Origin of the sequence: Pseudomonas sp. PNPG3 (genome assembly GCF_023093815.1) — a bacterium.
Classification (GTDB): domain Bacteria; phylum Pseudomonadota; class Gammaproteobacteria; order Pseudomonadales; family Pseudomonadaceae; genus Aquipseudomonas; species Aquipseudomonas asiatica.
The window spans coordinates 1-57,671 of the sequence record NZ_JALLKV010000015.1 but is presented as its reverse complement, the minus strand read 5'-3'; the positions used below and the strand labels follow the sequence as shown (position 1 = coordinate 57,671).

The window sequence follows — 57,671 nt, the reverse complement described above, 5'->3', positions numbered from 1 at the left end:
CCCTGTGGGAGCGGCTTTAGCCGCGAAAGGGCCCTCTCGGAAAATCACAACAACAATGGCCGGTGCGAAACCCGGCCAAGGGACCTGTCATGCATAAAAACAACAAGACGCTGCCCGCTGCCATCCTGCTGTCCGCTACGCTCCCGGCCCACGCCCAAGGTTTCCTTGAAGATAGCCAGGCCTCGCTGAAAGCCCAGAACTTCTACCTCAACCGCGACTTCCGCGAAGACGCGGGCATTTCCAAGCGCGAAGAATGGGCCCAAGGCTTCATCCTCGACTTCCGCTCCGGCTACACCCCCGGCACCCTCGGTTTCGGCGTCGATGCCCTCGGCATGCTCGGCCTGAAGCTCGATTCAGGCCCTGGCCGCAGCGGCACTGGCCTGCTGCCGGTCGGCGACGACGGTCGCGCCCCGGACCAGTACAGCAAGTTCGGCATCACCGCCAAGGCGCGGCTGTCGAAGACCGAACTGAAGATCGGCACCCAGCTGCTCAAGTACCCGACCATCGCCTCCAGCACCGGACGCATCCTGCCGCAGACCTTCCAGGGCGGTGTGCTCACCTCCAAAGAGTTGGATAGCCTGACTTTCACCTACGCGCAGATCGACCGCACCACCAAGCGTGACTATTCCCACACAGAGGCCATGAGCCTGGTCAATAAGAACCGGCGTTTCAGCGGCACGCCCGAGGCTGACGACTTTCGCATGGGCGGTGTGGACTTCGTGGTCAACCCCAACTTGAGCCTCAGCTACCAATACGGTGAGCTCGACGAGATCTACGGCCAACATTATTTCGGCCTGCTCGGCAGCACCGCGCTGGGCCCTGGCAAATTGGCCCTGGATGCGCGCTACTTCATAAGCGACGACAAGGGCGAGGCGCTGGCCGGCCCGGTCGACAACCGCACGCTCAATGTGCTGCTCAGTTACAGCCAAGCCGGGCACACCTTCGGCGTCGCCTACCAGGGCCTGTCCGGCTCCACGGCCATGCCTTACCTAGTCGGCACCGACGCCTACTTGACCAACTACATGATGGCCGCCGACTTCATGGAAACCGGCGAGCGCACCTGGCAGCTGCGCTATGCCTACGACTTCGTCGCCCTGGGTATTCCGGGACTTACGTTCTCGACCCGATATAACCATGCCGATCATGCCAACCCGGCCACCTTCGCCGGGGAAGGGCGCGAGTGGGAGCGCGACACCGACCTGGGTTACACCATCCAGTCCGGGCCACTGAAGAACGTCAACGTGCTGTGGCGCAACGCGGCGCTGCGTTCCAACTATCAACGCGATATCGATGAGAACCGGCTGATCGTGAGTTACACCTTGCCGCTGTTCTGATTGCTCAAGTCATGTACGAGGAGTAGCCGCCGGGTATTGGCGGTGTGGCCGGTAAAGTCTTTTACCGGCCTTTTTTTCAATGGCGGACTCAGAAATGATTTTTCATCGTCGGCTGCAGGCCAAGGTGCTCCCGTGTGCGAGCTACCGCCTGAGCCTCGACCTCGGGGGCGGCGTTGCCCCAGCTATTGCGCACATAGGTCAGCACGGCGGCGATGTCGCTGTCACTGAGCTTCCAATCAAATGAAGGCATGCCGGCCCCGGTGACGTTGCCTTCGGTGACCACCGCCTGGCCGCCCTTGAGCACCGTGCTCACCAGGTTCGCACCACTGGGTGTGCGGATTCCGGGGTTGTCGGCAAAGCCCGTGACCATGCCGGGCAGGCCTTCGCCCCTGACATTATGACAGGCCATGCAATTGAGCTCGTACACCTGCGCACCGCGCTGCATGATCGGTTCGCTGGCGGCAATGGCGGGTGGCGGGGTGGTCTTCGAGCCGTCGACTGATTTGAGATATTCGGCGATCGCAGCCAGGTCCTGGTCGTTCAGGTGCTGAGTGGAAAATTCGACCGCTTCACCCATCGGCCCCGAGGCGATCGCCTGGTGGTTGGCCCCGGTCCTGAGGTAGACCGCTATCTGCTCCGCGCTCCAGCTGCCCAACCCGCGATAACGGTCGCCGGTGATCTCCGGCGCGTAGCTGTCGAGCAGCTCGGCACCCTGCAGGTAACGACCGGTGTCGCCACCGAGCAGGTTCTTCGGCGTATGGCAGGCCGCGCAATGGCCGGCGCCGTCAACCAGGTAGCGCCCGCGGTTCCATTGTGCGGACTGTTCGGGCTGTGGCACGAACGGGGTGTTGTCGAAGAACAGCAGATTCCAGCCCAGCAGGGTCTGGCGAATGTTGAACGGGAAAGCCAGGGTGTTGGGCGTGGGCGCCTGCTGCACCGGTTGCACTGTGCGCATGTACGCCCACAGGTCGTGCAGGTCGGCGTCGCTGATCTTGACGTAGGCGTTGTAGGGCATGGCCGGGTACAACCGTTGCCCGTCCTTGCGCTGGCCATGGCGCACCGCACGGAAGAAGTCGCGCTCGGTCCAGCGGCCGATGCCGGTCTGCGGGTCGGGGCTGATATTGGTCGAGTAGATCACGCCAAAGGGCGTCTGCAACCCGTAGCCGCCCGCGAATGGAGCGCCGCCTGGCGTGGTGTGGCAAGCGGCGCAGTCGGCCTGGGCCGAAACGTACGCGCCGCGGGCGACGGCGGCAGGGTCGACCGCAAGGGTGTCGGCGCCAGTCAGTTGGTCATCGGCGACGTTGTCAGCGGCACTGTCGTTGCTGTGCAGCACGGCGGCGGCGAGGCCGGCCAGCGCCAGCGCGATGCAGCTGGCCAGCAAGGTCTTGGTCTTCATGGCAGCTCCTTTCACGCCTGCACCAGCGGGCCGGGGTTCTTGATGTATTGCTCGATGATCGCCTTGGCCGTCCACAAGGCCAGGGCGCCGATGGTCACGGTGGGGTTGTAGCCGGCGTTGTTGGGGAACGACGAGGCGCCGAGCACGAACACGTTGTGCGCTGCCCAGCACTGTTGGAAGCGGTTCAGGGCACTGGTGCGCGGGTCGGTGCCCATCACCACACCGCCATTGGTGTGTGAGGAGTCGTTGGCGCGGAACGGCGTGTAGTGGTCGGCGGCGAAGTTGTAGGACTCGATGTGCTGGCCGCCGACGGCCTGGGCGATCCGATCGCACTGCTTGCGGATGAACTCGCCCGAGCGCTTGTCGTTGAGGTTGTAGTCGAAGGTCATGCGCATCAGTGGCCGACCGTAGTTGTCCTTGTAGGTCGGGTCGAGGTCGAAGTACATGTCCTCGTGGGCATAGCTGGTGCCCTGGCCCTGGATCATCGCCCAGTTCTGGTAGCTGTGCCGGAAGGCCTGCTTCCAGCCTTTGCCCCAGGTCGGCGCGCCTTTGGGCAGCACGCCGGCCATGCCGATCGGCAGGCCGCTGTTGGACAGCGACTGGATGCCCGCGCCGCCAATGAAGCCCAGGCCGCTGTGGTCGAAGTTGTCGGCGTTGAAGTCGTCGATCTGGATGGCCAGGCAGCCGGTGTTGATGAACGGGTTGAGGTGCTCCTGCTCGAACCACAGGTAGGCGTAGGAGAGTGTCTGGAAGCTGTAGTTGCGCCCGATCACGCCACGGCGGGTGCGCGGGTCATAGGGCTCGCCGATGCCCGAAAGCAGCATCAGGCGCACGTTGTCGAGCTGGTAGGCGGCGACGATGACGATGTCGGCGGGCTGTTCACCCTGCATGCCGTGCTTGTCGATGTAGCTGACCCCGGTGGCGGTCTTGCCGTCGGCGGACTTGTTGATGTGCAGTACTTCGGTTTCGGTCAGCAGTTCGAAGCTCGGGTGGCGCATCAGCGCCGGCACCACGCAGGCGTTGGGGCTGCTCTTGGACCAGTTGCCGCAGCCGAACAGCTGGCAGTAGCCGCAATAGGTGCAGGGGCCCATGCGCACGCCCAGCGGGTTGACGTAGGCCTGGGAGATCGTGCCGGCGGGGACCGGGAAGGGGTGGTAGCCCAGCTCGGTGGTCTTGTGGGTGAAGATGTCATTCCAGTGGCTGGGCACCAGTGGCGGTGTCGGGAATTCACGGCTGCGTGAACCTTCGAAAGGGTTGCCGCCGGGCATCACCTGGCCCTCGATTACCCCGGCCTTGCCGCTGGTGCCGGCGATGCGCTCGAAGCGGTCGTAGAAGGGTTCGAGTTCGGCGTAGGTCACACCCCAGTCCTGCACCTGCAGGCCCGGCACCAGTTGCTGCTTGCCGTAGCGCTCCACGGTCTTGCTGTACGGCTCGAAGTCGAACGGGTTGAAACGCCAGGACGCGGCGGCCCAGTGGGTACCGGCGCCGCCAACGTTGTTGCCGAGGGTCAGGTTGCTCCACTCGCGCACCGGCAGGGCTTGCTGGCCGGCGTGGTTGCGCACGGTGTAGGTCTCCAGGCGCGGCGGCTGGAGGATTTCCTTGCGGGTGGCCCAGCGCAGTTCGTCGGTGTCCACCGAGGGCGGAAAGTCCGTGGCGGTGTCGCGCCAGGCACCACGCTCGATGGCCACCACCTTGAGTCCGGCCCGGGCCAGTTCCTCGGCGATGATCGAGCCGGACCAGCCCAGACCGATCACCACCACGTCCGCTTTGGCTCTTGTCGTTTTCATCTGTATTCCTTGGGGCGCGCGCAGGCGGGGGCCGGCAGGGCCACGGGGCTGCCTCGCGCAAAATTGGGGGGAAGGTCCGGGTGGACTCAGCCTGCCCGGTCGAGCAGGCTCACCGGCTCCAGGTCGAGCGGCAGGCCTTTCCTGTGCAGATACGGGCGATAGTCGTAGCGGGCGCCGGGGAAGCCGATCAGCCGCCAGCCCACCATGTCGCGGTTGCCGCCATACATGGGGTCGGCCAGGTAGCCTTCGCGCACGTTCTGCAGCAGCAGTGCGAAGAAGTCGGCATCCAGGGGCGCAGTACCGGCTTCCATCGCTCGCAGCAGTGCATCCTGCTGTTCACCGGTCAGGCCGCTGAACGGCCGGGCATGCTGCTGCTGGCAGTACTGACCGAGCCGCGCCAGGCCATCGCGGTAGCGCTGCGCAGGCGTCAGCCTGAACTGCGGCCCTTGCTCGGGCGTTCCCTGCACGTAGGGGCCGAGGCGGTAGGTGCTGGCGGCCTGGCCGTAGGGCCCGGCCAGTTGCCGGTCGATAAACACCACGCAGCCGGCCTGGCTGGCGCTCATGCCCAGTTCGTCCTCGGGGATCAGGCGGTCGAAGATGGCCGCCACTTCCCGGGCTTCGTCTGAGGTGAGGTAGGCTAGGGCGCCGGATTTCGGCGGTTGGGGCAGGGCGTCGGCGTGGGTGCCGCTGGCCCGCGGGCGGTCGCTGGCGAGCACGCCGGCACTGGCGCTGCCGATGGCGCCAAGGGCGCTGATTTGAACGAGTGAGATCAGGGCTTCACGTCGATTCATGTCCATCATCCTCAGGACGTGCGTCGGCCAAGGGGCACTGGCGACGCGTGCGTTATTGTTATGGGGCCGGCCTTGTGGCTGGCGGGGCGAGTCTAGGGGCGCAGCGACGGCCCGCGCCATGACTGTTTTGACGGGTTTCCTTCAAGATTGTCGCAGGCTACTCTTGCCCGACTTCAGCAACGGTGCATCCACGGGGTAGGGCGGGTATGGCTTCAGACGGCAAAGGGCAGGTGCGTGCGGCAGTCACCTTGAGCGATGTGGCGCGCTTGGCCGGCGTCGCGCCGATGACGGTGTCGCGCTACCTCAACCAGCCGGACACCGTGCGCGAACCGACCCGCCTCAAGGTGCGCCGGGCCATCGAGCAGACCGGTTACGTGCACAACCGCCTGGCCGGCGCGCTGAAGTCCAGCCGCACGCGGCTGGTGGCGGTGGTGGTGCCGATGGTCACCAACCCGATCTTCTCCGACACCTTCCAGGCCATCAACGAGCGCCTGATCAAGGCTGGCTACCAGGTGCTGCTGGGCGTCTCGGGCTACCAGACCGAGCAGGAGCAGGAGCTGCTGGAGGTGATCCTCAGCCGCCGCCCGGACGGCATCATCCTCACCGGCACCCTGCACACCAGCCTCAGCCGCAACCGCCTGCGCGCGGCTGGCGTGCCGGTGGTGGAAACCTGGGACCTGTCTGCCGAGCCGATCGACATGCTGGTCGGGTTTTCCCACGAACAGGCCGGGCGCGAGGTGGCGCGGCAGCTGGTGGGCCAAGGCTACCGACGCTTCGCCCTGCTGGCCGTTGACGACCCGCGTGGCTTGCGCCGTGCCGACAGTTTCGTCCAGGCCCTGGCCGAGCAGGGCATCACCGACGTCCAGCGCCAGACCTGGCAGGGCCTGCCGTCCCTGGCCCAGGGTCGTGAAGGCCTGAGCGTGCTGCTCGAGCAGTCCGCCGTCGATAGCGAAGGCCCTTGCGCCGTGGTGTGCACCTCCGACACCATTGCCCAGGGCGTGCTGACCGAAGCGGCCGCCCGCGGCATCGCGGTGCCCGGGCAACTGGCGGTAATGGGCTTTGGTGACATGGCCTTCGCTGCGCACACCTTCCCGGCCTTGTCGACGGTACGTATCGACGGCACCCTGATGGGCGACACGGCCGCCAGGATGTTGCTGGAGCGCCTGGGCGGCGATGCGCAATCGCCCGCGACCGTTGATATCGGCTTCAGCCTGGTGCAGCGCGAGAGCACTCAGACGCTGGAAAGTTAACGTTAACATTTTCACGCTTCGGCAAACTTTTTTCTAAATCCTCTTGTCCTGTATTTCTGGATGCGCTAGGTTTTTTAGCGGAAATGGTAACGATACCATTTGCTGGAATGGACTCAGGACAAGAACAATGTCGAAGATCACCTGTGTTAGAACCCTGCGCCTGCCCGAACGCCCCAAGCTGCTCTGGCTGGAGATCGAAACCGATGAAGGCCTGATCGGCCTGGGCGAAACCTTTCGTGGTGCTGCCACCGTCGAGGCGGCCATCCACGAACTCATCGCCCCAGGATTGATCGGCCGCGCCTCACGGCAGATCGAAGCAATCTCCCTGGAACTCACCACGCCCTACGTCGGTTACCACAGCGCCAGCGCCGAAATCCGCGCCGCCAGCGCTGTGGACATCGCCCTGTGGGACCTCAAGGGCCAGCGCCACGGTATCCCCATCCATGAAGCGCTCGGCGGTGCCTGCCGCGAGCGCATCCGGGTGTACAACACCTGCGCCGGCTACGAATTCAACACCCAGCAGGGTGCCCGCCGCGAGATCAGCGCAAGCGACTGCGCCCAGGGCCCTTATGACGATCAGTTGGCCTTCAGCCGCGACGCCGGCGCCCTGGCGATCAGCCTGGTGGAGGAGGGCTACACGGCCATGAAGATCTGGCCGTTCGACCAGTTCGCCCGCCAGCCCGGGGCCAACACCATCAGCCTGGACGAGGTGCAGAAGGGCTGCGAAGCGTTCCGCCAGATTCGCGCGGCGGTGGGCAACCGTATCGAGATCATGTGCGAGCTGCACAGCCTGTGGGACACCACGGCAGCCCTGCGCATCTGCCAGGCGCTGGAAGCCTTTGACGTGTACTGGGTGGAAGACCCGCTGTGCAAGATGGACGACGCCCAGGCCCTGGCCGACCTGCGCAAGCGTACCCGGGTGCCGATCTGCGCCAGCGAAACCCTGGGCGGCAGTACGGCCTACCGTGACCTGCTCAAGGCCGACAGCCTCGATTACCTGATGCTCGACCTGGTGTGGTGCGGCGGTTTCACCGAAGCGCGCAAGATCGCCGCGCTGGCGCAGGCCTACAACAAGCCGCTGGCGCCCCACGACTGCACCGGCCCGGTGGCGTTGTTCGCCGGCTTGCACCTTGGACTGCATGCGCCCACGGCCGTGCTTCAGGAAGTGGTGCGGGCATCGCTGTCGAGCTGGTATGGCGAACTGGTTACCCAGCTTCCGCAGATCGATGGCGGCTTCGCCCTGGCACCGCAACGGCCTGGCCTGGGCACGGCACTGCGGCCTGAAGTGCGCCTGCGTACCGATGCGATCGTGCGTGAAACCCACTGCTGACTGATTGCTGCGCGGCAGCCTCCCAGGTTGCTCGCGCTTGCAAACCGGTATCGAGAATACAATGAAAAAAATACATTCTCTGCGCCGCTTCATCGCCGAACACCGGCGCCATGAAGTCATTGCCCTGCTGTTCGTGATGATGATCATCAACCAGGGCGACCGCGCCACGCTGTCCATCGCCGGCGCCAGCCTGGCCGATGAAATGGGCCTGGGGCATGCCCAGATGGGCTGGCTGTTCTCGGCCTTCGCCTGGGCCTACATGCTCCTGCAACTGCCGGGTGGCCTGGCCATCGACCGCTTCGGCAGCATTCGCGTGCTGGGGCTGGCGATCGTCGCCTGGTCGCTGTTCACCGGGTTGATTGGCACTGTCGCGATGATGCCGGTGGGCCTGGCCTTCGTCGCCGTATTCGCCCTGCGATTTCTGGTCGGCGCTGCCGAGGCACCGTGCTTTCCGGCCAACAGCAAGATCGTCTCGATGTGGTTCCCCACGGCCGAACGTGGCACCGCGACGGCGATCTTCAATTCGTCCCAGTACTTCGCTGCGGTGGTGTTCACACCATTGCTGGCGTGGGTCTCGACCCGCTGGGGCTGGCCGTGGGTGTTCTATGTGATGGGCGTGGCGGGCGTCGCCATGGGCGTGGTGTTCATTCGCCGGATCAAGGCGCCAGTCGAGCACCCGACGCTGACGGCGGTGGAACTCGAGGCCATGCGCCTGGGCGGGGCCAGCCTGCGCGAGCACGCTAGCAGCCGGCCGCCAGGGCAGGGCTGGCGCGACACCTGGACGCGCGCCCGTGGCCTGCTGCGCCAGCGCATGTTCCTCGGCATCTACCTGGCGCAGTTCTGCATCAGCACGCTGACGTTCTTCTTCCTCACCTGGTTCCCGGTGTACCTGGTGCAGCAGCGCGGGCTGTCGTTGCTGGATGCCGGCCTGTTGGCGGCGGTGCCAGCCATCTGCGGATTTGTGGGCGGGATTACCGGCGGCATGGCTTCGGACTGGATGTTGCGCAAGGGGATGTCGCTGACGTTGGCGCGCAAACTGCCGATCTTCATCGGCATGGCGCTGTCGATGAGCATGATCCTGTGCAACTACGTGGAAACCAACCTGCTGATCGTGCTGTTCATGGCCCTGGCGTTCTTCGGCAAGGGCGTGGGCGCGCTGGGCTGGGCGATCATCGCCGATGTCTCGCCCAAGGACAGCATCGGCATGAATGGCGCGATCTTCAACACCTTTGGCAGCCTGGCCGGCATCGTCACCCCGGTGGTGATCGGCTACATGGTGCAGTCGATGCACTCGTTCAATGGTGCCCTGGTGTATGTCGCGCTGAATGCCGTGGGTGCGTTCGTCAGCTACCTGCTCATTGTCGGCCCGCTGCAACGCCCCGACGACAACTCGAACCCGCAAGACCGCGACCGGCCCGCGCCATCGCTCAAGCCTGCTACTGCGCGCTGACTTTATTACTGACAAGGACAATAACAATGAATACATCAGGACGTACCTCCCGCGCATTGCGCATTGCCGGTTTTGCCCTCGGCCTTGCCTGCACCCCGCTGGTACAGGCGCAGGACCTGCCGCCCAGCGGCCAGCCGCTGACCGAGGTCGCTCGCCTGGACTGGCTGTGCAACGCCGTGGCACTGACTTCCGGTGGTCGCCTGTTCGTCGGCCTGCCGCGCTGGCCAGGCTTCGAGAAAACCCCGTCGATCGCCGAGGTGCTGCCCGACGGCAGCCTCAAGCCGTTCCCGGGCGGGCAGTGGAATGCCTGGGCACCGGGCAAGCCGAGTGCTGCGGCGCTGGTAAAGATCAACACCATCCATATCTTCGACGACGACACCCTGTGGGCCATCGACCAGGGCGAGGATGCCGGGCCCAAAGGCATCAACCCCGGGCAGAAGATCCTGCAGTTCGACACCCGCGACGGCAAGTTGCTGCGCAGCATCAGCCTGCCCGCCAGCGTGTTGCCGGCCGGCGCCCACCTCAACGACCTGCGCCTGGACAGCGAGCATGCCTATGTGACCGACTCGGGCCTGGGCGCGATCATCGTTGTCAACCTGAAAACCGGTGAAGCCGTGCGCCGCCTGGCCGGGCATCCGTCGACGCAGATGGCGCCCGAACGCCGGCCGATCGGTGAAAACGGCCAGCCGCTATTGCTGGCTGACGGCAGCGATCACCAGGTGCATTCCGACCCTATCGAGATCAGCCCCGACGGCCAATGGCTGTACTACCAGCCGCTGAGCGGGCCGTTGTGGCGGGTGCCGACCGCAGCGTTGCGCGACACGCGGATCAGCGAAGCGGAGCTGGGCAAGCAGGTCGAGTTCGTGCATGACACCAGCCCGCTGACTGGCACGGCGATGGACAGTGCCGGCAACGTCTACCTGGGCGAGTATGACCGGCCGCGCGTGTCGGTGTACGCGCCGGACGGCACGCTGCGCGTGGTCGCCGAAGACCCGCGGCTGTGGAACCCGGATGCGATGATCATTTCCGACCAGCGCGAGCTTTATATCCCGGTGCCGCAGAGTGCGCGCTTGGCCTCCAACCGTGGTCCTGGCGGCCAGGACGCGATCGTGCGGCCATTCATGATCTACAAGGTGCAACTGCCGGCAGCCCTGGGGGGGCGCGAGAAAGTCCCGGCCGTGGTCGGCAAGCCGCTGACCACCGTCGCCCGCTGATCCACTTACCCCATTAACCCACTTGATGCACTTGCGAGCCCCTGCGGCTCGCGAGCAGGGCGCCCCTGCGCCCGCATTCAGCCAGCCCTGCGCAAACACGCACAGGGCACCAACCAGGAGATGTACCGATGAAAACAACAATGACCATCGCCGCCTTGTCCCTTGCCTTTGCCATGGCGACTTCTGCCCAGGCCGCCAGCCCGGCGCCGACGGTGGTGGCCCAGGAAAACCTGTCCACCGCCGCTGCCCTGCAGTTGACGCAGCAAGCCACCGAGCTGGCCGCCAGCCGGGCCATGAAGATCTGCATCGCGGTCACCGATGCCGACGGCCACCTGCTGGCCTTCACCCGTATGCAGGGTGCATATGCCGGCTGCGTCGAGGCCTCGATTGCCAAGGCCACCTCGGCAGCGCGCTTTGCCATCAACACCATCACGTTCTATGACCTGGCGCGCAAAGAGAACCTGGCCATCGGCACCATCCCCGGCATCCTGCCGGCAGTGGGCGGGGTAGTGGTCAAGCACGGTGGCAATGTGGTCGGCAGCGTTGGCGTAAGCGGTGCCACCGACCTGACCGAGCAGAAACTCGCCGAAGACGTGGCGGCGACCTTCCGCTGATGGCCGTGGCCCTCTGTGCGAATGCGCGGAGGGCCAATCTGGATCGATTGAAAAGGAATTGCAGATGAACGTTTATTTCCGGCGCCTGCTCCTGGCTGGCCTCACTCTGTTTGCTGCGCCATGGGCCCAGGCCAGTGAAGGCACTGCCTTGCGTGGCACCACTCAGCTGTCCCTGGGCGGCGCGGCAGCGCTGCTCGACAGCGCCGTGGCCAAGGCTCGCGCCGAAGGCACTCACCCGTGCATCGCGGTGACCGACACCAATGGTTACCTGCTGGCCTTCAAGCGTATGGACGGCGCCGCCCCAGGCTGCATCGAGGCGGCGATCAAGAAGGCTAACTCGGCGGCGATCAACGACGTCGACACCGTGGTGTTCTACGACCTGGCGCGGCAGAAGAACCTGCAGCTGGGCAGCATTCCCGGGATCCTGCCCGCCGTCGCCGGGGTGGTGATCCGCCAGCAGGGCCAGGCAGTCGGTGCCTTGGGCGTGGCCGGCGGTGCCAGCGATGACCAGGAGCAACGCATGGCCACGGAGCTTGCGCGTGCCTTCGAGAAAACCCTGCCTGTCAGCCACCCTTGATCGAGGTTCGTGATGAACAGTCCTGTACGTTCCCTTGATGTGGTCGAGGGCGCTTATGCCAACGACTACGGTCTGCTCAAGCCGTCGCGCATGCCCAACGCACTCAGCGTGGCCGGGCTGGCGGCGACTCTGGTGGCCGCCCTCTATTGTGGTTGGGGCAACCATACGTTGCCAGATTTCGCCGCCTGGTCGAGCACGCTGTGGATGTGCGTCGCCTTGTTCAGTGCGGCGCTGATCACCCCCAGGGCGTTCGCCCCGGGCTTTCTGCTGTCGTTGCTGCCGTTCCTGATTGCCTGGCGCGTGGCGGCGATGAACGATGCACTTGTCATGGTCTGGGTCGCGAGCATCGCCGCCGTGCCGTTGCTGTTGCAGTTCGCCGACTGCGTGCTCGGCGACCTGCGTCGTGATCGCAAGAAGCCAGGGGCCTGGCTGGGGTTGCTGTTGTGGCAGGCGACGATCGTGCGCATGTACTTCGGCCTGAACGAGCTGTGCCACAGTTCCGAGAAGATCTTCGCCGGGCTGGGCTGGTTCCATCGCTTGGAGACGGGCTTCCAGGGCTTTGGCCTGGGTGAGGTCGCGGCGTACTTCGTGGTGCTGGGCGGGCTCATCGAGTTTGCCAGTGCCGTCAGCGTCGGGCTGGGGTTGTTCGCACGGCTGGGGGCATTTGTGAGCCTGGTGTATTTCCTGGTAGCTACGGTCGGTTTCGGCGGTGAGTGGAGCCGGGGCTATGCCTGGGCTTCGCCGGGCGGGGGCGGCTGGGAGTACGTGATGCTGCTGATGGTGGTGTTTGCCGGGGTGATGGTGACCGGGGCCGGCAAGTTCTCGCTGGATGGTTGGTTGTTGCGTCGGGGCTGGATGCCGCGTCGCTTGATGTGGTTGGCATTCAACGTTAAGGGTGCCAGTCCCCGCGAGTAGAGAAGGCAAGCGGAGTAGGCGAAACTTGCACAGCCATGGCAGACTCCGCACCTTTTGTTAGTGGATGTTTCCAGGTGGACAAGATTGACCGTCGCCAAGGCATGGCGGATGTCGCCCAACTGGCTGGCGTCAGCCTGAGTACCGTCGACCGTGTGTTGAACGAGCGCGGCAGCGTTTCCGACAGCAAGCGTCGCAAGGTGCTGCAGGCAGCCCAGGTGTTGGGGCTCAAACGCCTGCTGCCGTCTGCGCTGCATGGCTTGCTGCGCTTTGCTCTGATTAAGTTGATCGTCATTCGGTGAGATGAAAATTTGCTGGCGAGGCACCATGTTAAAACGGCCGTGTCCCAAAGGCGTGTGGCCGGCGACATACATCGAGGTGTGTTTTTCCAGAGGCCTGAAGACTAAAAGGAATCAACAAATCTCATCCAGATGCTAAGGAAATGTACGCTCCCTTGTGGAACACCAAGGGGGCTCTACCGTGATCGGTGAATGCAACGACTTGTCCAAGGATGACATGGTGGTCGCCTGCATCGATTTGGCCAAAAAGCTCACATTCAAGATGAGCAGAACACCCATAGAACACTGGGGCTCCCCCGGCCCCGCAGGTATGTTCGACTGCGGCGAACTTCTCCTCACCACTTCTGGCGAATCTGTTAGATAAGTCGATTTGTTCGGCGGCCAAGATGTTCACCGCGAAATGAGACGCTTGGCTGAATACCTCATAGCTAGAGGAGCGCTTGTCGATGCTCCACAAGATGAGGGCCGGATTTAACGATACGGAGCTGAAGCTGTTCGCCGTAACGCCCACCTTTCTGCCTGCTAGAACTGCGGTCATGATGGTTACCCCAGTTGGAAAATTACCAAGCGCATTTCTAAATGCGCGGGGATCTATTTGGGGGGGATACTTGAGTTTGGTTACTGGCGAGCTTTGCATCGGCGTGTTCCTTCGCGCTGCTGATATTGTTGGCACAATTTATCCATGGCGGGCCTCCAGGTGCATATCGTGGGATGCGCCTGGAGGCTTTTCGTCACGCCCAGCCCAGTTGCTTACCCGCGTGGCTGTCGTTCCACACCTTCGTCACCTCGGCCACTTTGCCGTCCTTCAACCTCATGACGAAAACGTAGTCCGAAATTACTGGTCTGCCGGTGGCTGGTACAGGTTCATTGATACCAGTGTGAGTCCCGCAGAACCGAGCAAACGCGATAACGGTTTGACGCTTTTCATCAGTCGCAACGTTGACCAGTTCGTAATGTGCGTCCGGCAAAATTTCGAGAAGATGCGGCATCGAGTCGCTATATGCTTCAACTGTTTTCATCGCCTCAAGAGACTCAGCTTGAACGTTGAATACAGCGCCGTCGTGGCAGTAATGGCGGCACTCCTTCCATCCTTTGCCAGACTCACAGACTTCAAAGAATGCCATGGCAGTTTCGGCGATAGTGCTCATGAGGTAGTCCTTCCAGTGAGTGATCAGATGAGAGAGTCTGCATATGCAGCCGAGCTCGAGTTCGCTGTACTACTCAAGGCGTTGAAGCCCGAGGAGCGACGCTCGGTACTGCCCTTGAGGTAAGCGAGCGGGTCTTCAAAATCGCGGACATAGCCCATGGCGAAGCATCCACACTGGTAGCCCATCAGCTTCAGCAAATCGTCAGGGAGAGTACGAGCTACTTCTGGTGGGGTGGCCAGATACTGGTTTTCTTCTTGGCGTACCCAGCCTACCGCGTAGGTGATGTTCAAGGCCTGGCGAACCTTGTCGCTCTTGTTCTCACCAGCGCCGTGGTAGATCTTGCCGGTGTAGAGCAAGACGGAGCCCTTCTTCATTTCCGCTGGAATGCCAGCTGTCGGAGAGTACTTCTGGCCAGGCCCGGCGAACTGGCTGTCTGGAACGATACGAGTAGCACCGTTTTCGGCGGTGTAATCCGTCATCGCCCACAGCGTATTGCACTGAACCTCGTAGTCGTTCGGGAACTGGAAAAAGTCCCAGGCCAGCTGATCCTGATGCAGCACCTGGGCGGGCGAACCCGGATGTACAGAGATCACTTGTGTCAGGTGCAACTGGAAGGTTGAAGCCTTACTCAAGTGTATAGCAGCCACCCCAACCACCAAAGGATTCATGATCAGATCACGCGAGGTTTCCGAGCGGAGGATCATTGCGCCGGTACGCTGGGTAGAGAACCCTACAAATTTATCCTCTCCGAAAGGCGTGGTGTCGATGTACGGGCCCATCTCAGCGGCGACCTTGTCCATGACATCAGCGCTCACGAGTTCATCGATCACGACGTACCCATGCTCTTTCAAGGAATTACTGACTTCTTCGATGGTGGCGGTATTGGGCAAGCGGTTAATGAGCATTTTGATTTCCTCTTTGAATGCAGTGAAGGGACTGGGTTACGCCAACTGGCGCAGTGCCTCGTAGCGAACGGGATGTCGGGTTCGGAAACGCTCCGCTACCCAGAAGCCAAAGGCGAAGGTGGCCAGGAGAAACGAGACGACAAAGATCGAAACCGTTTTTGCACTATCGCCACCTATGAGATCGGGCAAGTTGGAAACGGCGACCCAAAGGCATCCCAGGATGCCCAGCAGACCTGCTGAAGGCGCGATGAGGGTCTTCCAGACTTGCCCCCGAACCTGCTCCCGCCGGAAGAACACCACCACCGCCGCGCAGGTCAGAGAGAGGATGGCCATATAGCCAAGTGTTCCGGCCATGGCACCCCATGCATAGATCTGGCTTGCCGGGTCAGCACCTATGGCTATCAGTAGGGCAAAGGCGATGACGCTGAAGAGTGACAGTACGATTGACGAAACGTGTGGGGAGCCATGCTCCGGGTGGACGCTGGAAAAACGGTCATTCAGTACACCGAACCTTCCAAGGGTGTACTTGTAGCGCACTACGATGTTGTGTAGTGACAGAGCACAGGCGAACAGGCTGGTGATCAGCAGCACATGCATCACGTCCATGAAGAGGACGCCGAAGTAGTGCTCGGTGACTGCGAGGTACATATCAGCACCGTGTGCCTCAGAGAACGCTGTGATGTTGTCCTTGCCGATAGAGCTGACCGCACACCACATTGAAATCACATAGAATGCTCCAACCAGAAGCACCGCTGTGTAGGTGGCTCGCGGGATTGTACGGTCGGGGTCTTTAGCTTCCTCTCGGTAGATGACGGTGGACTCAAAACCGATGAAACTGAAAATGGCGAACAGAATTCCCAGTCCTGGGGAGCCCGAGATGATGTTGTCGAGATGGAAGGATGCGCTCTCCAGACCGGTAGGGCCTTTATCGAGGATTACTGCGATATCAACCAGGATGACGACGGCGATCTCCAACACCAAGGCGATACCGAGGAACTTAGAGCTCAGTTCAATATCTCGATAACCTAGGCAAGCGATGACGCCAACCGCCATGAGGGAGTAAACCCACCAAGGTACTGATACTCCCAAGAAGTCGTTCACAACGGCGGCGGACGTGTAGCCGATATAGCCCTGCAGCGCGACAAGGATGAGGGCATAGGAAACCACGGCGAGGGTCGCCGAACCCAAGCCTACTGAGCGTCCCAGACCTTTTTGAATAAAGGCATAAAACGCCCCCGCATTGGAGATGTACTTGGACATCGCAACGAAGCCTACCGTGAAGAGAAACATGATCACGGTTGCGATGAATGCATCCACCGGAGCGGCGATGCCGTTACCCAGCGACACCATCAGCGGTGTGTTGGCGACCATCACGGTCAAGGGGGCTGCGGTGGCCACGACCATCATCACGATGGGGGTGACGCCAAGCGACCCCTTTAATTTTTGCTTCTCAACCTCTCCCATGGGAGCCTCCTCAATCTTTAGCTATCAGGTCATGAGTGCATGGACAGAGGCTGGATGCCTGCCACGACGCTGATGTCAGTATCGAGAAATCCCCTCCAGTAAAACTTGTTTTGATATGACAACTCGTTGTCTTCAGTCCACAAGCCAATGAACCGAAATAGCGCATCGAGCACGGGGATGGTGCGCTTTTGTCCCCTCGATATTCCCGGAGCCTTGTCCGGTTGGGCTTACGTGGGGTGGTATACGAGTTGCATAGTCAGGAATGCTTGGCTCTGTAACGATGGAGGTCTGAATGTACCGATCCACTGCTCAAGATTCCTCAAGACCCGCGACCGTGATGGGGGCTGTGGTTTCTGGATTCGCGTCTTTCCTGCGCCTTCAGGGCGCAGAGGCTGAAGACATATTCGAGCGCTCTGCGATAAATCCGGACGTGCTTGGTGACCCTAATCAACCCATTTCGCTGCCGGCCTTTCTCAAGGCTGTTGATACGGCGGCGACGTTAACGGAGAACGATAATTTCGGTCTCTGGCTGGGTAATCAGTACCGTCCCGAGTACCTGGGGTTATGGGGATATGTTGGGCTTTCGTCTGCAACACTCGGTGATGCCTTATTGAACATGAGCCGATTTTTCCCCGAGTTTCAGAGCCGTAGTTTTTTCAAGGTCAATCATTTCCAGGGCAAAGTTCGCCTGGAGTATGGGTTGTTGGACAGCACTATCATCAGTCGCCGCCACGATGCTGAGATGACGCTTGGGAACGTCTTCAATGTGATGCGTAGGGCTTTAGGTGAGCGCTGGGCACCCTTGGAGGTTCACTTCAGTCATGCTAGGCCGGAGTGCTGGCAGGATCACCAGAAGGCTTTTCGGACAGACGTGCGATTCGAACAGTCGTCGAATGCGATCATCCTCAATGCTTCTGATCTCTCCCGAGCGATGCCTGGGGCTGACCCGCAACTGCTTTTGATCGCACAGCAGAGTTTTGGTGTACTGCGGGTCGCAGGCTCAGTTCGGCTAACGACAGCCGAGCGAGTACGCTCTGAGATCATCGATTCGATTCCAGGAGGAGTGCCGCGTATTGAGCAAGTTGCTGACCGATTGGGGATTCCCGTGTGGACGCTGACTCGTCAACTCAAGGATGAAGGGCAAACTTTTTCGGGCTTGTTCGACTCGGTACGCAAGGAGATGGCCTACTACTACCTCGAAAAGACTGCGATCAACATATCGAAGCTCGCCGAGCTTCTTGGATATACAGAGACGTCTAGTTTCACCCATGCGTTTAATCGTTGGACTGGTGAATCGCCGAAACGCTGGAGGGATCAAGCTCGCTACGCCGAATCCTTAGGGGAATAGCAGGTATCAGCTCACTCTTCTTCAGTCCTACGCCTCGAGTGAATGTGGCCTCTTTCCAACAGGGAAAATCCGAGAGCTGTGAGCTCCTGCCCTTGCGATGACGCCGGCTCATAGGCACTGAGATAAGAAAGCCTTTCCCCTGCTCGTCGATTCAGCCAGGAGCGGGATTTACCCATCGACTGCATCACCCTGAGATCCCTTTCCAATGTTTTCACCACTCGCCGTTGTAGCCAAAGCCCCTTTGGCGGGCCTACTAGCGAGAATCCAACAAAAAGTAGTCCCAGGCCAGCTACGATACCTAAGTCGGTAGTTAGGGACTGATCCACCGCGAACGTCATGTAATTACTCGGCTGTATGGTTACCGCAAAGGTAAGGCAGAAGCCAAGACCATAGGGTGTCAGAGCAGGTGAGGTCATTGCCATAAGGCCTAGGAAAAGTGGCCCGGCCAGAACCACCATCAGCGCTAGGAAATGATTCGGGCCCTGGGCAAGCAGTGGCAGCACTATCAAAACGACAATAGGCACCGCTAATGCCACTCCGACGATAAGTCTCCGCACGATCAACGTCGGCGCTGGAGCTGCAGCGAACATTTGCGAAAAGAGCGTTGGAAGAACCATCATCATGATCAGTGTAGCAGGCCCATCCGACGATACCCAAAGCGTCGCCGCTGCCATGAAAACAAGGCTATTCCGAGTCGCTGATCTTGCAGCCGCGTGCCAATCACGATGACGCTTCAAGCGTTTACCTGGATGAGAGCACGGCTCGCCATTGGGAGAGGATTGAGTAGCTTCGAGTATGCTCAGCAGTGCACCGGTGAATGCTTGAAATGCATCGTTTAGACCGGCGTCAAGCCACTCCTCAGCAACAACCTGCATTTTCTCTAGTAGCGTTCTCAGCCCAATAGTTTGGCTGTTGGAATCAAGCTCAGAAACTCTGGTCAGTTCTTTCGCAAATAACTCGGTGATGTCTGTGAAGGCCTGGCTGGTAGCGCCATCCTGCTCACTGAGCAAACGCTGAACTGTGTGGCCACTGGCCGCTAGCGTGAGCGCGTTTTGGCACATCCGCAGTGCCCTTGGTACGCTGTTCGCCAGTTCATACCTGCCTGCGTTTGAATCATCATTTATCTGCGTAACCAAGCTGATTATTTCAGTGCGCTCCTTATGAAGCGTCGCTTGATCTTCAGGGGTATGAACGAGCGTTTGGGCGTACCCTAAGCATGCCAGATGCAGACGACGGGCGTGGCCGGTAAGCAGTGCTTCAACCTTGAAGGGAAAGAAAAAAACACTGGCTAATGTCGCGCAGCTCGCCCCAACAAGTACCTCTGTCAGGCGTGCCCGAACCACCAGAAAAATCGACTCACTGGTCGTGATGGTGGGGTCGGCCATGGCAAACATCACGATAAGGACGGCGGTTACGGATACTAGAGCCGTGCCAAAGATGAAATTTACGTGGCGCTCCGTTGAGGCAACTGCAGATGTGATCGCAACACAAACGGTCAACGCGCCGATCGCAAGGCTGGGATATGGCAATAGGTTGTTCAGGATGAGCACAGCAACACAAGCTCCGAGGGTTGAGCCGATCACTAGGCACATAGCCTTCTCGATCACTAACCCTGTCTCAGGCCGAGCCTGCAACATCATCGACGCAACCATGGCCCAAAACGGCTTGTCGAGATCCAAGCTCATCGACACAGCGAGTGCCAATGTGACTGCTGACAGCCCTTTGGCTGCAAAGAGGACGCTGCGCAGGCTGGGTTGCAAGTAATGAGTCAGGATCGCTTTCATAAGTTCACGACTCGCGAAAGCGATGGCGAAAGCTTCACCGAAGCGTTCATCCCGGCGCTTAATCGTGTCCCATCGGGAACTGAATCGAGTTTGATATCGACAGGAATACGCTGTGCCAGTCTCACCCAGTTAAAGGCCTGCTGCACTTGGGGTAATAGCATCGGATCAGCTTGCGTATTCGAGTTCGCTACCCCTTTTGCGATGCTTATCACGTGCCCCTTAAGCGGCTTACCTTCGCTCATCAACCTCACATCAGCAGCATCCCCCTCGCTGATGCCGGGCAATTTAGTTTCTTCAAAATAGGCGGTGACGTAAAACGAGCCGTCTTTGATTAGAGAAAATGCTGGGCCGCCCTGAGTAACGTAGTTCCCCTCTTGCAGTTTGACGTTTGTGATAGTTCCGTCAGCAGGGGCTGTCACTCGTGTGCGGGCAAGGTTGATCCGAGCTGTCTCCCATTGTGCTTTGCTAATCTCATAGGCGGATTTCGCTATCAAAACTTGTGATCGTGCATTGTCTAGATCCTCCGCACTGATGGCGTTGATCTTAGCGAGAGGGACACGCCGTCGTTCTTGAACTCGAGCAAGTTCCCAAGCATGCTTGGAGTGTTCCATCTTGGCCTTTGCTTCATCCAGGGTGGCTTGATAACGAGCCTCATCGATTTCAAAAAGCACATCGCCTGTCTTCACCATTTGGTTATCTCTCACATGGAGCTTGGTGACCCAACCCGCGACGTCCGGTGCAACGATCACCACATCAGCTCTCACTCTGCCATCGCGTGTCCAAGGTGACTGGCGATAGTGATTCCATACCCACGCCCCCGAAAAAACGGTTGCCGTTGCAATCAATAGCGTCATGGTGACTCGCAATGCGCCGTTCATTTCAGATCCCCGTCCAGGAATGCCACTGTTGCTGCGACGTAGCAGACGAATAGCGAAAGCCCCAGCCATGAACGCCTGAGCGTCCAGTGTTTGAGCAGTGTGTGAGGAACCAGCAACTGGGTGATCACCGTTAACCCGCCCGCGATGAGGGCGCATAACACCATCGGGCTGACCAGGAGGCCGGCAACTGAAAATTCTCGAAGCATGCATCACTCTCAGGGCGTGTACCACAATACGGTAACTGTATCGTCAATTGCCTCGTACCGCAATGTGGTACAGTGCTCGAAAATTGGAGGTGCCGATGGACGTAGTCAATCAACAAGGCGGAAACGAAGAGAAAGGCGGCGGAATTCAGGTCATCGCTCGAGCTGCCAAGATCATGTATTTACTAGGGAAAAAACCTGATGGTCTGAGCCTTGGGGATATTGCTCAGGAGGTAGGGCTACCTCGCTCGACTGTGCAACGGATCGTCGGTGCGCTTGAAGAGGAGGGAATGATTCGAAGTGAGGGTATTGGCGGGATTCGCCTGGGTGCAGGCCTCTTGAGACTCGTTACCTACGCTCACGCAGATCGAATCACTGTCCTTCGACCATGGTTACATCGGCTAAGCGAAGCAGTTGACGAGACCGTTGTGTTATCGAGGCCCAATGGATTGCAGCTGGTGATTGAGCATCGAGTTGTAGCTGACCGAGAGCTGCTAGTGATGCCCCGGTTAGGCCAACTGGATAAGCCGCTTTATGGTACGTCTGCTGGTCGGGCGATTATGGCCTTGTATAGCGACGAAGAGTTAGGTGTCTTGTTTCAAGGCCAGGGCAGCAGGGAACCTGACTCGGGTTCGGTTGCGAAAATCTTCAAGCAAGTGGGCCTAATTCGAGATACTGGCGTGTCATGTGACCACGGCGAGCTAATGGAAGGGATTACCACGACTGCCGTTGCCCTAGACACAGTGTTGGGTCGGTTCGCTATTTCCATGCCTATCCCGACCTTCCGTTTTGAAAAAAATCGGGAAATTTACATCCGGGAATTGCTTCACTGTAAAGCTGGAGTGAGCAAAGAAATCGCCTGCACGGGGTGACCAGCGCTTGCAGTGGCTGAGTCACCCAGTCACTTTAAGTTTTTTTAGAACTCCCGTAACCAGCGGAGCTTGGGTAAGTGTGCTTCCGTTAGGCGTGGTACAGCTCGTTCTAGCCGAAGGCCATCCGCATGATCGTCGTCTGCCACAACAGCGGCCCCAGCCAGGCCCTTGACGCCGAGTTGGCCTTCTTGATCACCGCCTCGATGTAGCCTGGGGCGGCACCGTCCATGCGCTTGAAGGCCGGCCGGTAACCATTGGCGTCGGTCACCGCGATGCACTGGTATGCCTGGGCGTCGCCGGGCGGGGGCAGTTGGGAATACGTGATGTTGCTGATGGTGGTGTTTGCCGGGGTAATGGTGATTGGGGACGGCAAGTTCTCGCTGGATGGCTGGTTGTTGCGTCGGGGCTGGATGTCGCGTCGGTTGATGTGGCTGGCATTCAACGCTAACGGCGCAAGTCTGCGCGGGTAGGAGTGGAAAGCGGAGTAGGCGAAACTTTAGCAGGCATGGCAGACTCCGCACCTTTGGTTACTGGATGTTTCTAGGTGGACAAGATTGACCGTCGCCAAGGCATGGCTGATGTCGCCCAATTGGCCGGCGTCAGCCTGAGTACCGTCGACCGTGTGTTGAACGAGCGTGGCAGCGTTTCCGACAGCAAACGTCGCAAGGTGCTGCAGGCAGCCCAGGCGCTGGGGCTCAAACGCCTGCTGCCTTCTGCGCTGCATGGCTTGCTGCGCTTCGACTTGCTGCTGGTAGACAGCGCCACCGATCATTACCGGCGCCTGGCGGCTGCCTTTGTCAAACAGGCGCAGATGCACCGCTCGCGGCTGGTGCTGCAGCGCCATGTCTGGCAGGAACGCGATCCTCAGCAACTGCTGGATCTCATCAACCAGCCCAGGGTGCCGCGCCAGGGGTTGATCGTGGTTGCCCAGGACACCCCACAGGTGCGTGAAGCCCTTAGTGCGCAGGTCGCTGCCGGCGTGCCGGTGATACTGGTAACCAGCAGCCTGCCCGGGCTGGAAGGGGTGATCTACGCGGGGATCGACAACCATGTCGCCGGCCGCGCTGCCGGGCGGCTGATGAGCCAATGGGTTGCCCCGACCCATGGCCGTGTGCTGCTGGTCACCAACTCATTGCTCTATCGCGCCCATCAGCAGCGTGTACAGGGCTTTCTCGAGGTCATGGCCGAGCGGGCGCCGCAAGTCGAGGTGCTCGGCCCGGTGGAGTGCTTCGACGACAACCAGCTCAATGCCGCAACGATCAGCGAGTATCTGGCTCAGGATGCTGGGGTGGTCGGGCTGTACACCACCGGCAGCGGCTCGACGGGTGTGCACCAGGCGCTGTCCGGCCATGCCGGGCGGCTGGTCTGGATCAGCCATGAGGCGACTGCGCAGCATGCCGACATGCTCCGCGCAGGGCTGCTGTCGCTGGTGCTCGATCAGGACCCTGAAGGGCAGGCCGAAGCCGCCATCCAGCAACTGCTGTACGCCAACGGTGACTTGGACGCACCGCCACAGGTGTGGCCGCAGCTGCGTATGGTGATCGACGAGACCCTCCCGCCTGCCACGTGTTGAAGCTATTTTGACGTAAACACGTCAACGCTTCGATGGCGCGGCGTTATGTCGCGCCATAGACTGGCCCCGCTGTGATCGGCAGGTTGCCAGGTTCACTCCCCAGTACACCGCGTTTTTCGTTCATCCGCCCAGATCCCCATCGCCCCTGACGAGCCTGTCTGTGCTCGCCGTGTGCCTTTGCGCGCCCGAAATTCCGCGACCTGCCGCACGGATCCCCGTGATTGTCGATAAGGAGAACTCCATGAAACGTAGGGACGCCTTGCGTTCAATGGGTGCGTTGTTCGCCGCCGCTGGCCTGGCCAAGGTCGGCGCAGTGGAACTCAAGTCGGTGCCGCCGGAAACCGGTCTGAACCGCGAAATGCTGCCATCGCCGGTGATGAGCGGCGGCCAGGGCAATGTGTTCAAAGGCCAGGCCCGTGCCACCCTGACTGCCGTGTTCGACCGCCTGATTCCCCATGACGAGCTTGGTGCTTCGGCCAGCGAAGCCGGCTGCGTGGATTACCTCGACGCGCAGATGAGCGGCCCCTATGGCGAGTCGAAGGACCTGTATCTGGAGCGCCCGCTGCAGGCCGACGAGTCTGCGCTGATGGGCCTGACCATCAGCCTGCGCAGCCGCCGCGACTACACCCTGGCCGGCCTTGCGTTCATCGACCAGCACGCCCGCCAGCTGCACGGCCGCGCCTTCGCCGAACTCGACGGCGAGCAGATGGACGCTATTTTGCGCCAGCTGGACGAAGGCCGCCTGGACTGGGAAGGCGCCGGCAGCGGCAGCCGCCTGTTCGAATTCCTGCTGCTGAGCGTGCGCGAAGGTTACTTCGCCGACCCGCTCTACGGCGGCAACCGCGGCATGGTCGGCTGGAAGCTGGTGGGCTTCCCCGGCGCTCGCTACGACTACCGCCAGTACATCGATCGTCGCGGGCAGGACCTGGGCCTGACGCCCATCAGCCTGATCCCGGTGAGCTGAGGCCAGAGGAAACCAACATGGCAATTACACGTAAAAAAGCTGACGTAGTCATCGTCGGCCTGGGTTGGGCTGGCTCGCTGATGGCCGAAGAACTGACCCGCGCCGGGCTGGAAGTGGTGGCGATCGACCGCGGCCCGTGGCTCGACACTTCCACCGACACCCCGCCTGCCGTCGACCCCGACGAGCTGCGCTGGACCATCCGCCGCGAGCTGCTGCTGCAGCCGGGCGATTACACCCTGACGTTCCGCAACCACTCCGGCCAGACCGCGGTGCCGACCCGCGAGCTGAAAGCCTTCCAGATGGGCAAGTCGGTGGGCGGTGCGGGCTTCCACTGGGCCGGCATGGCCTGGCGCTTCTCCGAGTGGGACTTCCGTGTGCGCTCGGCCACCCTAGAGCGTTATGGCGCGAGCAAGCTCAAGGGCCTGGAACAGGTACAGGACTGGGGCATCACCTACGCGGATCTTGAGCCGTTCTACGATCGCTTCGAACGCATCGCCGGCATCTCCGGCATTGCCGGCAACCTGAACGGTGAGATCCGCCCCGGCGGCAACCCGTTCGAAGGGCCGCGCAGCCGCGAATTCCCGACGCCTGCGCTGAAGGATTCGCGGCTGATGCAGATGTACCGTGACAGCACCGCGCAGATGGGCCTGCACCCGTTCTACATCCCGGTAGCTCACGTTGGCGCGGCCTACGTCAACCCGCTGGGCGTGAGCATGGCGCCGTGCACCTACTGCGGCTACTGCATGTTCCATGGCTGCGGCAACTACTCCAAGTCTTCGCCCCAGGCCTGCGTGATCCCGGCACTGATGCGGCGCAAGAACTTCACCCTGATCACCCAGGGTTATGTGACGAAAATCCACAAGGCCGAAGACGGCAAGACCGCCACCGGCGTCAGTTACTTCGACGAGCAGGGCCGCGAGGTCATTCAGCCTGCCGATATCGTCGCACTGTGCTCGTTCACCTACGACAACGCCCGCCTGATGCTGCTCAGCGACATCGGCAAGCAGTACGATCCGGTCAGCCAGACCGGCACCATCGGCCGCGCCTACAACTACCAGACTTGCGCAGGCGCCCACGTGTGGTTCGAGGACGAGACTCTCAACCCGTTCATCGGTGCCGGCGGCCTGGGCATCCAGGTGGACGACTACAACGGCGACAACTTCGACCACAGCCAGCTCGACTTCATCGGCGGTGCCGGCTTGCTCACCGTTTCCCGCGAGGGCATGCCGATCGGCCGGGCAGGGCTGTTGCCTCCGGGCAGCCCGCGTTGGGGCAAGGGCTTCAAGCAGACCTACAAAGACAACTACCAGAACTACGGGATCATCTTCGGCCAGGGCACCTCGATGCCGGCCCGCGATGCCTACCTGTCGCTGGACCCCAACTACAAGGATCGCTGGGGCACGCCGCTGCTGCGCATGACCTTCGACTGGAACCAGAACGACCGCAACATGGCCCGCTTCATCGAGCAGCGCGCCGTCGACATCGGCAAGAAGATGGGTGCCAAGCACGTGCACACCTTCAACTCGGCCGCCAAGGCGTGGAGCCCGTACGACGAGAACTCCAACCACACCCAGGGCGGCATGGTCATGGGCGAAGACCCGCGTACCAGTGCGGTCAACACCTACCTGCAGAGCTGGGACGCGCACAACGTGTTCGTGGTCGGCGCTTCGGCGTTCCCCACTAACGCCGGCTACAACCCCACCAGCACCGTGGGCGCCTTGGCCATCCGTACGGCGCGGGCGATCCATGAGAAGTACCAGCACAACCCCGGTTCCCTGGTGTGAGGCCTGTCATGATCAACAAGAAAACCGCCCTGATCGGCGGCGGCGTGGTGGCCCTGGCCGGCGCCGTGATGCTCGGCCTGGTGATCCAGGCCAACTCCACCGCGCGCTCGCAGGTGGCCGATGACAGTGTGCGCCTGAGCGACTTCAAGTCCACTGACGCGGCACTGATCAAGCAGGGCGAGTATGTGATGCGCGGCGCCGACTGCGCGGCCTGTCACACGGCCAAAAGCGGCGACTTTGCCGGTGGCTACGTGATCGGCACGCCGTTCGGTGACATCCAGTCGTCGAACATCACCCCCGATCGTGAAACCGGCATCGGCAATTACACCCAGCGCGACTTCTTCAATGCCGTGCGTCAAGGGCAGGGCCGCCATGGCCTGTTGTTCCCGGCCATGCCGTACACCGACTACACGCGCATGAGCGACGATGACCTGCGCGCATTGTGGGCGTTCTTCAGCACGCTCGAGCCGAAGGCGCACAAGGTCGACGAACTGGTCGGCATGAACTTCCCGTTCAACCAGCGCCTGTTGATGGCGGGCTGGAACTGGATGTTCTTCGACAACAAGTCGTATGTCCTGGACCCGGCGCAAAGCCCCGAGTGGAACCGTGGCCGCTATCTGGTCGATGGCGCTGGCCACTGCGCCGCCTGCCACAGCCCACGCAACGCCCTGGGCGGGCCAATCGCTGCCCAGGCGCTTCAAGGTGACCTCCTCGGCACCTGGTTCGCGCCGAACATCACCAACGACCCGCACCAGGGCTTGGGCGACAGCAGTGTCGAGCAGATCGTCGACTACCTGAAGACCGGCAGCGACGGCGTTGCCGTGGCCAGCGGGCCGATGGCCGAAGCGATCGAGAACTCCACCCAGCACCTGACCGACCAGGACCTGCGCGCCATTGCGGTGTACCTCAAATCGTTGCCCGGCAACCCGCAGCCAGCACCGGCAGCGCTGGCCGGTAATGATGCCCGTATGCAGCGTGGTGGCCAGGGTTACGAGGTGCATTGTTCGGCCTGCCACGGCACGGCGGGCGAGGGTGTGAGCCACATGATCACCGGATTCGCCGGCAACAAGGCGATCCTCGCGGACAACACCGACACGTTGACCAGCGTGGTGCTGGGCGGAGCGCGGGCGGTGCATACCCATACCTACGTCACCGGTGCGGGGATGCCGGCGTTCGACTGGAAGCTCAGCGACGTCGAAATTGCCGACATTCTCACCTTTGCACGCAACAGCTGGGGCAACAGTGCGCCGGCAGTGACGGCGGAGGAGGTGGCGGAGATGCGCAAGCAGCTCGACTTGCCGCAGCAGATGCGCGCCAGCGTTCAGTAAATACCAGGTCCGGCCCTATCGCCGGCAAGCCGGCTCCTCCAGATCTTGTAGGAGCCGGCTTGCCGGCGATAGGGCCCTGACAGGCACCACACCAATAACAAAGAGAACATGATGTTTACTTTCAAATACCGCGTACTGCTGGTCGCCATGGCTTGCGCTCAAACGGCCCACGCCGCCGATCCCTTCGCCAGCGATTCCCCCTGGGCCCTGGGCGACTGGAACGGCACCCGCACCACCCTGGCCGAAAAAGGCATCGACTTCGAATTCGCCTACGTCGGCGAATTCGGCGCCAACCTCGGCGGCGGCTACAACAAGGACCGCAGCGCCAGCTACAGCGACCAGTACTCGCTCGGCGCCAGCTTCGACCTGCAGAAGCTGCTCGGCTGGCACGACGCCCGCTTTCAGCTGACCGTGGCTGACCGCAACGGCGACAACATCTCCAACGACCGCGTCGGTGACCCGCGTGTCGGCACCCTGAGCTCGTCCCAGGAAGTCTGGGGGCGTGGCTCGCACTGGCGCATGACCCAGCTGTACTACCAGCAGGCGTTCTTCGACCGACGCCTGGACATCAAGGCTGGCCGCTTCGGCGAAGGCGAGGACTTCAACAGCTTTGACTGCAACTTCCAGAACCTGACCTTCTGCGGCTCGCAGGTCGGCAACTGGGGTGGCATCTGGTACAACTGGCCGATCACCCAATGGGCGCTGCGGATCAAGTACCAGCTCACCCCCGAGCTGTTCGCGCAAATCGGTGCGTATGAACAGAACCCGTCCAACACCCAGAACGACAACGGCTTCAAACTCAGTGGTAGCGGCACCGAAGGTGCGGTACTGCCGGTGGAACTGGTGTGGCAGCCGCGTATCGGCGGCCTGCCGGGTGAGTACCGCGCCGGCTATTACTACAGCACCTCCGATGCCAAGGATGTGCTCAAAGATAGCAACGGTCAGCCGGCCGTGATCAGTGGCGCGGCTTATCGCAGTGCCTCGAGCAAGCACGGGTTGTGGCTGGGCGCAATGCAGCAGGTTACTCGTGAGGCAAGCGATGCGTCACGCGGATTGAGCCTGTTCGCCATGGCCACGGTGCATGACAAGAAGACCAGCAAGGTCGACCACTATGTGTCGGTAGGCGCGGTGTACAAGGGGTTGTTCGCGGCACGGCCGCAGGATGACATCGGCCTTGCAGTGTCCGAGGTGCATGTGAACCCGGCGTACCGCAAGAATGCGGCGCTGACCAATTCGGCCAATGGTATCGAGGATTACGATGACCCGGCTTACCTGCCGGTCCAGCAAATCGAGTACAACGCCGAGCTCAACTACGGTATTCACCTGGCCGAGTGGCTGACGGTGAGGCCGAACCTGCAATTCGTCCGGCACCCAGGCGGGGTGAGGCAGGTGGACGATGCCTGGGTCGGTGGGTTGAAGGTACAGGCGACATTCTGATTTCCATCATCACGTGCTGAAGGCGCAGGACAGAGGTAAGCTTTGCCCGTCAGCCTTTCTACAACAACTGCTGGGCGCCGGCCGTGGCCTAGGCGCGTAGGCTTGCCAGATCCAGTCCAATCAACTGGCCTGTGCACTTGACGATGCGGCCGTCCGCGATGACGGTATCGACATCGGCAGGGCTTGCCGACTGGACGATGCATGCCAACGAGTCGTTCACCGGAAACATCCGCAGCCTGCGGCTGTCGACAAGCGGCAGGTCGGCTCGCTTGCCTACAGTGATCGAACCCGTTTGTCTGCCACTGTCCAGCCGCGTCAGCACATCCTTGAGATAGGCATACGGATCATGCCCATTCATACGCGCTGTTTGGATCAGGCTCATGATTGCAGCTGCCCATTTAGCACTGCGCAGCGACCCGGCAAACAGCCGGTTCGAGCGTCCAAGTGCCCATGGCAGCATCTGATTCTCGACCTGATTGTTGTCGATGGGCACAGCCCCATCGCCCAGGTAGCGCGTCAGCGCTACCCAGCGTTTCAGACTGTAATCGAAGGCTTTCGCCGTAGCTGATCCGCTGGGCACCAGGTCGCGCTGGGCCAACATCCAGTCATGCAGTTTGTTGATTATCGGTGCCGCCATTTCCTGCCGTATTCGCCAACGGTCATCATCACTCATGTCTCGCGCTTGGAGTTCGATCTCGTACAAACCGCTGATCGAGTGCAGCGCCTGTTCGGCCAACTGGCTTTTGTTCGCCACGTGCAGATCGAAAAACCTGCGACGGGCGTGGGCCATGCAACCGATTTCAGTGATGCCTTGCTCAAAACCAGCTTTGTAGCCTGCGAAGTCATCGCAGACCAACTTACCGTTCCAGTTGCCTAGGAAGTTACGCGCATGTTCGCCAGCACGGCTTGGGCTGAAGTCGTAAACCACCGCTTTTAGCGCCGAAAATGGCGTAGTGCTGTAGGCCCAGACGTAGGCCCGGTGCGTTTTCTTCTCGCCTGGCGCAAGCATTTGCACCGGTGTTTCATCGGCTTGAATCACGCCCTGGTTCAGCATGGCTTCACTCAGTGCATCGACCAGCGGCTGGAGCCGCACGCCGGTTTGCCCAACCCGCTGCGCCAAGGTCGAACGAGCTATTACCAGCCCGGCACGGCCAAAGATTTTCTCCTGCCGGTACAGCGGCAAGTGATCGGCAAACTTGGCCACCATTACGTGGGCCAGCAAGCCTGCGGTCGGGATACCTTTGTCGATAACCTGCGCCAGCACCGGCGCTTGGAGCAGGGCTTCGCACTGGCGGCAAGCCCACTTACCACGCACGTGTTGCTCGACGGTAATCACGCCCGGCGTGTAATCCAGCTTCTCGCTGACGTCTTCGCCAATGCGCTGAAGTTGGCAGCCACAGGCGCACTGAGTGTTTACGGGTTCGTGACGAATCACGGTGCGCGGAAACTGCGGCGGCAATGGCGCACGTTTCAGGGATTGCCGTGGTTCGGCTTGTGGCGAAGCTGGAAGGAGCCGTTTCAGCTCTGCTTCGATAGCTGCAAGGTCTGTGTCGAGCAGATCATCCAGAAAGCTGCCTTGCGCTGGGCTGATCTACTCGCTGCGCTTGGCAAACTTGTGGCGTTTAAGAAGGGCGATTTCGTAAGTGAGTTGCTCGATGATGGTTTCATCGTTCTGGATCCTCCTGCTCATCGCCTCAACTTGGGACTGCAATTGCAACGCCTGTGCCGCCAAGTCACGAAACTGTTCCGGGGGCATCTGGTCGAGGTTGAGCGGGAAGGCCAACGACAAGCAGACAGGTCAAATGGCCGGCGATTAAAGCATGCTGATCACACCACCTAAGCCGACTCGCTGCCACGGCAACCGCAGTACCAGCGCCTGGGGTTGTTCACTGTCGAGTTCGACCTCGCAACCATGGCGAATGCCGGGCCAGTGAAACTTGCCTTGATTCAGTCGCCGCGCGGCAAGCCAGATACCCACGCCATTGTGTACCAGCACTTTCATCCGGTTGGCCCGGCGATTGGCGAAATAAGCGCAGTGCGGCTTCGCCGCACCGAACACCGCGATCACCCGGGCTAATGCGGTTTCGGTGCCAGCGCGCATATCCATCGGCTCGGTGGCCAGCCAGATCGCATCGATGCGGATCATTGGGCCACAGCCCGGATAAATTGCGCGCAGCCCTCAGGATCTGAGACTGGCCATTTCACCGTGATCAATTGCCCGGCGATGGGCAGTTCGATGACCACTGACACTTCGGCTGGCCGTTTAGGGGCGGTCTTCAGCGGGACGAATGCTGGTAGCGAGGTTGTCGCGGGCTGATCTCGATAGAGCGGCATCCATTTGCGGATGACGTTGGCATTGATGCCGTGGCTGATGGCGACACTGGACTCAGTTGCGCCAGGTTGCAGACATTCCTGAACGACCTGGGCCTTGAATGGTTTGGGATAAGAGCTTCGTTGGCGCATGGAAATCCTGGCGATTACGGGTAATCGCGTCCGCTTAAAAATATGCGGACACCATCGCCCTTAACGCAGGAGTTCGGAAGGTGAGTTCGCCGGATGCTTACCAGCTACGGGCTGCATTCCAGCTCCTTCATGTAAACACCGGTTTACAAAAGCCAGCCTTTCAGTGTGGTTGCTTCGTTGCCCGACCGGCAGCTCCTACGGATGTGTTGACTTTTGATCGCGTGTTTCGTATAAGGAAACACGAGGTATTTTTGGATACGCCGGCGACGCGAGAAGTTACAGGTGCCGCTGGCGGTGAAGCTGGATATTGATGAGTGGTGTACGACCACACAGAAGGTATCGGAATGAAAATCCTTGTGGCTGAAGGGAATGTGCAGTTCGCTCGTGAGTGGTACCGATCGATAACGGGAGAGACGCAAGGCGAGCAGTACGCTTCAGTGATCAAATCACTGAGCTCAAATATTCAGGTAGACATCTTGAATCTACCGGATAGCGATCAAAACTCGCTGCTCGACTTTGATAGGTATGAGGGTATCGTACTAACTGGTTCATCATTGAATGTATATAACCAATCTCCCGAAGTGGAACGCCAAATAAAATTTGCGCGTCGTGCCTTTGATTCGCAGGTTCCGTTTTTCGGATCTTGTTGGGGGCTTCAAGTGGCTAACGTGGCTGCTGGCGGCGAAGTAGAACTGAATCATCGCGGGCCAGAAGTAGGAGTCGCTCGCAGAGTATCTCTCACAGATTTAGGCGCTCAACATCCTATGCATAAAGGGCGTAAAACTTCCTTTGATGCTTTAGCAATTCATTCGGATCATGTCACACGCCAGGCCGAAGGCATGAGTGTTACGGCTACTAACGAGATTAGCGAAGTTCAGGCGGCGGAAATTTTATATAAAAATGGCTGCTTTTGGGGTGCGCAGTTTCACCCAGAGTACAGTTTAAATACTCTGGCAGATGTATTGGGTATGTACGATCAAACGCTGATATCAAATAGAAATTTATTTTTGGGTGGGAAAGAATTCAAGGGCTACATTGAGGCGCTGCGAGTTCTGCACAAAGACTCTAGTCGTCAAGATATTGCGTGGCAGTTAGGTTTAGATGGTGACATTCAAGACGATTTTAGTCGAAGCTGTGAAATCAGAAATTGGCTTGAAACCAAGGTGGGGGCCCCAGTAAGGCAAAAAAGTGATAGATCTGTATTATTCAATTACAGCTATCTAGTAACAGCTACATTGCCGTATTGAGTGCTCGCTCGGTGAGAGTCTACGGCCTCGCTAAGCGCGTTGATGGATGTCTACGATTTTCAATGTACAAACAAAAACAAAATGAGGAAATCCTATGTCTAGTTACAAAATCGTTTCGCCTATCGATGGAATGCCTTTTCTGTCAGGTAACACTGCTAATGACACCGAGGTAGCTGCAGCCTTAAATTCGGCAGAGGAAGCATTCCAGTCTTGGCGATTCTCCTCCAAGCGCGAACGAGCAGACCTGGTAATTGCGCTGGCAGATGAGCTGATTCGGCGGTCGGATGAGCTGGCCAAGGCTGTATGTGTATCGATCGGGCGGCCAGCCGGTCAAGCTAACGAAGCGCCTAGATTTAAGAATGTGACTTTGGCGCAGATCGAGGCTCTTGAAGAACTCTTGGACGAGCGATACCCAAGTGACGAGCAAGTGACCCGATTCGTGAGACGGTATGGACAAGGCGTACATCTTTCGATTGCCCCCTGGAACTATCCTGTAGGATTGTTACCTTGGTTGATCGTAACGCCAATCTTGGGTGGCAATACAGTTATCTTGAAGCATGCTGCTCAAACGACTCAAGTAGGGCGTATAGTCAGAGAGGCCTATAAAGCTATTAATGGACCGGCTGGCGTTCTGCAGGTTCTCGAACTTGAACATCGCCAAGTCGATAGCATCATCAAGTCCGGGCGAGCGAAAGGAGTTAACTTTATTGGCTCTGTTAGCGGTGGGCTTTCAGTTCATGCTGCAGCTGCAGGAACACTGACTCATGTCCATCTGGAATTGGGTGGCAAGGATCCGGCTTATGTTCGTAAGGACGCAGATATTGAGCTTGCTGTGGCTGAGCTAGCGGATGGTTGTTTCTCAAATGCAGGCCAGTCATGCTGTTCGGTTGAGCGGATCTATGTGGATAGCAATATTCAAAACGATTTCATCGAGTGTTTCCGCAACGAAATGCTCAAATATCAGATCGGAAACCCAAATGACGCCAGAGCAACTGTCGGACCTGTTGTAAAAGCTTCGGCGGCTGAGTTTATCAAAAATCAGATTAAACAAGCAGTGCAGATGGGCGCTGCATCTTTTGAGAGCCCCATGCTTGACCTGGATGTAGCAGACCAATCTGCTTACGTGCGGCCGACTCTCCTTACGGGTGTCACTTCTCACATGGAAGTAATGCGAGAGGAAACATTTGGTCCAATCGCTTGCGTTCAAGTCGTTGCCAATGATGACGAAGCTATTCGTCTCATGAACGACAGTCAGTTTGGCTTGACGGCTGGAATCTGGACGCGTGATCAGGAAAGTGGATTGCGCATTGCTGATAAAGTTGACGCAGGAACAGTGTTTGTAAACCGTTGCGATCATGCAGACCTTTATTTGCCTTGGGGCGGGCTGAAAAACTCGGGTATCGGACGAGGAAATGGTAAAGAGGGGCTGTTAGGAGTGATGGATGCTAAGTCTTTCCACGTGAGAAAGCTGTCATGAGTATTGATGCTTTAGAGCCCAACATACTCGCGCGCTATGTTGATGCTGCGGTAGAAATAATTCCAGGAGGCGCAAATGCGGAAATTGTCCTGATCTGCGAACACGGTGGTAGCGCGGTACCGTCTGCTTGGAATAACTTAGGTTTGCCTGAGGCTTTATTTGCCACGCATTATGGACAAGATTTAGGTTCGAAAGAACTGACGCTGAGTGTTGCCAGGCGATTAGGCGCGACTGCAGTTGTTGCAAATTATTCACGCTTGTATTTGGATTACAATAGGAAGTTTGATGATCCCGACTGCATTAGGTTAGATGTGGGCGGCATCCCGATTCCGGCTAACATAAATATAACTGAGCGTGATAGAAAGCTTCGTGAAGATATCGCGCGCAGGCCTTTAGAGCGCGCGATTGCAAGTTGGATGGAGGGCACTTTATCAAAGGCTAAAGTAGCCGTTTCCATTCATTCATTCACGCCGGTCTGGTATAATAAATTTCGCTCGTGCGAAGTTGGCGTGATGTGGCGTGATAGTGAAGCATTCCCTGCTAATCTACTCCAAAAAATCGCAGAGCAGGATGTCTATCGTGTCGATGAAAACCAACCATATAGCTTCAAGGACAGTGATTGGTTTACGCTCGATCGGCATGGTTTATCAATCGGGGTCGCAAACGCGTACATTGAGGTGCGCAACGACCTAATTGATACGAAAGCCAAGTTGGAATCGATGTCTGCAGTACTTGCTAAAGCAATTATACGTTCCGCATCAGAGTTTAAGTAAGCTAACGCAATGTTGTCAGAAGCGGGGTCAATTTATTGATTCCGCTTTTTTTATTGTCAAGCACAAAACTCTCAGACGTCTGGATTAAACCATGCTATTGATCATTAGCACGTCCACGGTCCCTTCCGGGGCTACGTACGCATGGGGCTGCTCTGAGTCAAACAGAACGCTCTCACCCTCGTTCAAAATAATTGGGTCGTAATACTCGCTCAGCAGTTGGAGTTTACCTCTAATTACGAAAATGAACTCTTGACCTGGATGCTGACGCCAACCACCAACTTCTTCAAAAGATTTGGCGGTGATTGTGACCTTCCAGTAAAGATTGTGATCCTCTTTGAAGTCGGCACAGAGGCTTTCAAGTCGCATGCCTTGAGTGGACTGTACTTCGGCGGAGTTGTTTCGAGTAATAGTACGCCTGCCGGTTGCTTTCGGTTTGCTTGATGATAGAAAATTCGATGCAGGGACTTTGAGAATGTCGGCAATCCGAAGTGCGACGCTTACGGTAAGCTTAGTTTTACCTGTCTCAATTTTGGACATTTGCGAAGCTGAAATACCGAGTTCTCGAGCCAATGAACGAAGGCTCATGCCTCGCAGGTTACGCTGTTCACGGATCTGGTTGACAATAGACACCTTAATGTTCCTACTCAATTATGCCTAGCGAAAATCGCTGAAATGTGAGCTTTATAGCACAGGATTTCCTAAATCTACAAATTATTCCATTTAGGAAACTCGATTGTCGCCCCATGCGTCAAGCATCGAATGCAGCGGGCAAATTGCATCGAAACGGTGCAGGCTAGAGGGGAGGTGTGGATTACTGAACAGTGACCGAGCAGTCATACTCAAATGCTAACGTATTGATAAAAAATAAAATTTTTTAAATTAAAATGTTACAAAAAGACGGGGGCTGCTTCAGCCCCCGCCCAGTCAATCCGCGCCTTGACGGCCGAACAAGTACCTTTTAATACTTGAGCATAAGACCGCCATCGACAATCAAGTCTGTGCCAGTGATGTAAGCCGATGCGTCAGATAGCAAGAACATAGCTGCATTCGCCATGTCGGCGGCTTCACCGACCCTACCCATGGGGACATAGTCAGCTGCGTTCTTGAGCTTCTCAGGTGAATCCCAGCGTGCCTGCATAGGGGTATGGGTGATACCTGGATAAATAGTATTGGAGCGAATCCCTTCAGCGGCTAACTGCATTGCAATTGATTTGGAGATCGCTGGGATACCAGCTTTAGAGGCTGCATATGCGTCTTGAGGAGCGGTGTCGCCACGCAAGCATTGGACAGTGGAGAAGTGCACCATTGAGCCGCCGCCTGATTTCCGCATGTAGGGAACAGTCGCTCGGATCGTATGCACCAGGGTTTTCAAATCGATGTCCATGACCTGATCCCAGACATCCAAATCGATATCAAGCAGCGACACATCCTTACCGAACCACAGTACACCTGCGACGTTGGCCAGGTAATCAATGCGGCCGAATCGATGATAAGCATTTTCAACTGCTTCGTTGACGAAGCGTGGGTCGGTCAAGTCGCCTTTTGCAAACAGGACCTTGTCAAAGCTGGCCAGCTCTTCAGGCATGTCTTTGACGTCAATTGCTAGTACCGAGGCGCCTGCCTCGAGCATTTTTTTTGACAGAGCCAAACCCATACCGCCACCTGCTCCAGTCACAACTGCCACTTTGCCAAAGAAATCGTAGTTAACCATGTCCACTCCCGCTTGATTGTTGTTCTGCATTCACAAGCTCAGATGATCCAGGGATGCCGGAGTTGAGCTATTGGTGTTTCCAGTGTGGAAACATGTTTCTTTTTATAGAACCTGGTGTGTTCTGTCAACACGCGCTTTGCGGAGCAATGGGTCAGTAGAAACGGTCGATACCATGCGCAAATGAGAGGTATTCGCATGGGGATTGCTGTGCTAGAGCTGGCAAAAATACGGCGATGTGGGCTAACTGACTGATTATTGGAGGGAAAAAAAATATGCTACAAAGCCGGCAAAAAAGTCTTGTCGTGAAACATGTTTCCAAATAGGATACACAAAACAACGACAAAAAGGGTGGCCGGATTATGAGCAACTCCAAGGAATTCGATCTAGTGATTGTGGGCGCGGGCCCGATTGGGTTGTATGCCGCCTACTACGCGGGTTTCAGGGGCCTTAAAACGGCCTTGTTCGACGGGTTGCCCCAGGTTGGTGGGCAGGTGGCAACCATGTACCCTGAAAAGCTGATCCATGATGTAGCGGGTTTCCCTGCCATCAAAGGCAGTGATTTCATTTCGAATCTGCTTGAGCAGTCGCGGCGGCAAGAATATGAACTGCATCTCGGTGAACTGGTTGTCGATCTGGTAGCGGAAGGTGATGGCTATGTACTCCAGACCGACCTCGGTGAGACTTACCATACAAAGGCAGTTGTACTTGCCGCCGGACTAGGAAAATGCACGCCGCGCTCTCTACCTGCATTGGAGGGTGTTCACTCTTCAAACGTAATGCATTTCATTTCAGAGCTCTCAGCGTTAGACAACAAACACGTAGTCATCGCGGGCGGTGGTGATAGTGCTGTCGACTGGGCAAATGCGGCGGCAGAAAGAGCTAAGTCAGTCACCGTTATACATCGTCGCGCACGCTTCCGAGCTCACGAGGCGAGTGTCAAGGAGATGTACAAAAAAGGTGTGCGAGTCATCGCCCCAGGCGAGGTTGTCGCTTACCACGAGGAGCAAGGACTCGAGTTCTTGGAAATCACGGGTGCTAACAATGAAAGTAAAGAAATTATTTCTTTTGACAAGTTTATTGTTGCGCTTGGGTTTCATTCGGATCTGGGCCCAATTGCTGAGTGGAAAATCAATATCGATGGTTTCAGGATTCCTGTTAAAGAGGATATGGAAACCAATATGCCACGCATATACGCTGTTGGCGATGTAAGTGAGTATCCAGGCAAGGTTCGGTTGATTGCTGTTGGGTTTGGAGAGGCAGCTATCGCTGTGAACCATGCTGCAGCTGCGATTTCTCCTGAAATGTCGGTTTTACCTGGCCATAGTACAAATGAGGTGAGCTAAATGCCTTATGTAATTACAGATGCTTGTATACAAAGTCGTGATCAAGCTTGCGTCGACGTATGTCCAGTAGATTGCATCTATGAAGCGAACAGCCGGCTATGGATTCAGCCGGACGAATGTACTGAATGCGGGGCTTGCGAGTCCGTATGTCCGGTAGAGGCAATTCACTACGTGGATATGTCGAGTGATAGTTCAGATCTGATTGAAGCTCGACAGTTCTTTGAAGAACCTCTACCTGGTAGAGGGGAAGTGATAGGTAGCCCGAAGGGGTCGCAAAAGATTGGAAAAATCCTGAGTGATCACCCAAGGCATCATGGTTGAGGTAGAAAACTAATAGCTGAGTTGTGCTAGTGCTCAGTCGGAATCTGAACAGGACATGCAAAATGAACAAAGACAACAATAAAGATCTCCTGAAAGTCCGTGAGTTTATTGAACGAAATAACATCGATACGATTCGGGTTGGAGCCGTTGATATTGATGGTGTCTGGCGAGGTAAGCAAGTTGGAGCTGAGTATTTTCTGGAACGAGTCGCCGTTACCGGAACTCAGGCTTCAAACGTATTGTTTGGATGGGATGTAACTGACACGTTGGTTGATGGCCTGTCTTATACAGGGTGGGACTCAGGCTATCCTGATATTTGTTTTATTCCAGACCTCAGTACCCTATCTCTTGTGCCTTGGCAGGCTAGAACTGCTTCAGTGATTTGTGATTTTTATACAACTGCCGGCAAGCCGTTATTTCTCTGCCCGCGGGGCATTTTAAAGCGTTCGATTGCTAAAGCAAAAAACATGGGCTACCAGTGCTTTGCGGCTTATGAGTTTGAGTTTTATCTAATTGAAGGCAGCGCTGATGATATTGCAGATAATAATTGGCAAAATATCGCGCCAGCCCGAAAAAGTGGGCACTGCTATAGTATGCTTCATTACTCGAGTTCTTCCGATGTCATGGGTGAAGTTCGCCAGTTTATGCGCGAAGCGGGCATACAGCTGGAGGCAACAAACAGCGAGCATGGACCAGGACAATACGAAGTCAACATCAAATATGGCGATGCACTCCAAGCAGCCGATGATGCGATTTTCGTGAAAAACGGCATCAAAGAGATTGCAGCTAAGCATGGCTTGGTTGCTACCTTCATGGCAAAGCCAAATGCAGAATGGGCAGGGTCTTCAGGCCATGTACATATGAGCCTGGCAGACGGTAACGGCGAGTCGCTGTTTGCAAACCCAGAAGATCCAGGCCAACTTTCGGCTCTTGGGAAGCATTTCTTGGCAGGCATGGTCAGCCATGCAAGAGAAATGTCCGCCATTTTTCTTCCCACCCTCAATTCTTATAAGCGTACTGCGGGTGCATCTTGGGCGGGCGGAAATGCTTCATGGGGGTTCGATAATCGAACCGTCTCACATCGCGCAATCACTTCTGCAGGTAGTGCAGCACGTGTCGAAAACCGCATTCCAGGAGCTGACACAAATCCGCACCTGGTGGTTGCGGCAATTCTTTTATCGGGTCTGGAAGGCATACAGAAACAGCTAAACCCGAATGAACCGATCCTAGGTAATGCTTATCACGTCAGCGCTGAGAAAGCAGATCCACTTGCGACTTCTCTGGAAGAGGCGGCGCGGCTCTTTAGTCAGAGCGAGACGGCACGTGAGATGTTTACCCCGGAATTTGTTGATCACTATGTACAAATGAAGAAATGGGAGCTCAGGCAGAACGCGGCGTTTATTACTGACTGGGAGCTTAAGCGGTATCTGAGCATTATTTAAGTTAGGAAATATCTGCCGTCGTCGATCTGGGCGGCGGCTAAAGAGTAGCGAGGAATGATGGGATGAGCGACGTAAATAAAATTGCTGAAAATTTTGATTTTCATGGCGAAGCACTAGACAATATTTTTGATACGTACGCAGCGTTGCGTAACGGTTGCCCAGTTGGACGCAGCAAGCACTATGGCGGTTTCTGGTTTTTGACCAAAAGTGACGATATCTTTGCCGCAGAGCAAGATCCTCAGGCATTCTCTGTTGCCCCGTCGATGATGGTCCCTTCCGTATCTGAAGGAATTCAGCTGCCTCCAATCGACATTGATCCGCCAGAACATACAGCCTATCGGCGAATCTTGCTGCCTTTGTTTACTCCACAAGAACTCAAAAAACTAGAGCAACCAATTCGAGATACTGCTCGAAGCTTGGCTGAAGAATTTGCTAAGAAAGGTAGCGGTGCTGACGCCTCGTATCAATATTCTCGACCATTGCCGACTATCATCTTTAGTCGTCTAGCTGGCTATCCAGAAAGTGACTGGCCAAAGTTCGATAAATGGGTCGATGACATTATTTATGAGCGGGTAGAAAAACCTGAAGTTGCTCAGCAAGCATGCAGAGATGTCTTTGCATACTTCGGGGACCTTCTCGATAAATGGGAAGATCCAGGTGAAAATCAGACCCTGATGGACTATCTCTGCAAGGCTAAGTTGGATGGGCGTCCACTGACCCGCGACGAACTTCTTCGCTATTGTTATCTGCTTTTCCTGGCAGGACTCGATACTACGGCATGGTCCATTCGAGCCGGTTTGTGGCACCTCGCAAATAACGTTGAGGATCAGCGCAAACTTCGTGAAAATCCCGAGTTGATCCCCATGGCCTGTGAAGAGTTTCTCCGTACATTGTCTCCAGTTCAAGTGATGGGGCGAACCTGCCTGAAGGACACCGTGATCAGAGGTCAAGAGATCAAGGAAGGTGACCGCGTCATGTTGGTCTTTGGCGCGGGCAATCGTGACGAAGAAATCTTCCCGGATCCAGACAAGATTGATATCGGGCGCCAAGAAAATCGTCATTTGGCTTTTGGCGGTGGTATCCATCGTTGCCTGGGTTCAAACCTGGGCCGTCGTGAGCTCGTTGTAGGGATCGAAGAGTTCCTGCGAGCCGTACCTGAGTTTCGCCCTGCAGACCCTAGTGAAAAATGGCATGGGGTCGGTCCGCTGAAACTCGCTTTTTGATGAGGGGTTAACTATGAAAGTTCAAGTTGATGAAGCTCGCTGCCAAGGTCATGCACGTTGTGTTTATTTTGCTCCGGAAGTATTTGAAATCGATGACGAGGGTTATGCAAAAGTAAAGCCTGGTTTTGAAGATGTCCCGTCAGAGCTACAGGATAGCGTAAAGAAAGCCTGCGCTAACTGTCCCGAATTGGCCATCAAAATTTCCTGACAGTGAGGGGCAGGGTTCGTGGTGATTATCCGAGTTTTGATTTGTGACGGTAATACCAGGGAAGATAGGGCGTCGTTCACTGAGTACACCGGGTGTACCCCAAGCGAGCATATAGCTGGGCTGCTCTTGGCTATGGACAATGACATAGTGATCGAAATCGTATTTCCGGCGGACCCTGATCCTGTGCGAACGCTCCCTTTGCATTTGTACGACGGCATACTCTTCACCGGATCAAATTCACACATTTATGATGGGCAGCCGAGTACTGCCAGGCAGTTGGATTTTGCGCGTAAAGCTTTCGCGTCCGGCGTACCGCTTTTCGGTATTTGTTGGGGGTTACAACTCGCCGCTGCAGCTGCTGGAGGCCGGGTGGGTCCTAACCGGGCAGACTATGGGATATGTGAGACGCCATTCGCTGCTGGTATCCAGCTCACGGATGCCGGAACGAAACACCCAATGCATAAGAGCCGTAACCTGCGATTCGATGAGTTTTCCTTTCATTCCGATGAGGTGATTGAGTTGCCTCAAGGTGCAGTTGTTACGGCTCGAAATGGAAAGTTCATACAAGCTGCTGAAATCAAGTTCGATAAGTCGATATTCTGGGGTGTTCAATACCATCCTGAACTTTTGGGAAGGGACCAAGCTGGATACCTTCGTGAAAGCGCAAAGTCGCTAGTTGCAGATGGGACGTTCGATAGTCTTAAAAATGTTGAGGAAATTGCAGCATTAATTGAAGGCTATAATCATGAATTAGATTCTCCTCGCTTGAATCAGCTTTGCTGCGGAGTTGACATGACACTGTTTGAGTACCGGCCGCTTGAATTAATAAACTGGCTGCAGCACCTTGTGATTCCTCGGGCCGCGAGCGACCGCGCTATTGGGTAAGGATGCCTCAACTCACAATTCCGTAAATGTGTGAAGAATGTTACGTATATCGTTAACGGAGAATAAGAAATGACTTCACCAAATGTTGAGCGCTCTGAAGATCCCGGAAATAAACAGCTGAAAGGGAACTTGGGGCCTATCGGAATCGCAATGATGGTGGTTGCCACTGCAGCACCACTAACGGTAATGGCTGGTATAAGTCCTCTCGTTATTAGTTTTGGTAATGGTATTGCGGCTCCGGTTGATGCCTTAACAGTTGGTTTTGTCATGCTGCTGTTTTCGGTTGGATTCGTTGCGATGTCTAAATACATCGACAATGCAGGAGCTTTTTATGCTTACATTCTGAAAGGAATGGGGCGAGTATTTGGCTTGGGTGCAGCTTCTCTGGCTGTATTTTCATATACACTCGTTTTGATAGCGCTTGAAGCCTATCTGGGGATCGTACTTAGCAATACATTTTCATCGTTGACTGATATGCATGTTCCATGGTGGGTCTTCACTGTAATGGTCATCGGTTTTGTTGGGTTTCTTGGCTATAGGAATGTGGAGCTCAGTGCCAAAGTTCTTGGTGTGGCTTTGGTGTTGGAGATTTTAGTTATTATGTTTGTCGATTTGTCCGTAATTATTAATACGGCACACGGTGGTTTTTCGATCGAGCCATTTTCTGTGTCTGAGGTACTGTCCGGATCACCTGGCCTTGGCTTGCTATTTACAATTTTCGGATTCATTGGGTTTGAGTCAACAGTTGTTTATAGAGAGGAGGCGGTTGATCCAGAGCGCTCTATTCCGAAAGCAACCTATATCGCTGTGGGGTTTATCTCATTGCTCTATTGCGTCTCCTTTTACTGTGTTGTAACGGGTATTGGTCTGGATAAAGTAGTTGATGTGGCGACGCATAATCCTGAAGGCATGTATCTTGATTTGGTGTCCACTTACTTAGGTCATGTCGCAAAGGACGCAGCTCAACTCCTCCTGATTACAAGTCTTTTTGCCGTCGTGATATCAATTCATAACATCGTAGCGCGCTACAAGTACGTGTTGGGCTCTTGTGGTGTTCTTATGGCACAGTTAGCTAGGGTCCATGATGTGCATTGCTCTCCATATGTTGCCTCGGCTGTTCAAACTATCGTGTCAATTATTCTGATTGCAGCGGCAGTTTTACTCGGTCTTGACCCAGCAACCGAAGTCTATGCTACTGGCGCCGCAGCTGGCACGCTCGGTTATATGATGATCGTTGTGTTGGCTTGCTTGTCGGTAATTCTGTATTTCGCACGGCACCAGGGCTTGGGAAGCGCTTGGAAAACAAAATTTGCGCCAGGTCTCGCATTTGTGGCGCTTAGCGGCTTTCTTTATATAGCCCTGATGAACTTGTCAGCCCTCACAGGTTCGGAAGGGAGCTTGGTAAACACACTGATTATTGTAGCCCTGGCAGTTGCGTTTCTTATAGGAAGTCTTGGTGGGATAGTTATGAAAATAAAGGCACCGAAACGGTTTGATGCGATTTTGGATGCTATGCGTTGACTTGTGCCTGCGCCACCGTTAGCCACGGCTTCGGTGGCGTATCCAGCTCCTCTCCATTAAGGGAAAACCATGGACGCACTTGCTAGGCATCCGATTTATGCACAGTATTGGCATGATAAGGCGCGACAGCAGCCGTATGAAGGTCGTTGTTTCATAAATGGTAGGTTTGTTGAAGCCCTTGACGGAGGGGTTTTCGATTGTTACTCACCTATTGATGGGCGGTTTTTGGCCCGTATCGCGTCAGGGAAATCTGCGGACGTAGATCTTGCAGTTGCAAGCGCTAGAACTGCATTTGAAGACAGGCGATGGGCCGGAATGCCTCTCATCATGCGTAAACAGATTTTAAACAAACTGGCGAATCTGGTGCTTGCCCGCAAAGACGAGCTAGCCCTTTTAGAAACCATGGATATGGGAAAACCAATTTCTTCTTCATGGAACGTTGATATCCCCGCCGTCGCGCAGTGCTTCCAATGGTACGCAGAAGCCATAGACAAACTCTACGAGGACATCGCACCTACCTCAGATGGACACTTGGGAATGATTACGAGGGAGCCTCTAGGCGTTGTCGGGGCCATTGTGCCCTGGAATTACCCTTTACTTACGGCTGCTTGGAAAGTCGCTCCAGCATTAGCAATGGGAAATTCGGTAATCCTTAAGCCTGCTGAACAGTCACCACTGACAGCCATTCGATTGGCTCAATTAGCGATTGAAGCCGGGGTTCCTAAAGGGGTCTTGAATGTGGTGCCGGGGTTAGGGCGTACTGCGGGAAAAGCTCTAGCCTTGCATAATGATGTTGACGGAATACTCTTTACAGGATCTACGGCAACTGGCCGTTTGTTGATGGAGTATTCCGCCAGAAGTAATCTTAAGAAAGTTAGCTTGGAGTTGGGTGGAAAGAGTCCATCAATTATTCTTTCGTCGTACTCGGATATCGAGAAGGCGGCTTCAATAGTTGCAGAAAGGATGTTCAGCAATCAGGTGCAAACTTGCATCGCACCCTCAAGATTGATCGTGGAGCGTTCTGTACATTCGCGAGTTGTTGATGCAGTGATGAAGGTTGCCGAAATGATGCAGCCAGCGGACCCGCTGTCACCTGCCACTCGTGTAGGAGCAGTGGTTGATGCTCGCCACGCTGATCGAGTGATGGGTTACATAGAACGGGCTGTTACAAGTGGTGCTCAACTTATCACAGGGGGGCAGCGTGCATTTGTGGAAACTGGCGGATCTTATATTGTGCCAACGATTTTTGACAATGTATCGAACGACATGGAGATAGTTAGGGAGGAAGTTTTTGGGCCTGTCTTATCAATAATAACTGTAGACAGTGCCACTGAAGCGGTCGCTGTCGCCAATGATACGTCCTATGGTCTCGGGGCAGGAGTTTGGTGTGATAAGCTTTCTGAAGCTCATCAGATTGCAAAAAAATTGCGGGCTGGAGTTGTATATGTTAACTGCTACAATACATGCGATTTAACGACGCCTTTTGGCGGTATAAAACAGTCAGGGCATGGTCGAGATAAATCTATGCGTGCTTTTGATGAGTGCACTTCAGTTAAGACGACTCTAATGGATATTAAAAATTGAGCAGCTGTCAATGAGTAATTCACCTGCTGCTGTCGACTCCATTGATCGGCTAATCATAAAGGCTCTGTCTGTTGATAGTAATGTTAAGCTCAAAGCGCTTTCCAAAATTGTTGGGTTATCATCACATGCGTGTAAGAATAGAGTAAGTAGGCTTTTGACTAATGGTGTGGTTAGGAGGTTTTCACTGGATGTTTCTATTGCGGCACTGGGGTTCGGTGTTGAAGCCATCTTACGAATCCGTCCAGAAGCAGGTGAGAGGGAAAATGTTTATAATATGCTAGTGCAGATGAAGAATGTTACGCATTTTGATACAGTTGGCGGTGACTATCCGTTCCATTGTCGTGCGTGCGCAGCCAGCTTGGAAGAGTTGGATAATAGACTTGATAGTATTAAAAAATATGCCTACGTAAATGTTGATGTGGTGATTACTTCGCCATTCAGTTCGCGTATCCAAGGGCTTTTATAGTGGTGATTAGTTGCGTAGGCTGGGAATTGTTCTTGGCTCAGTCGCATTCATAGTCGATTTATTTAGACAGCCCTCGTTTGCTACGATGTGGTTCCGATGCTTTTCGATTTTTCTTAATTTGTAAGATCGGTATGGGAATTGATACCGCCAAGAGATATAAATCGAGTCGATTGCGACTGCGGTCGTAATGGCGCTACCAAGAGTTCTCCTCCATCGTAGACAGGTCAGGACTGCTTCATTGAGATCGTGTCGAGTCTTTTCAAACAGGCGATCGAGATCTCGGTCTCCATCTCGTGTTTCAAATAGTTTGCGGAGTTGTTCTGCGTCGTTCAGTTTCCTGGGAGCCCAGCCACCGTACGAACTGTGATTCCGCACATTGAGTTGTCTCAAACTTGGTGCTGCCTTACAGCTATCGACCGATTACTAGGCGATGCCTGACCATGAGCGACAATCTTCCAGAATACATAGTATGCCTATTTTCTGAACTGTCTCCCTTATTTATGCAATCAAAGGTTGGCTGTTTCTGGTGATAATGGCTATTGCTTCACCGGTAAGGGCAATCATGCTTTGTGTAGTTGCAATGGAGGGTATATGGCTTTTAGGGCTGTTGCCCTTCGATATATGGCAAGCCACTGGCCCGCTCTATCCAACGCTTTGGAGAAATCCCAGCCCATCGTTTCAAAGCATTAGTAAAGCTCGAACTCTCTGTATAGCCAAGAATCTCGACGTGTCTTGAGATACTCATTGGGGTTTTCTATGTAGTAACAAGCGAGCTTTTTGCGTACTGAGTCGAATAGGCTGGAGAAGGTATGCCCTTCATCTTTGAGTTGACGGGTCAATGTCCAGATCTTGAGCCCTAAGCGGTTCGTCACCTGCTCGATGCGTGGCACTTCAGTATGGATGAACTCTACGATTTCGAATCGGACTCATACGTCCACGGTAAAGAGCACCGAGTTGGATAGTCGCAACACACTGAAGCTTTGTTCAGCGATGAGAAGGACCTGGGGATCCGAAGCGTTCAAAATCAAGGCGTTGGAGTTCTGTTAAAATCGAACTTCGGTATGAAAAGCTTTCTGATAATCGTGCCCGCACTCTGGTCGGCCATGGTGAAGTGCACATCTAGCGGTGACCAGTGCTCGCCTAAAGCCCTTCGCATGATATTGAACACGTTGCCCAAAGTCATTCGCAGATCGCTGCCACCTTATCGAGAGCGGTACACACATACGCTAACGGCTGGTTTCGGTTGAATGCAACACCTAAGCGACTAAGCCGAGCCTCGGCGATGATCGAGTTGTCCATCGGCGGGGCATCGATCATGGTCAACCTCAGATCCAGCAGCTATGCCCACGTTATCCGGGGTGAGACGCATCGTTGCGTTTTGGCTCGCTACCGCACCGATGGAAGTACGTGCCAGCACCGAGGCAGCATAAGTTCGGCTGATTGCTGCGTTTGTGTGTTCAAATCGCACAGCGTTTCTCCGCTCACTACGTTCTGAGCGAGCCGAATGAAAGTCCTGAGGCGTGAAGGAATGGGTGTTCGGCTTGCGACCCTGCGCGTAAACCAAGGTAAGTTCCATTGACCAGGCATTGGGCATTTGCCGCTACAGAAGCAGAACTGAAGGCGGTTAAACCACCTGTCACGCCAGTTGAGTCTTACCAGCAGCCCGCGTGTGTCTCAATCGCCGCAGCTTCCCCGCACGGTAGCTCGCAACTAACCGAGAATCGCCTAATGCGCTCGCGATAGCCAAGTCCAGCGCATCGGCGAAGACATCTTTGAGAAGCTGAACTAGAAGCTGCATATGGTAACCATCGAGCAACACGAGCGTGGCGATTGGGCCTGCCGTCATTGCGAAACGCTGATCGAGGCACCACTGCGGGCTCGAGTGTTTTAGGTGAGCGCCACGGCAAGTCATGGCCGAACGCTTACGACTCATTAGCCTAAATCATATGCAGCCTTAGAAAAGCAGGTTTGGCCTGGCTTTTTGATGCGGCCCGGCCAAACCTGTAGGGAGGTTAGAAAATCTTGATGGGGATCGTGGTTACTAGGCGGAATTCGTCGTAGCTGCCATCAATCTGTCCCGGGGAGCCACGGTGGTTGTAAACAATCGTCTTGAAATTCCATGCCTGCAATGGCCCTGATTGCACCACGTAAGATAAGAGTAAGCCGTTCTCATCATGGGTGGCGCCGTCAAGGCCTCTGACGTTGTAACCTGTGGCATGTCCATTTCGATCGCCATTGTAATGCGTTCCGTCGATGTCCCAACCCTTAGCATGCCAGAGGGTCAGAGCCAGGCCAGGTACGCCAAACACGGCGAAATCTAAGTCGTATCGAAGCTGCCAAGATTTTTCGTTGGGGCCGTTGTAATCCGAAAACAGGGCGTTAGCGAGGTAGTTGCTGGTCGACTCGAACACGTAATCGAAATATTCGTCGCCCATCACCTGCTGCCAAGCGAGCGTCAGGCTATGGCCAGCATGGCTTCCTGTGACGGCCAAGCTATATGCGTCATTCTTTATGTACCCGAGCCGCATCTCGCCTTGGTCTTGGGTGTGGTAGTAGCTGAAGGCAGTCTTGAGGGAATAACCTTCGTTGGAGACGAGCTTGTGGGTGATGCCGAGATAACCTTGATCCCACATATTCTCAAACCTGGAGCCAAATAAGCTGACGTCAAGGTTCGGGTAAACTCGGGCTGTTGCTCCAAGGTAATTCAGGCGATCACCCTTGATCGCCCTGTTGCCATAATATGAGGCAAGGTCTTCGGATCTGCTGCCCGTACGCAGAATCGCTTTATCGAAGCTGCCTGCCTGTATCTTCAACCAATCCCATTCGTTACTCGAAATAGCAGTGCCTTGAAAGCTGGATGGAAGGGCGCGGTTGTCTTTTGGGCGTAGCATGGGATTGTCGACCATCATCCGGCCCACTTTGATCTCCGTTTTCGAGGCTTTGAATTTTACGTCCGCAACAGCTAGGCGGCTCCACGTCGGAATCGCATCGCCGTCGCTATCCACGAGAACTCGGTCGGCACCGTTAGCAATCGCGCCATGACCCCGCTCGAGGGTTACTGCACTGAACATGCTGGCATCCAAACCAAATCCTATCTTCCCAAGTGTATATCCAGAAGAATAATTCAGCATCGCTGCCTGGACCCAGGTCGTTCGATCACGGGTGGTCTCGGCACCCCACGGTTTCTTTACACTAAGCAGCGTGGTACCCGATGTACGTTGAACTGCGTAAAAATTACGAAGGTTCAACGAGAGTCTTGACCCTTCCAAGAAACCCTCACTGTCAGCACTCGGTGCAGCGAGTGCAACTTGAACAAATGGTGCGCACAGTGAAAATATTGTGAGTAGAGAATATCGAGATGGCATGTTTCAAGCCCTATATCCTGCTTTTTATGATGTTGGGCGAACGTAGGCTAGCTGGTCGTGTAAGATGGTCACCTTACTATTCGCCCAAGGATGGTTTTTGGCAGAGCTGAAGTTGTCGTTACTGGGTATTTAAGAGGGTTGATTAGGCGTTAACGAGATTGTCTAGAACTCTGAACATGAATTGACGAGCGACTATGATTTTCATCAGTTCCTCAGAGTCCTTTTCGGACATTTTATTGTGTTCGCCAGTTGGTAATGCTGTTGACTTATGTTTCCAGAGATATTCCATCGTCTCCGGTAGCATTTCTGGGTGGGCTTGGAATCCCAGAACCTGGTCATTCCACGAGAAAATCTGGTTGCGACATGCCTCTGTTGAACCAAGCAGAATACATGTTTCCGGAAGGATGAAGGTATTCCGGTGAAAAAAATAAAGAGGTGTTTTATTAGCCACGCCTTTCAATAGCCTGCTCTGAGTTCCAGCGTCATTCAGCAAGACGGGCAACCAGCCTGATTCAGAGTGCGTATGAGGAACCAGCTTCCCTCCTAGTGCCTCAGCGAGTAGTTGTGAACCGAGGCAAATACCTAGGACTTTTTTGCCGGCTAGAATGGATTCCTTGATAAATTCGATCTCGTCCTGGAGCCAGGCCTCGCATTCCTCTGGGTTTCCTCCTAATACCACCAATAGGTCAAAGCTAGATAGTTTGGGCCAAATGATTTGTTCGTGCAAGTTTGTGCCAGTTAAAGTGTGGCTTCGCTCACGCGCCCAATACTCGATGTTGCCGATGCCAGCTCTTGGCATATGAGCTAGGAAATGGACTCGCATTTGATGCCTCCCAATCGTTTGTTTTTTTTGAGCGCTAACAGCATGATGGTGCTTGCCACTAGAAAACCACACAAAATGGAAAGCCCAAGTTGGTTGCTGCCGCTTATTTTAGACAAATAACCCATGAGGTATGGGCCGGCGAATCCACCTAGACCACCGCATGAGTTGATAATGGCTATTCCGGCTGCAGAACTTTTTCTCGGTAGTAACTGGCTAGGAATAGACCAGAATGGCCCGTTGAATGCAAAAACTCCAACGATCGCAACGATCAGTGCTCCCAACATGCTTACGGTACTTGTAAGTTGCCCGCTGATCATCGCTGCGTAAGCCAAGATCACTAACAGCAATGGGGCCGCCGCATGTGCGTAGCGCTCACTTTTGCGATCGGAACGTCTCGCCCACGCGTTCATAAATACGCCGCCCACGATGTAGGGTATTGCAGAGATCAAGCCTACCTGAGTTGCCGAAGCTGTACCTGATAGTTGCTTAACTATTTGTGGTAGAAAGTACATCAATCCAAGCGTTCCGCTGATGTAAAAAAAGTACAGGGCCGACAGATACCAGACAGTAGGGTGGGTGAAAGCACTATGATCCTGCTCGTGCATCGTAGCCGATCCACCGGCATTGACTTCCAACAATAATGCCTGCTTTTCGTCTTCAGTCAGCCAGTGCGCCTTCGGCGGGCTATCTGTCAAGTAGAAGTAGGTAATTGGTGCAAGAACGACAGCTGCAGCACCTTCAATGATGAACATCCAGCGCCAGCCTTCCAGGCTAAGGCCCGTAACATTGTCAATCAACCAACCTGAAATTGGGCCGCCGATGATATAAGCCACAGGAATCGCAGACATAAACATAGCCACGTTCTTTGCCATGCTCTTCTTTGGGAACCATGAGGCCATGTAGTAAATCAGACCTGGAAATAATCCTGCTTCAGCGAGTCCCAGCAAAAATCTTAAAATATGAAGCTGAGTTGCATTTTGAACGAAACCAGTCAAAATGACCACAACTCCCCAACTCATTAGAATGCGCGCGATCCATATTTTGGCGCCGAATTTAGCGAGTAAGATGTTGCTGGGTACCTCAAAGATAAAGTATCCGATGAAAAATATGCCCGCTGCGAGTCCGTAAATACTTGCATCAAAACCCAGCGATGCATTCATCTCCAGTGCAGCAAAGCTAATGTTCGCACGATCAATATAGGCAACTACATAAAGTAAAAGTAGATACGGTATCAGTCGTAGCGTAACCTTCTGGAGTGCTGTGTCGACTGTTGACGTCATGGCCTGGATCTCCTTCTAAAACAGGTATTTCGTGAGTGATGAATGGCAGATATTATTATTGAGCCCACAGTTGAATTCTACAAGTTTGTAGTCAGGCTGCAGTGCGCTTGAACGTTTTCTGGAAGTTTTCCTCGTTACGTATGCCGTTTGTCGCTCAGCGACGGTCCGTTAGCCAAGGCCTCATCTGAGCAGATGGCGCTGCCAGTGCCTCTTGACGTCGACGTGGAAGGGAATAGCCTTATTGTTGCTATAATGCCTAATATGATTAGATCCTCTATGAGAGTTCGTACGCTGGTTTCGAGTATCGTGAACTTGAGTTAATCCGAAAAGCAGAATAAACTTCGCTTAGGTATTAAAAAAACTAACACCGGAGGTCCGGGCTTGAATATTGACCGTCTGCCCCCCCTGAACGCAGTCCGTGCATTTGAGGCCGCCGCTCGCTTGGGCAGTTACGTTGCAGCTTCCCAAGCCCTGCACGTTACGCAGCCTGCCATCGGTAGGCATGTGAAAATTTTGGAGGATTGGCTGGGTGTTCGACTTTTTGATCGAACACCAAGAGGCGTGATCTTGACTGCCGCCGGAGCGGACTATTACCAAGCTGCATCGCAGGCGCTTCAGATCTTGGTAGAGGCGGGAGCCCGTCAATCGCAAAGAGCTGAGGAGCGCTGGCTGCGAATCCTTTGCGCTCCGGCGTTCGCCTCACGTTGGTTGACTCCTCGCATTGGTGAACTACGAGAGTTACGACCGGGGCTGAAAGTCGCTATTGAGCCAAATTCCTCCTTTACCTCAGTGGAGCATCGGCAGGCCGATTTGGGAATTGCTTATGGGTTACCGAGCAACCTTTCAGGCATACGAAAAGTTTTGATTCGTCCAGAGGCATTTGCGGTCTGTTCGCCTGGGTATCTCGCTAACCTGCCTAAACGACCCACGCTTGCTGAGCTGCCAAGCTGTCAGCTGATACACGTTGATGACGGAACGTGCTGGAATGCTTGGTTCGCTGCTCAGGGCCTCAAAATCCGCGTCAAAGCTGACGCTTCGCATATCAGCAACGAGCTGGTACTCCACCAGGCTGAGCGTGGTTACGGTGTCGCATTGGCGACAGAGGTGCTTGTCAGTGACGAGTTAAAGGATGGCACCTTGGTGCAGTGTGTAGAGCAGTCTGCTTTCATGGAGGCGTATTATCTTTTAACTCCATCACAACAGCTGAGCATTGATGCGGAGTGGTTTATGGAGTGGTTGACTAGAGCCCTTAGCGAGGCGTTTCCCAGAGCCGTGGTCTAGTGTCTTCGAAAGCTAATTTGCGGTCATGCTGGATTCTTCCTCCCGCCTTCGGCCGGCTTCTCTCTTGAAATTTAAGTCGTGAAGTCACGTCGGCGGCGAGTGTTGAAGGCTGTCCAACATCTTCGCCTTCACGCTGCGCGCATACGTCGAATGTCTAGGGCCTTGTCCAGGCATGGACTCTATATCATGGTCCTGTTTTTCCCAGCGCCAGGCCGTGAACGATTGTGCTGTCATCAGTTGAGGCCGAGCCAGTAATTGAAATCCTTGGAAAGAAGTCCAGAATCAAGGCTATTCCTTTTTAAGGGAACGTAGAAACCCCTTTATTTCAACGGCCCGCATGCCAGATGCGAGTCATATCATATCCTAGAATCCATCTTGGAGATTACCATTCAATGCTCAGGTTGATATGAAGTCTCACAGTGAAGAACCTGCCCGTGTGTCCTTCAATCCCTATGTCTATTCAGCACGCCGCCTAATCGTAACGCTGCTTCAATTTGTACCGGTCTTGGCTAACGCCCTTTCATTTAGCGTTGTCGAGAAAGTCTGCCCACTGCTGCATTAGCCCTATGCGCTTAGTGAACAAATCACCTCGGCGGTAAGCCGCTTCGACGCGATTTTCTACTGCATGAGCAAGCGCCATCTCGGCGACTTCGCGAGGCGCACTAGTGCATTCGGCGCACCAGTCGCGGAAGCTGGAGCGAAAGCCATGCACGGTAAAATGCCCGAAGCCCATCCGGCGCATCTGCATGAGGCCAATCATGTTTGACACCGGCTGCCCACGCTTGTGGTGCTCGAAAACAAAGGATCGTATTGGGTGTTGCATGGATTTAAGCAATGCAACAGCCTGAGGGGGGAGCGGTACTCGGTGAGCAACGCCGGCTTTCATTCGATCCTCAGGTATGGCCCAGACGCCGGCATCCAGATCGAACTCGTCCCAGCGTGCGTTCAATGCTTCGCTAGTACGCACGGCGGTAAGGATGATGAACTCCAGCACGCGCGGGCCGATTCCGGGCAAAGTGCGCACCTGTTGGACAAATGCGGGCACTTCTGCCCAAGGCATCGCCGGGTGATGGTGATGTTTGCTGAGACTCCTTCCGGATGGCAGCAGTTTCTCCAAATGACCGCGCCAGCGGGCTGGATTCTCGCCGCGGCGCAGCTCTTTGGCCTTGGCGTAGTCGAGGACCAGCTCGAGCCGATTGCGCACCCTGCGAGCAGTTTCAGGCACTCTGGTCCAGATAGGCTTCAACACATTCAAAACACCTTCGACGTCAACGCTGTCGACGGGGGTGTCGCCAATGAATGGGAAAGCGTAAGAGGTCAGGGTGTTGGTCCACTGTTGCGCGTGTTTGGCATTTTTCCAGCCAGCCCGATGGGTTGCAATGAAGTCTAGGGCGCAAGTGCGGAAAGTGTTCTCCAGCCCTTTCTCTTGAGCAACCCGGGCAGCTCTTCGACTTCCTGGTGTGTTTCGGCTTTCCGTACCAATGGATCGATGCCATCGCGGATCAATGCCCTGTGGGTGTCGGCGCGCGAGCGGGCCTCCTTTAATCCATAGCGAGGATAGGGGCCCAAGCCGATTTCCTTACGCTTGCCCGCGAGTTGGTAACGCAAAACCCATGCTTTTCCGGATTTACGGATGACCAGGCGAAGGCCGTCACCATCGTCGTACTTGCCGAAGTCGGTAAGGGTTTCAACCTGTTTCGCGGTGAGCTTGGGCATGGCGGAAGCCTCCAAACTTCAAATCTGGTCCCCCATTTGGTCCCCCACTCACAGCCTGGATGTGGAAGGAACACAGCGGAATAGGACAGAACGTACCAAGCTCTAAAATACGCCCAAGTAGCTGCTCTAGAGCGTCCGCACGTCACTCAGTGGATACCGGTGGTCGGGAGTGGAAAACTGCTGATAATGACTACGCTACATTCGAACTGATTTCCATATAATATTGATTTTTAACCAAAAAATCTTGACACATCGAACTATCCTGTTGAGTTCGAATCCCGGACCCTCCGCCAAACTCGGTTAGCGTGTTACGGGAAAGAAAGAAGGCAGAGACGTAACAGTTGGGGCTTCAAGCCAGGGGGCGCCAGATTAATCTGCAAGCGCTCGCTTAGTGTTGTTCCGAAGCTGATCTAAGCAGTTTGCCCACAGTTGCGCGGCTTTCCGGCCACTCAAGAGCTGAGCGCGTGCGTAAGCTGCTCCCAGCGCACCTCGCTTCCGATGCGATAGCGGCAGCTCCAGCACAATAGGATCGATGCCAAAATGCTCATGAGACATCTGCCTTGACGAGCTGGGCTTCAACGTTCAGTTACCCACCCCCGGCTCATTTCTTTCCTAGGCCAGTATTGTTTCTAGTCTGTCTCCAAGGAGGCGCCATGCTTCAGTTTTTTCCTTGGCATAATCATGGTGGAGGTAGTGCCTGCGTACTTTGGAGCCTGCGAGCAGGTGATTTTGGCAACGATCAATAATCTCTAGAGTGACGCCAAGTTCTTGCATCATGGTCGCCCCGGTACGGCGAAGGTCGTGTGGGGTCCATTCACCCTTTGTGCCGTTGTTCAGCACTAGCGAATCGTCATGGTGACGACCTGACAATGGTTTGCTGCGCTTCTTGAACCGGCACTGCCGATCACCAATCAGTTTACTCACGGTCTTGGTATCAACATGGCATTCACCGTGTTTGCTGGGGAAGCAGAAAGGGCTACTTCCAGTTTCTTCCTGCAAGCGTTTGAACTGTGCCAAAGCAAATTGTGATAGAAATACATGGTGATCCTGGCGCTTGCCTTTACGTCCTTTTGTGGCCTGTGCTGGGATGAACCAAGTGCCTTTCTCCAGGTCCACATTTTTCCATTCAGCTTTGAGTAGCTCACCTATCCGGCAGAGGGTGCTTAGGCAGATCCATACTGCGCACTGCACGCGAGAGTTAACAGGACGGATGCCGGAGTATTTCCGGCCGACGGGTAGGGTGTCATAGTCATGCTCCAGGCGAGCAAAGACGCCTTGTAGTTCATGGATTTCGTCGGGAGAGAGCAGGCGGTCACGTTCTTCTTGATAGTCGTGGTCTAGCAGTGTCCGCACATCGATCAAGTCGATTGGGTTGCCGTCAATCATCAACGATCGCCACGGTTTGCGCTTTTCGGCCCAGCGCAGCATCTGTCCAATGTCGTTGTATAGGATAACCACAGTGCGGTTTAGACCACGCGTACGAACTGCGCGTAAAGAAGCTAACAAGTCTTTCTCTGTCAGGGCACGCAATGGTTTTTTGCCAATGACAGGCAGTACGTCTTTCTTGAAACTGCGCTGCAGCTCCGCGTTGTCATCCTGTCGGGAGACACCGTCGCGCAACCATTCGTCGAACAAGTCTGCAAAAGTCTTGTTTTCCGCTGCATGGCGTTCGGCCTCTGCAATGGTGGCGGAGATGCTTGCTTGGGCTTCAATTTTGGCGGCTTTCTTGGCAGATGTCGGGTCAATACCGTCAGATACTTGTTGACTTGCCCTTCTATGCTCAGATCGAATTTCAGATAGTGTTCTACTCTTGCTGCCATTTTTGGCCCAGGTGCCGCAAGCATAGTCTTTGTGTTTTCCATCCCATTTGAAACGGTAATAGAAGCTCACCGAGACGCCTTTCTGACGAGAGATAACTTTGCCTAGTAGGTTGCCATCGTCTCGGATGGTTTTTCCGTGATCCTCAGCAGTGAGCGATTCGAGCTCTCTGACGGTTATCTTGGCCATTGTCTACCCCTTGCAGGCGGAAGGATGCCCCAAAAAACCCCTACTTATACCCCTACCGTGGCAGTGGCTCTCTGTAGAAATCTCTGGACTGGGTTAGACCAAATATTAGTCTGAAAGCCCCATGGTTGCTAGCTTTCGGTAATTCTTTTGAATGCTACTGATTTCCGCTGAATGCTTATAATTAACTGAATGGGGTGCAAGGGGTAGAGTGTTCGAATCACTCCGTCCCGACCAATAATCCCAAGGACTTAGGCCATTTCCGCAAGGGGTGGCCTTTTTCCTTTGCGTGACTTTTGCGTGACTTCTCAGGTTTTACGCCTGCCTCCTCTTCAAAATCGTCAGCACCGGCCCACGCGAGTCCGTCGCTGAAACTTTGTTTGCCGCCTCTATCAACTGTCCCAGCTCCGCGCCAGAATAGTGACTGGTCACGCTGCCGTTCTTGTGGCCAAGAAGCGACTTCCGATCTTCCTCTGTTACACCAGCTGCTTTCAGGCGCCTGCCGAAAGTGTGCTTCAAGTCGTGAACCCTGATCGAAGCGAACCCAGGGTGTGCCGGCCGCAAGTGTTGCTCCTGCCAGAGCTTTGCCGCGCGCACCCTCGCTTTTTTCCAGGCCGAGTCGTTCATCCTGTGCATCCCGGTGCCGTTGTAGGGAAACACCCATTTCCGGGTTGCGGATCGACAGCATGACGTTTTCGATCAGCCCACCGTGACCTGGGGCGTAGACTCGGTAGACTTCGGCGGTTACGTCGTCCCAGTTGTAGGCGACAGGTTTGACGCCCCAGCGTTTGCGGCTGAAGATAAATATGCGGTCATATTTAAACTCATAAATGTATATCTTTTGGCGGAGTCGATTGAAGCGAATTGGCTCATCTCTAGGAGCAACCAGATCAAGCCTGACATAGGCAGTCAAAGCCCATAATGCTACCGGAAGAAGAGCTATTGATATGTTTGTAAGCCAGTCGCGCGGCCAACTGCCATGCAAAAGGCTCCAGTATAAGTAAAGCGTAAGTCCTAAAGCAAATAGCAAACCCGGAACCCCAATCAAAAATATAACACCTCGAAGGATGGTGCTGCTCCGTGGTAACTCGAGATATACATGATCGAAATAATTGGGTGCCGGCTTGACACTCGTCCATACGCTCCGCCATTTTGGCACTTCATCCACCTTGGGAAGGTCATGGCTCCAGCCTAAAGCACGCTCCCACAAAACTTTACCATCACGCTTCACTCGTTAATCTCCCTGACACAAATCTCAAAGTACCCACTTGGCATCTAGGCAGAGCGTGTAGCAGCTTGCCGTGGGGCCTGGCTGTGCAGGGGCCTTGCGGGAACAGTGAGGCTGCCGCAACCTACGGCAGCCTATAACTTCTAGGCCCGGGGGCATCGGCCCTCTCATTCAGATGGGGCAGTACGGGACTCACGGTCAATGTCCTCCGGCCAATGAACCTTGGGTGCCAGGCAATGCATGTGGCTCAGGCCATCGTCGTCGTTCCAGTCACGGGGTGGGTGCACGAACTTCGGCAGGGCTTCGGGGCCTTGCTGCATGAATAGCCGGGCGATGGCCCAGTAGGCTTCGCCGTGGTAGAGGTCGTGAGTGAAGAACACGCGGTCGATGACTTCGTTGGTTTCTGGGTTGCGTACCGACAGCATGACGTTCTCGATCAGGCCGCCGTGGCCGGGGGCGTAGACTCGGTAGACTTCGGCGGTTACGTCGTCCCAGTTGTAGGCGACCGGTTTGACGCCCCAGCGTTTGCGACTGAAGATGAATATGCGGTCATATCGAAACTCATAAATATATATCTTTTGGCGAAGTCGATTGAAGCGGATAGGTTCGTCTCTAGGGAAATCCTGAAAAAGACTTCCTGATTTTGGCAAAATACCCGGACTCCACCC

50 protein-coding genes and 5 pseudogenes are annotated in these 57,671 nt (G+C 55.9%); 29 read left to right on the top strand and 26 right to left on the bottom strand.

The genetic code is table 11. The annotated features are described in order from the left end of the window. Positions 1–89: 89 nt before the first annotated feature. Positions 90–1,334, top strand: coding sequence for an OprD family porin (locus tag MJ643_RS12550; RefSeq protein ID WP_103469141.1), 1,245 nt, complete (start codon positions 90–92; stop codon positions 1,332–1,334). A gap of 88 nt (positions 1,335–1,422) precedes the next feature. Here MJ643_RS12550 and MJ643_RS12545 read toward each other — a convergent pair whose 3' ends face one another. The 3 genes from MJ643_RS12545 to MJ643_RS12535 all read right to left on the bottom strand — a co-directional run bounded on the left by MJ643_RS12545 (position 1,423) and on the right by MJ643_RS12535 (position 5,308). Further along, on the bottom strand, positions 1,423–2,730 hold the full coding sequence (locus tag MJ643_RS12545; protein WP_103469140.1) for a c-type cytochrome: 1,308 nt from the start codon (positions 2,728–2,730) through the stop codon (positions 1,423–1,425). Between the two features lie 11 nt (positions 2,731–2,741). Then, positions 2,742–4,517, bottom strand: coding sequence for a GMC family oxidoreductase (locus MJ643_RS12540; protein ID WP_103469139.1), 1,776 nt, complete (start codon positions 4,515–4,517; stop codon positions 2,742–2,744). Between the two features lie 86 nt (positions 4,518–4,603). Further along, positions 4,604–5,308 (bottom strand): gluconate 2-dehydrogenase subunit 3 family protein, encoded by a 705-nt coding sequence (locus MJ643_RS12535; protein ID WP_103469138.1) that lies wholly within the window; start codon positions 5,306–5,308, stop codon positions 4,604–4,606. 206 nt (positions 5,309–5,514) lie between these two features. Here MJ643_RS12535 and MJ643_RS12530 point away from each other — a divergent pair, with 206 nt between their 5' ends. From MJ643_RS12530 to MJ643_RS12495, 8 genes are all read left to right on the top strand, one after another. Further along, entirely contained in the window at positions 5,515–6,558 is a 1,044-nt protein-coding gene (locus tag MJ643_RS12530) for a LacI family DNA-binding transcriptional regulator (protein ID WP_103469137.1), read from the top strand. A gap of 127 nt (positions 6,559–6,685) precedes the next feature. Beyond that, positions 6,686–7,888: a mandelate racemase/muconate lactonizing enzyme family protein gene (locus MJ643_RS12525; protein ID WP_103469136.1), complete on the top strand. Its 1,203-nt coding sequence runs from the start codon at positions 6,686–6,688 to the stop codon at positions 7,886–7,888. A 61-nt stretch (positions 7,889–7,949) separates the two neighbouring features. Then, the gene (locus tag MJ643_RS12520) at positions 7,950–9,338 is read left to right on the top strand and encodes an MFS transporter (protein ID WP_103469135.1); all 1,389 of its coding nucleotides are present in this window, start codon (positions 7,950–7,952) and stop codon (positions 9,336–9,338) included. A gap of 26 nt (positions 9,339–9,364) precedes the next feature. Continuing rightward, positions 9,365–10,552, top strand: coding sequence for an L-dopachrome tautomerase-related protein (locus MJ643_RS12515; RefSeq protein ID WP_103469134.1), 1,188 nt, complete (start codon positions 9,365–9,367; stop codon positions 10,550–10,552). A gap of 128 nt (positions 10,553–10,680) precedes the next feature. Next, on the top strand, positions 10,681–11,166 hold the full coding sequence (locus MJ643_RS12510) for a heme-binding protein (RefSeq protein ID WP_232099724.1): 486 nt from the start codon (positions 10,681–10,683) through the stop codon (positions 11,164–11,166). A gap of 64 nt (positions 11,167–11,230) precedes the next feature. Further along, complete coding sequence (locus tag MJ643_RS12505) at positions 11,231–11,743, top strand: heme-binding protein (protein WP_103469132.1); 513 nt, start codon at positions 11,231–11,233, stop codon at positions 11,741–11,743. Between the two features lie 12 nt (positions 11,744–11,755). Continuing rightward, positions 11,756–12,658, top strand: coding sequence for a DoxX family protein (locus MJ643_RS12500; RefSeq protein ID WP_103469131.1), 903 nt, complete (start codon positions 11,756–11,758; stop codon positions 12,656–12,658). Positions 12,659–12,732: 74 nt separating this feature from the next. Further along, entirely contained in the window at positions 12,733–12,957 is a 225-nt protein-coding gene (locus MJ643_RS12495) for a LacI family DNA-binding transcriptional regulator (protein ID WP_197862837.1), read from the top strand. 142 nt (positions 12,958–13,099) lie between these two features. Here MJ643_RS12495 and MJ643_RS12490 read toward each other — a convergent pair. The 4 genes and pseudogenes from MJ643_RS12490 to MJ643_RS12475 all read right to left on the bottom strand — a co-directional run. Then, positions 13,100–13,591, bottom strand: a pseudogene (locus tag MJ643_RS12490) (flavin reductase family protein); the annotation flags it as partial. 94 nt (positions 13,592–13,685) lie between these two features. Further along, a complete protein-coding gene (locus MJ643_RS12485; RefSeq protein ID WP_177410017.1) occupies positions 13,686–14,102 on the bottom strand; it encodes an ester cyclase in 417 nt (138 codons plus the stop codon). 23 nt (positions 14,103–14,125) lie between these two features. Beyond that, positions 14,126–15,007: a phytanoyl-CoA dioxygenase family protein gene (locus MJ643_RS12480; RefSeq protein WP_247726817.1), complete on the bottom strand. Its 882-nt coding sequence runs from the start codon at positions 15,005–15,007 to the stop codon at positions 14,126–14,128. Positions 15,008–15,043: 36 nt separating this feature from the next. Then, complete coding sequence (locus tag MJ643_RS12475; protein ID WP_103469128.1) at positions 15,044–16,471, bottom strand: APC family permease; 1,428 nt, start codon at positions 16,469–16,471, stop codon at positions 15,044–15,046. Positions 16,472–16,763: 292 nt separating this feature from the next. Between MJ643_RS12475 and MJ643_RS12470 the strand changes: the two genes are divergently transcribed. Next, positions 16,764–17,819, top strand: a complete 1,056-nt coding sequence (locus MJ643_RS12470) for an AraC family transcriptional regulator (protein WP_103469127.1) — start codon at positions 16,764–16,766, stop codon at positions 17,817–17,819. A gap of 11 nt (positions 17,820–17,830) precedes the next feature. Here MJ643_RS12470 and MJ643_RS12465 read toward each other — a convergent pair whose 3' ends face one another. The 3 genes from MJ643_RS12465 to MJ643_RS12455 are packed head-to-tail and all read right to left on the bottom strand — an operon-like array spanning position 17,831 to position 20,687. Next, on the bottom strand, positions 17,831–19,603 hold the full coding sequence (locus MJ643_RS12465; protein WP_103469126.1) for an FUSC family protein: 1,773 nt from the start codon (positions 19,601–19,603) through the stop codon (positions 17,831–17,833). After that, positions 19,600–20,481 (bottom strand): HlyD family secretion protein, encoded by an 882-nt coding sequence (locus MJ643_RS12460; RefSeq protein WP_103469125.1) that lies wholly within the window; start codon positions 20,479–20,481, stop codon positions 19,600–19,602. The genes MJ643_RS12465 and MJ643_RS12460 overlap by 4 nt, the downstream gene beginning before the upstream one ends. Next, positions 20,478–20,687 carry a DUF1656 domain-containing protein gene (locus MJ643_RS12455; protein WP_103469124.1) on the bottom strand — a complete coding sequence of 70 codons (210 nt, stop codon included), beginning with the start codon at positions 20,685–20,687 and terminating at the stop codon, positions 20,478–20,480. Before MJ643_RS12455 ends, MJ643_RS12460 begins: the two co-directional genes overlap by 4 nt. Before the next feature lie 95 nt (positions 20,688–20,782). Here MJ643_RS12455 and MJ643_RS12450 point away from each other — a divergent pair, with 95 nt between their 5' ends. Further along, positions 20,783–21,556, top strand: a complete 774-nt coding sequence (locus MJ643_RS12450) for a helix-turn-helix domain-containing protein (protein ID WP_103469123.1) — start codon at positions 20,783–20,785, stop codon at positions 21,554–21,556. Positions 21,557–21,665: 109 nt separating this feature from the next. On the opposite strand, the gene MJ643_RS12445 is transcribed toward MJ643_RS12450, so the two are convergent. Continuing rightward, positions 21,666–21,998, bottom strand: coding sequence for a heme-binding protein (locus MJ643_RS12445; RefSeq protein ID WP_103469122.1), 333 nt, complete (start codon positions 21,996–21,998; stop codon positions 21,666–21,668). Positions 21,999–22,100: 102 nt separating this feature from the next. On the opposite strand from MJ643_RS12445, the gene MJ643_RS12440 reads away from it, so the two are divergent. From MJ643_RS12440 to MJ643_RS12420, 5 genes are all read left to right on the top strand, one after another. After that, positions 22,101–23,129, top strand: coding sequence for a LacI family DNA-binding transcriptional regulator (locus MJ643_RS12440; RefSeq protein WP_103469121.1), 1,029 nt, complete (start codon positions 22,101–22,103; stop codon positions 23,127–23,129). A 241-nt stretch (positions 23,130–23,370) separates the two neighbouring features. Next, a complete protein-coding gene (locus tag MJ643_RS12435) occupies positions 23,371–24,093 on the top strand; it encodes a gluconate 2-dehydrogenase subunit 3 family protein (RefSeq protein ID WP_103469120.1) in 723 nt (240 codons plus the stop codon). A gap of 17 nt (positions 24,094–24,110) precedes the next feature. Beyond that, on the top strand, positions 24,111–25,877 hold the full coding sequence (locus MJ643_RS12430; RefSeq protein WP_103469119.1) for a GMC family oxidoreductase: 1,767 nt from the start codon (positions 24,111–24,113) through the stop codon (positions 25,875–25,877). A gap of 8 nt (positions 25,878–25,885) precedes the next feature. Beyond that, positions 25,886–27,205, top strand: a complete 1,320-nt coding sequence (locus tag MJ643_RS12425) for a cytochrome c (RefSeq protein ID WP_103469118.1) — start codon at positions 25,886–25,888, stop codon at positions 27,203–27,205. Between the two features lie 111 nt (positions 27,206–27,316). Next, entirely contained in the window at positions 27,317–28,642 is a 1,326-nt protein-coding gene (locus tag MJ643_RS12420) for a carbohydrate porin (protein WP_232099759.1), read from the top strand. Positions 28,643–28,949: 307 nt separating this feature from the next. On the opposite strand, the pseudogene MJ643_RS12415 reads toward MJ643_RS12420, so the two are convergent. The 3 genes and pseudogenes from MJ643_RS12415 to MJ643_RS12405 all read right to left on the bottom strand — a co-directional run. Continuing rightward, positions 28,950–30,398: pseudogene (locus tag MJ643_RS12415) on the bottom strand (IS66 family transposase); the annotation flags it as partial. 57 nt (positions 30,399–30,455) lie between these two features. Further along, positions 30,456–30,788, bottom strand: coding sequence for an IS66 family insertion sequence element accessory protein TnpB (gene tnpB / locus MJ643_RS12410; protein WP_146050472.1), 333 nt, complete (start codon positions 30,786–30,788; stop codon positions 30,456–30,458). After that, the gene (locus MJ643_RS12405; RefSeq protein WP_103469116.1) at positions 30,785–31,105 is read right to left on the bottom strand and encodes a transposase; all 321 of its coding nucleotides are present in this window, start codon (positions 31,103–31,105) and stop codon (positions 30,785–30,787) included. Before MJ643_RS12405 ends, tnpB begins: the two co-directional genes overlap by 4 nt. Before the next feature lie 344 nt (positions 31,106–31,449). Here MJ643_RS12405 and MJ643_RS12400 point away from each other — a divergent pair, with 344 nt between their 5' ends. From MJ643_RS12400 to MJ643_RS12390, 3 genes are all read left to right on the top strand, one after another. After that, a complete protein-coding gene (locus MJ643_RS12400) occupies positions 31,450–32,352 on the top strand; it encodes a type 1 glutamine amidotransferase (protein ID WP_103469115.1) in 903 nt (300 codons plus the stop codon). A 94-nt stretch (positions 32,353–32,446) separates the two neighbouring features. After that, the gene (locus MJ643_RS12395) at positions 32,447–33,829 is read left to right on the top strand and encodes an aldehyde dehydrogenase family protein (protein WP_103469114.1); all 1,383 of its coding nucleotides are present in this window, start codon (positions 32,447–32,449) and stop codon (positions 33,827–33,829) included. After that, positions 33,826–34,602 carry an N-formylglutamate amidohydrolase gene (locus tag MJ643_RS12390; RefSeq protein WP_103469113.1) on the top strand — a complete coding sequence of 259 codons (777 nt, stop codon included), beginning with the start codon at positions 33,826–33,828 and terminating at the stop codon, positions 34,600–34,602. The genes MJ643_RS12395 and MJ643_RS12390 overlap by 4 nt, the downstream gene beginning before the upstream one ends. An 84-nt stretch (positions 34,603–34,686) precedes the next feature. On the opposite strand, the gene MJ643_RS12385 is transcribed toward MJ643_RS12390, so the two are convergent. Further along, complete coding sequence (locus MJ643_RS12385) at positions 34,687–35,232, bottom strand: XRE family transcriptional regulator (RefSeq protein ID WP_103469112.1); 546 nt, start codon at positions 35,230–35,232, stop codon at positions 34,687–34,689. A gap of 328 nt (positions 35,233–35,560) precedes the next feature. After that, positions 35,561–36,313, bottom strand: a complete 753-nt coding sequence (locus tag MJ643_RS12380) for an SDR family oxidoreductase (protein WP_103469473.1) — start codon at positions 36,311–36,313, stop codon at positions 35,561–35,563. A gap of 359 nt (positions 36,314–36,672) precedes the next feature. Between MJ643_RS12380 and MJ643_RS12375 the strand changes: the two genes are divergently transcribed. From MJ643_RS12375 to MJ643_RS12340, 9 genes are all read left to right on the top strand, one after another. Further along, positions 36,673–37,656, top strand: a complete 984-nt coding sequence (locus tag MJ643_RS12375) for an NAD(P)/FAD-dependent oxidoreductase (RefSeq protein WP_103469111.1) — start codon at positions 36,673–36,675, stop codon at positions 37,654–37,656. Next, on the top strand, positions 37,657–37,977 hold the full coding sequence (locus MJ643_RS31560; protein WP_103469110.1) for a ferredoxin family protein: 321 nt from the start codon (positions 37,657–37,659) through the stop codon (positions 37,975–37,977). A 62-nt stretch (positions 37,978–38,039) separates the two neighbouring features. Next, positions 38,040–39,419 carry a glutamine synthetase family protein gene (locus MJ643_RS12370; protein WP_103469109.1) on the top strand — a complete coding sequence of 460 codons (1,380 nt, stop codon included), beginning with the start codon at positions 38,040–38,042 and terminating at the stop codon, positions 39,417–39,419. 62 nt (positions 39,420–39,481) lie between these two features. After that, positions 39,482–40,642: a cytochrome P450 gene (locus MJ643_RS12365; protein ID WP_103469108.1), complete on the top strand. Its 1,161-nt coding sequence runs from the start codon at positions 39,482–39,484 to the stop codon at positions 40,640–40,642. A 13-nt stretch (positions 40,643–40,655) separates the two neighbouring features. Continuing rightward, positions 40,656–40,850, top strand: a complete 195-nt coding sequence (locus MJ643_RS12360; RefSeq protein ID WP_103469107.1) for a ferredoxin — start codon at positions 40,656–40,658, stop codon at positions 40,848–40,850. A 147-nt stretch (positions 40,851–40,997) separates the two neighbouring features. Continuing rightward, on the top strand, positions 40,998–41,735 hold the full coding sequence (locus MJ643_RS12355) for a gamma-glutamyl-gamma-aminobutyrate hydrolase family protein (RefSeq protein ID WP_158664648.1): 738 nt from the start codon (positions 40,998–41,000) through the stop codon (positions 41,733–41,735). A gap of 69 nt (positions 41,736–41,804) precedes the next feature. Then, on the top strand, positions 41,805–43,256 hold the full coding sequence (locus tag MJ643_RS12350; RefSeq protein WP_103469105.1) for an APC family permease: 1,452 nt from the start codon (positions 41,805–41,807) through the stop codon (positions 43,254–43,256). A gap of 69 nt (positions 43,257–43,325) precedes the next feature. Continuing rightward, complete coding sequence (locus MJ643_RS12345) at positions 43,326–44,840, top strand: aldehyde dehydrogenase (protein WP_103469104.1); 1,515 nt, start codon at positions 43,326–43,328, stop codon at positions 44,838–44,840. 10 nt (positions 44,841–44,850) lie between these two features. Further along, on the top strand, positions 44,851–45,306 hold the full coding sequence (locus tag MJ643_RS12340; RefSeq protein WP_103469103.1) for an Lrp/AsnC family transcriptional regulator: 456 nt from the start codon (positions 44,851–44,853) through the stop codon (positions 45,304–45,306). Positions 45,307–47,318: 2,012 nt separating this feature from the next. On the opposite strand, the gene MJ643_RS12335 is transcribed toward MJ643_RS12340, so the two are convergent. From MJ643_RS12335 to MJ643_RS12325, 3 genes are all read right to left on the bottom strand, one after another. Further along, the gene (locus tag MJ643_RS12335) at positions 47,319–48,671 is read right to left on the bottom strand and encodes an OprD family outer membrane porin (RefSeq protein WP_103469101.1); all 1,353 of its coding nucleotides are present in this window, start codon (positions 48,669–48,671) and stop codon (positions 47,319–47,321) included. A gap of 142 nt (positions 48,672–48,813) precedes the next feature. Continuing rightward, positions 48,814–49,494, bottom strand: a complete 681-nt coding sequence (locus MJ643_RS12330) for a type 1 glutamine amidotransferase (protein ID WP_103469100.1) — start codon at positions 49,492–49,494, stop codon at positions 48,814–48,816. Continuing rightward, positions 49,476–50,774, bottom strand: coding sequence for an MFS transporter (locus MJ643_RS12325; RefSeq protein WP_103469099.1), 1,299 nt, complete (start codon positions 50,772–50,774; stop codon positions 49,476–49,478). Before MJ643_RS12325 ends, MJ643_RS12330 begins: the two co-directional genes overlap by 19 nt. Positions 50,775–51,155: 381 nt before the next feature. Between MJ643_RS12325 and MJ643_RS12320 the strand changes: the two genes are divergently transcribed. After that, a complete protein-coding gene (locus tag MJ643_RS12320) occupies positions 51,156–52,055 on the top strand; it encodes a LysR substrate-binding domain-containing protein (RefSeq protein ID WP_103469098.1) in 900 nt (299 codons plus the stop codon). Between the two features lie 520 nt (positions 52,056–52,575). On the opposite strand, the gene MJ643_RS12315 is transcribed toward MJ643_RS12320, so the two are convergent. The 7 genes and pseudogenes from MJ643_RS12315 to MJ643_RS12285 form a co-directional block, all read right to left on the bottom strand. Then, a complete protein-coding gene (locus MJ643_RS12315; RefSeq protein ID WP_247726816.1) occupies positions 52,576–53,304 on the bottom strand; it encodes a site-specific integrase in 729 nt (242 codons plus the stop codon). Positions 53,305–53,441: 137 nt separating this feature from the next. After that, the gene (locus MJ643_RS12310) at positions 53,442–53,771 is read right to left on the bottom strand and encodes an Arm DNA-binding domain-containing protein (RefSeq protein WP_232099756.1); all 330 of its coding nucleotides are present in this window, start codon (positions 53,769–53,771) and stop codon (positions 53,442–53,444) included. 369 nt (positions 53,772–54,140) lie between these two features. Continuing rightward, positions 54,141–54,341 (bottom strand): annotated as a pseudogene (locus MJ643_RS12305) (integrase); the annotation flags it as partial. 42 nt (positions 54,342–54,383) lie between these two features. After that, positions 54,384–55,778, bottom strand: coding sequence for a site-specific integrase (locus MJ643_RS12300; protein ID WP_103469097.1), 1,395 nt, complete (start codon positions 55,776–55,778; stop codon positions 54,384–54,386). Between the two features lie 312 nt (positions 55,779–56,090). After that, positions 56,091–56,447, bottom strand: a pseudogene (locus MJ643_RS12295) (tyrosine-type recombinase/integrase); the annotation flags it as partial. A 49-nt stretch (positions 56,448–56,496) separates the two neighbouring features. Further along, positions 56,497–56,934: pseudogene (locus MJ643_RS31555) on the bottom strand (DUF6708 domain-containing protein); the annotation flags it as partial. Between the two features lie 236 nt (positions 56,935–57,170). Beyond that, positions 57,171–57,671: DUF6708 domain-containing protein (locus MJ643_RS12285; protein WP_348773344.1), on the bottom strand; the 501-nt coding region annotated here is incomplete at its 5' end.

What these genes read in the sequence shown, in the direction of transcription:
- MJ643_RS12330 (WP_103469100.1), bottom strand. Translation starts at nt 49,494, where the DNA reads ATGCGAGTCCATTTCCTAGCTCATATGCCAAGAGCTGGCATCGGCAAC.
- MJ643_RS12485 (WP_177410017.1), bottom strand. Translation starts at nt 14,102, where the DNA reads ATGAGCACTATCGCCGAAACTGCCATGGCATTCTTTGAAGTCTGTGAG.
- MJ643_RS12425 (WP_103469118.1), top strand. Translation starts at nt 25,886, where the DNA reads ATGATCAACAAGAAAACCGCCCTGATCGGCGGCGGCGTGGTGGCCCTG.
- MJ643_RS12345 (WP_103469104.1), top strand. Translation starts at nt 43,326, where the DNA reads ATGGACGCACTTGCTAGGCATCCGATTTATGCACAGTATTGGCATGAT.
- MJ643_RS12420 (WP_232099759.1), top strand. Translation starts at nt 27,317, where the DNA reads ATGTTTACTTTCAAATACCGCGTACTGCTGGTCGCCATGGCTTGCGCT.
- MJ643_RS12430 (WP_103469119.1), top strand. Translation starts at nt 24,111, where the DNA reads ATGGCAATTACACGTAAAAAAGCTGACGTAGTCATCGTCGGCCTGGGT.
- MJ643_RS12350 (WP_103469105.1), top strand. Translation starts at nt 41,805, where the DNA reads ATGACTTCACCAAATGTTGAGCGCTCTGAAGATCCCGGAAATAAACAG.
- MJ643_RS12340 (WP_103469103.1), top strand. Translation starts at nt 44,851, where the DNA reads ATGAGTAATTCACCTGCTGCTGTCGACTCCATTGATCGGCTAATCATA.
- MJ643_RS12465 (WP_103469126.1), bottom strand. Translation starts at nt 19,603, where the DNA reads ATGAAAGCGATCCTGACTCATTACTTGCAACCCAGCCTGCGCAGCGTC.
- MJ643_RS12535 (WP_103469138.1), bottom strand. Translation starts at nt 5,308, where the DNA reads ATGAATCGACGTGAAGCCCTGATCTCACTCGTTCAAATCAGCGCCCTT.
- MJ643_RS12360 (WP_103469107.1), top strand. Translation starts at nt 40,656, where the DNA reads ATGAAAGTTCAAGTTGATGAAGCTCGCTGCCAAGGTCATGCACGTTGT.
- MJ643_RS12475 (WP_103469128.1), bottom strand. Translation starts at nt 16,471, where the DNA reads ATGGGAGAGGTTGAGAAGCAAAAATTAAAGGGGTCGCTTGGCGTCACC.
- MJ643_RS12545 (WP_103469140.1), bottom strand. Translation starts at nt 2,730, where the DNA reads ATGAAGACCAAGACCTTGCTGGCCAGCTGCATCGCGCTGGCGCTGGCC.
- MJ643_RS12515 (WP_103469134.1), top strand. Translation starts at nt 9,365, where the DNA reads ATGAATACATCAGGACGTACCTCCCGCGCATTGCGCATTGCCGGTTTT.
- MJ643_RS12540 (WP_103469139.1), bottom strand. Translation starts at nt 4,517, where the DNA reads ATGAAAACGACAAGAGCCAAAGCGGACGTGGTGGTGATCGGTCTGGGC.
- MJ643_RS12450 (WP_103469123.1), top strand. Translation starts at nt 20,783, where the DNA reads ATGGACGTAGTCAATCAACAAGGCGGAAACGAAGAGAAAGGCGGCGGA.
- MJ643_RS12300 (WP_103469097.1), bottom strand. Translation starts at nt 55,778, where the DNA reads ATGGCCAAGATAACCGTCAGAGAGCTCGAATCGCTCACTGCTGAGGAT.
- MJ643_RS12460 (WP_103469125.1), bottom strand. Translation starts at nt 20,481, where the DNA reads ATGAACGGCGCATTGCGAGTCACCATGACGCTATTGATTGCAACGGCA.
- MJ643_RS12365 (WP_103469108.1), top strand. Translation starts at nt 39,482, where the DNA reads ATGAGCGACGTAAATAAAATTGCTGAAAATTTTGATTTTCATGGCGAA.
- MJ643_RS12375 (WP_103469111.1), top strand. Translation starts at nt 36,673, where the DNA reads ATGAGCAACTCCAAGGAATTCGATCTAGTGATTGTGGGCGCGGGCCCG.
- MJ643_RS12310 (WP_232099756.1), bottom strand. Translation starts at nt 53,771, where the DNA reads ATGCCCAAGCTCACCGCGAAACAGGTTGAAACCCTTACCGACTTCGGC.
- MJ643_RS12370 (WP_103469109.1), top strand. Translation starts at nt 38,040, where the DNA reads ATGAACAAAGACAACAATAAAGATCTCCTGAAAGTCCGTGAGTTTATT.
- MJ643_RS12395 (WP_103469114.1), top strand. Translation starts at nt 32,447, where the DNA reads ATGTCTAGTTACAAAATCGTTTCGCCTATCGATGGAATGCCTTTTCTG.
- MJ643_RS12470 (WP_103469127.1), top strand. Translation starts at nt 16,764, where the DNA reads ATGTACCGATCCACTGCTCAAGATTCCTCAAGACCCGCGACCGTGATG.
- MJ643_RS12550 (WP_103469141.1), top strand. Translation starts at nt 90, where the DNA reads ATGCATAAAAACAACAAGACGCTGCCCGCTGCCATCCTGCTGTCCGCT.
- MJ643_RS12500 (WP_103469131.1), top strand. Translation starts at nt 11,756, where the DNA reads ATGAACAGTCCTGTACGTTCCCTTGATGTGGTCGAGGGCGCTTATGCC.
- MJ643_RS12335 (WP_103469101.1), bottom strand. Translation starts at nt 48,671, where the DNA reads ATGCCATCTCGATATTCTCTACTCACAATATTTTCACTGTGCGCACCA.
- MJ643_RS12510 (WP_232099724.1), top strand. Translation starts at nt 10,681, where the DNA reads ATGAAAACAACAATGACCATCGCCGCCTTGTCCCTTGCCTTTGCCATG.
- MJ643_RS12505 (WP_103469132.1), top strand. Translation starts at nt 11,231, where the DNA reads ATGAACGTTTATTTCCGGCGCCTGCTCCTGGCTGGCCTCACTCTGTTT.
- MJ643_RS31560 (WP_103469110.1), top strand. Translation starts at nt 37,657, where the DNA reads ATGCCTTATGTAATTACAGATGCTTGTATACAAAGTCGTGATCAAGCT.
- MJ643_RS12390 (WP_103469113.1), top strand. Translation starts at nt 33,826, where the DNA reads ATGAGTATTGATGCTTTAGAGCCCAACATACTCGCGCGCTATGTTGAT.
- tnpB (WP_146050472.1), bottom strand. Translation starts at nt 30,788, where the DNA reads ATGATCCGCATCGATGCGATCTGGCTGGCCACCGAGCCGATGGATATG.
- MJ643_RS12480 (WP_247726817.1), bottom strand. Translation starts at nt 15,007, where the DNA reads ATGCTCATTAACCGCTTGCCCAATACCGCCACCATCGAAGAAGTCAGT.
- MJ643_RS12325 (WP_103469099.1), bottom strand. Translation starts at nt 50,774, where the DNA reads ATGACGTCAACAGTCGACACAGCACTCCAGAAGGTTACGCTACGACTG.
- MJ643_RS12435 (WP_103469120.1), top strand. Translation starts at nt 23,371, where the DNA reads ATGAAACGTAGGGACGCCTTGCGTTCAATGGGTGCGTTGTTCGCCGCC.
- MJ643_RS12400 (WP_103469115.1), top strand. Translation starts at nt 31,450, where the DNA reads ATGAAAATCCTTGTGGCTGAAGGGAATGTGCAGTTCGCTCGTGAGTGG.
- MJ643_RS12525 (WP_103469136.1), top strand. Translation starts at nt 6,686, where the DNA reads ATGTCGAAGATCACCTGTGTTAGAACCCTGCGCCTGCCCGAACGCCCC.
- MJ643_RS12405 (WP_103469116.1), bottom strand. Translation starts at nt 31,105, where the DNA reads ATGCGCCAACGAAGCTCTTATCCCAAACCATTCAAGGCCCAGGTCGTT.
- MJ643_RS12530 (WP_103469137.1), top strand. Translation starts at nt 5,515, where the DNA reads ATGGCTTCAGACGGCAAAGGGCAGGTGCGTGCGGCAGTCACCTTGAGC.
- MJ643_RS12380 (WP_103469473.1), bottom strand. Translation starts at nt 36,313, where the DNA reads ATGGTTAACTACGATTTCTTTGGCAAAGTGGCAGTTGTGACTGGAGCA.
- MJ643_RS12520 (WP_103469135.1), top strand. Translation starts at nt 7,950, where the DNA reads ATGAAAAAAATACATTCTCTGCGCCGCTTCATCGCCGAACACCGGCGC.
- MJ643_RS12455 (WP_103469124.1), bottom strand. Translation starts at nt 20,687, where the DNA reads ATGCTTCGAGAATTTTCAGTTGCCGGCCTCCTGGTCAGCCCGATGGTG.